This window comes from Enterococcus sp. JM9B, assembly GCF_009933265.1.
Lineage (GTDB): Bacteria > Bacillota > Bacilli > Lactobacillales > Enterococcaceae > Enterococcus_C > Enterococcus_C songbeiensis.
Window position 1 is genome coordinate 1 of record NZ_MAEK01000004.1, and the last position, 55,699, is coordinate 55,699.

The window sequence follows — 55,699 nt, forward strand, 5'->3', positions numbered from 1 at the left end:
TAAATCATATCAGATTGACAAGTGATTGTCAACTAAAAGTTTGAAGTTTTTTTCGTTTGAACAAAAGTGTTTAAAACGAATTTTCTTCGGCTGCTTAACAGCGACTTTGTTATTTTAGCAATCTGTTTGCCGTCTGTCAATCACTTTTTTAAGTTTTTTTCAAACTTTTTTAATTGCTGTTCTCAAGCGTTGTTTCTCTCTTGAGGACATGTAATAATATACCAACTAAAACACGTGAGGTCAATGGATTTCTTGTGCTTTTTTCAACTTTTTTTCATATCCGATTGTTTATTTCTTTCCAGCTGATAATCATTCGTTATTTAAGCTTTTTCATGCAAAATTAACGGGTAAAAAGCGGAAATATCTAGTGAAGTTTTCTATTAAAAAAACCTGCCGATCATTGAAATCGACAGGTTTTTCTATTTTACCTCATTGTTGGGAACAATAGGACGTCGCGAATCGATTGCGCATCGGTCAACAACATGACTAGTCGGTCGATCCCGATTCCTAGTCCTCCTGTTGGCGGCATACCATATTCTAATGCCTCTAGGAAATCTTCATCCACCCCATGGGCTTCATCGTTTCCTTGTTCTCGTTCTTTTTCTTGGTCCTCAAAACGCGCTCTCTGATCGATAGGATCGTTTAACTCAGTGAAGGCATTGGCAAATTCTCTGCCTACAATAAATAGCTCGAAGCGATCGGTAAAGCGACCGTCATCCGGATTTTTCTTCGCCAATGGAGAAACTTCTACTGGGTGACCATAAACAAAAGTTGGTTGTTGCAGTGTATCTTCTACGAATGTTTCGAAAAATTCATTGATGATGTGTCCTACAGTCATCGCATCAGTAATCTCAACATGATGTTTTTTAGCCAATTCACGAGCTTCGGCAACAGTCATTTCTTGCCAGAAGTCAACACCGGTTTGCTCTTTGATGGCATCGACCATGTGGATCCGTTTGAATTCAGCTTCCAGGTCAACTTGTTGCCCGTCATAGCTGATGGTTGCATTACCAAGAACCTTTTGGGCGGCGTTGCGGATAATTCCTTCTGTCAGGTCCATCACATCACGGTAATCGGTATAAGCAGTATAGACTTCGAGCATCGTAAATTCTGGGTTATGGGTCGTGTCGATTCCTTCGTTTCGGAAAACCCGACCAATTTCATAAACTTTCTCCATGCCACCGACAATCAGACGTTTTAAATGCAATTCCAAAGCGATACGCAAATATAGGTCCATATCCAATGCATTATGATGGGTCGTAAATGGACGAGCAGCTGCTCCGCCGGCTTGATTGTGCAGAACCGGTGTTTCCACTTCCAAATAGTCCAATCCATCTAAATAGCGACGGATTTCGCTGATAATTTGGCTGCGTTTGGTGAAACGGTCAAAACTTTCCCGGTTGCTGATTAAATCCAAATAGCGTTGACGGTAGCGTTGTTCAACATTCGTCAAGCCATGGTATTTATCAGGCAATGGGCGCAACGCTTTTGATAAAATCGTGATTTCTTTGGCTTTGATGGTTACTTCACCGGTATCGGTTTTCATGATTTCACCGGCTACACCGAAGAAATCTCCAAGGTCAGCGTGTTTGAAAACATCATAAGCTGCATCTCCGACTTGATCTTTGCGAACGTAGATTTGGATTTGTCCTTCCCGATCTTGCAAATGGGCAAAGCCGGCTTTGCCCTTGCCTCGTTTGGTAATGATGCGGCCAGCGATACTTGCTGAGAGATTCATTTCCGCTAATTCTTCTTTTGTGCGTTGGTTAAATAATTCATGCAATTCTGCGGAGTTATGGGTCCGGTCGAAACGCTTGCCGAAAGGATCAATCCCCTCTTCTCGCAACTGTTCCATCTTTTGACGACGAACCAGCATTTGGTCATTTAGTTCTTCTTGTGTGTGTTGTTCCTCTGTCACGAGTGTTCCTCCATTCTGTTTTCTGTTCTTTCTTATAATGCCAATGATGGCGAAAAAAAGCAAGACGATTTAAGCTTTTCGTCTTGTTTTTTATTCTTTATGCAGCTATCTTGCTACCGGATGCTGTTCGATTTTTTCTACAAAAGCATCAAGGAGATCAATGATCGTGTGTTGGTCCTCCGCTTGATTGATAGCCACTTTAACTTTTGCCGCGCGAGGAATCCCCTTTAGATAGTAGGAAGCATGCTGACGAAACTCTCTGGCAGCTACTCCTTCTCCCTTTAAATCCACCAAACGTTGCAGATGTACCTTCGCTGTTGCGATTTTTTCTCTTGGCATAGGTTCGGCCATCAACTCTCCAGTTTCCAAGTAATGTTGTGTGCGATGAATCATCCAAGGATTCCCCAAAGCTGCCCGACCGATCATTACACCATCGGCACCGACTTCTTCCAGCATTCGTTTCGCATCTTCCGGGGTTTTTACGTCACCATTCCCCATAAATGGAATCGTGATATTTTGTTTAACTTCTTTTAATACTTCCCAATTTGCCACACCTTCATACATCTGAACCCGTGTCCGTCCATGCATGGCAATTGCTGAGGCACCGGCTGCTTCTGCCGCTTGGGCATTTTGAACGGCAAAAACATGCTGATCATCCCAACCAATACGCATTTTTACTGTCACGGGAATATCGACAGCAGAAGACACCGCATGTACCATTTCATACACTTTATCGGGATCCAGCAACCATTTTGCACCCGCTTCTGCCTTGATGACTTTGTTGACGGGACAGCCCATGTTGATGTCGATGATATCTGCTTGAGTATTTTCCTGAACAAAGCGCGCTGCTTCAACTAAGGAGTCCTTGTTTCCGCCAAAAATCTGAACACTCAATGGATGTTCCCGTTCATCAATATACAGCATCTCCAAGGTTTTTTTGTTACGAAAATGGATACCCTGGTCGCTAATCATTTCGCAAACGACTAATCCGGCACCAAATTCTTTGACGGTTACACGAAAGGCCGCATTGGTAATCCCTGCCATAGGGGCAACAACAACGCGATTGGGAATCTCTACATTCCCGATTTTCCATGTGTTGTTCATTTTTTCCCTCCCGCTTCTTCCTTTAATGCAGCTAAATCTTCTTCTGTGTACTGATACTTATTATTGCAAAAAGCGCAAACTGCTTCGGCACCATGATCTTCCTCGATCATCGCCTGAATTTCATCTGGTCCTAGAGCGATGATTGCTTCTGAAAATTTTTCTTTTGAACAGTCACAGGCAAATTGCACGTCAATAGTGTCCAAAAATTCCACTTTGGTAGCTGGCAACAGACCTTGTAAAATATCTTCTGGCCGTTGTCCTTCATCCAATAAGGTGGAAATTCGCGGCGTTTCCTTCAACGCCATCTCAATTGCCTCAATTACGGCTTCATCTGCTCCCGGCATGATTTGGATCATGAATCCTCCGGCCGTTTTGATGGAATCATCTGTATTGACTAACACGCTTAACCCAACGGCAGAAGGAATTTGCTCGGATACGGCCAAATAGTAAGTAAAGTCATCCCCCAGCTCTCCTGATACAATCGGTGTTTGACCGGAGAAAGGTTCTTTCAATCCCAAATCCTTGATGACGGTGAACATTCCTTGGGTTCCAACTGCTCCTCGGACATCAATCTTTCCCTGTTCATTCAGAGGCAAACTTAAATGTGGATTTTTGATATAGCCTTTGACGTCCCCGTGACCGTTACTATCGACGATAATCGCCCCGGCAGGACCATCTCCTTGAATCTTGATAGTTAATTTATCTTCACCTTTAACTGTAGCTCCCAGCAACAAGCCGCCAACCAGCGCCCGTCCTAAGGCAGCAGAGGAAGTATTCCATGTATCATGACGCTTTTGCGCTTCGGCAACTGTGTGAGTCGCGCTGACTGCGTATGCGCGAACAAAGCCGTCGTATGCTAATGCTTTTACTAAATAATCTTTCATGGGATCAATCGCTCCTTTTGATTTTACTTATGAATCATACTAGGAAGCGACTTTTTTTTCAACGTTGCCGGTTCAAAACAAATAAAAAACTTAAAAAATCCAGCCAGAGGGACGGATTTTCCGTCTTCTGGCTGGATCTGTCATTTCTTATTGTTCATCTTTTGGTTGATCGGAATCATCTTTTGTGCGAACTTCTTCAGCTTCTGCGTCAAAGTACTCTTTTGCTTCTTCAAAATCAGATTTTTCAGCGGCTTGTTTTTCCGCATCCTTTTCTTCCAAGGCACGTTTTGCTTCTTCAAAAGTTTGTGCTTTTTCGCTTGGGTATTCTTCTTCTGTTCCTTCCGGCATTTTACCTTCTTCAAACAGTGATTTGATTGCTTTCGCATCCAAGGTTTCATGTTGCAACAATTTTTCAGCAATCAATTTGTGTTGTTCGCGATGCGCTTCAATGATTTCCCGCGCTTTTTCATGGGCTTGATTCAAGATGCTTCGTACTTCTTGATCGATCTCATAAGCGACTTGTTCCGAGTAAGCTTTGGTTTGACCGTAGTCACGACCGACAAAGACTTGATGATTGCCTTCATATTGAACAGGTCCAAGTTTTTCACTCATCCCGTATTCAGTCACCATGCTGCGAGCCAAACCGGTTGCTTGTTCAAAGTCATTGGAAGCACCGGTAGATTGAACGTTGAAGATGATTTCTTCTGCTGTCCGTCCACCAAGCAATCCAACGATTTGTTCAAACATATCGTCTTTGGTCATTAGCATTTGATCTTCTCTTGGCAAGGCGATCATGTATCCACCCGCTTTTCCACGAGGGATGATCGTTACTTTATGCACCACTCGGGCACGGCTTAAGACCAAACCAACGATCGTATGCCCTGCTTCGTGGTATGCCACCATTTCTCGTTCCCGTTTGCTGATTACGCGATCTTTCTTTGCTGGTCCAGCAATAACACGGTCTTCGGCTTCATCCACATCAGAAGCATCAATTTTCTTTTTATTTCGACGAGCAGCAACTAATGCCGCTTCATTCAAGACATTCTCTAAATCTGCACCGGCAAAGCCTGGTGTTTGTTGCGCTACGACTTTCAAATCAACGTCATCCGCTAACGGTTTGTTCCGAGCATGAACCCGTAAAATCGCTTCACGGCCTTTAACGTCTGGACGACCCACCAAAATTTGACGGTCAAAACGACCTGGACGTAGCAAAGCAGGATCTAACACATCGGAACGGTTGGTTGCGGCGATGACGATGACGCCTTCGTTGCCGTCAAATCCATCCATCTCAACCAATAATTGGTTCAAGGTTTGTTCCCGTTCATCATGACCGCCGCCCATACCAGCGCCACGTTGACGACCAACGGCATCGATTTCATCGATGAAGATAATTGCTGGTGCATTTTTCTTTGCGGTTTCAAAGAGGTCACGGACACGACTTGCTCCGACACCAACGAACATTTCTACAAAGTCTGAACCAGAAATTGAATAAAACGGTACGCCTGCTTCACCGGCAACGGCTTTTGCAAGCAAAGTTTTACCAGTTCCGGGAGGTCCTTCCAGCAAGACACCGGCTGGGATGCGGGCGCCAAGTTCCACGAAACGCCGCGGATCTTTCAAGAATTCAACAACTTCTACTAGTTCTTGTTTTTCTTCTTCTGCTCCGGCAACATCAGAGAAGCGGATACGGTTGGCTTTTTTGTCAGCTTCTTTGGCTTTGGATTTGCCAAAGTTCATGACACGGCCGCCACCACCGCCGCCACCGCCTTGTTGGCCCATCATCATATAGAAGAAAAAGATAATGATTACCAATGGCAGGAAGCTCATTAACAGTGAAAGCCATACGCCGCTGTTTGATTGTTCTTTGATGACTGTTTTCACATCGTTCTCACTGGCTAAGTCCGTCACTTCGCTAAGTGTGGAATCATTTGGTAGAACGGTTGTAGAAAAACTGGTTGTTGGTGTATCTGTGTCTCCCCAAACAGACAGCCCATTGCTGTTGCTGACCGTTTGTTTTTCTTTGTATTCACCGGTAATTTTGTAAACACCATTTGTTGGCTGGACGGAAAATTCTTTGATTTTGCCATCTCTTAATTGTTCGGTAAATTTAGAGTACTCGATGTCTGGCGATTGCTGGCTGCCGTTTCCAAAGATGAAATAGACGACCATGACCATCGCAAGGAGCACGAGTACATAGTATAAGGTATTTTTCAGCATACCGTTATTTTTCTTATTCATGCTTGCCCTCCCTGGCTATTCTTTTATCAATACTGACCATTACATTGTACCATATCTAAATTGAATTCTAGCATTAATTTGACTGATAAACGCTAGGTTTTAAAACTCCTACATAAGGAAGGTTGCGATATTGCTCAATGTAATCTAAACCGTATCCGACCACAAATTCATTTGGCACGTCAAAACCGATATAATCTGCTTCGATATCTACCACACGGCCTTCTTGTTTATCTAACAAGGTCACGATTTTTACTGATTTAGCTTTGCGGTATTTGAACAGATCCACTAGATACGCAAGGGTGCGGCCACTGTCAATGATGTCTTCCACGATTAACAGGTCACGACCTTCAACATTGGTATCGAGGTCCTTCAAAATTTTTACTTCTCCTGATGAAACGGTTGCCTTACCGTAACTGGACACGTCCATAAAGTCCATCTCCAAGTAACAATCCATCGCACGAACGATATCTGCCATAAAATGGATTGAACCTTTCAAAACGCCGATTACTAGCGGGTTCTTTCCTTCGTATTCACTGGTCAGTTCTTTCCCCAACACGTCACAGCGAGCAGAAATCTCTTCTTTGGTAACTAAGATTTTCTCGATATCTTTTTCTAACATTTTCTTCTCCTTCCAATGCTACTTCCGATATTTATAAAGAAGTCTGTAGTGTATTTTATCAGTTTCCTCGGCAATACTCAAATAAGAAAAGAGGACCGGTAGAATTGCCACTATGCGTTGTTCCTCATCTTCCACCAGCCAAGCCCGTTCCCGTTGTTCATTGGGTATTTTTTTATCGATAAACACACGACTGACTTTTTTTCGCAACGCTGGAGTCAGCTGAATCCTGTCTCCTGCCTTGCGTTTACGGATTGTTACCATCGTGGAAAAGTCTACCGGTAAAACTTGACTGAATTCTGACCAAAATTTGACTTTTTTGGGAATTTTCCCCGGTTGATCACTGCGCCACAGCGCCAACCATTCATTTTCTGACAAAAAAAGGCTTTCGCCTAACCGCATTTCGTGGCATTTCAGTGCTTCTTGGCTTTGATTTTGCTGCAAAGAAAAGCGGTCATAGGTTTTGATAACTTGCCAATCTTCCTCAAAATCTAAGGTCCACTGGGCTTTCTCACTATTTAGCTGCTGCAAAATTTTCATCAGCTGCTCTTCACTGGCACCGATTCCCAGTTGTTTGCGACTTTCCATAAAGAAATATTGCAAATAAAAATAGCGTTGAGCAGGCGCATTCGCCAAAAAATCAGGCAAGGCAAACTGCCAATCCGCTTCTCGGTGGACGGCTGTTTCAAACCATGCTTTTTGCTGTTGTGTCACCCAGTCTTCTGCCCAAAGCAATTGCTGAGACAATTGCTGAAAATGCGGTAAAATCTGTGGATTTTCTTTTTTCAACAAGGGAACCACCTGATGCCGCAGCCGATTTCGCTGCATATCCAACGAAGAATTGGTTTCATCTTCATAATAGAAGATTTTTTTTTGCTGGGCGTAGGTTTGAATTTCTTCTTTGCTGAAGGACAGCAGGGGACGAATCAGCTTTCCGCCAGCAAAAGATTGGCTAGGACGGATTCCGGCAGCACTTTTCAAATTGCCTTCCCGCATCATTTTCATCAGCATCGTTTCCAATTGGTCATCACTGTGATGAGCTGTCATCAGAGTATCAAAATAATACGTCTGCATCAGCTGACGAAAAAAATCATAGCGAAATTGCCGTGCCGCATTTTCCATCCCGGCGATTGGCGGATTTTCCCAGCGACGAACATAACAGGGAATTCCTTTTTTTTGACAATAGTCCTGCAAAAACTTTTCTTCCTGCTGTGACGCCTCCCGCAACTGATGGTTGATATGAGCCACAGCGATGGTGCAGTCGATTTTTTGACTGACTTTTTCCATCAAATCCAGCAAAACCATTGAATCTACCCCGGTAGAGACCGCCAGCAAAATATTTCGCTGTGGCTCCCAGTAGCCCTCCTGATTGCCCCGCTGCCAAAACGCTGTTTCTAATTCCACACACTTCACCTGCTTTTTTTAAGATTCTATCCTTGATTGAATGACAGAAAAAAATCCGAACTATCGTAGAAAGCACTCCAAAGCGCCGCAGTTTTGCGACAAGGACCAACCGGACCGCAGGAGCAATATTCTATATAGTTCGGATTACATTTGATTTTGGTAATCATGGGTTCAAAAACTTCTAATCAGGAACGAATAGGTCTGATTTCTTTATCTTTGAACGAATGAATACAACTTCATTCCGCCTTTGTTTCACTCTCTGCAAAACAAATTCAGCTATTAGTTGCGACGCCCGCCGCGGCCACCGCGTTTTCCTTCAGTATTGCGTTTCAAAGATGTCAGACGGTCATCGCTGTCTTTCAAAAATGAACTCATCAATGAATCGAAGTCTTGTTTATTGGCAGCATTCATTGGGCTTTGCCCACGAGAAAATGATTTCTTTTGTACGGGACGGCTGCTGCGTGGTTCTTTTTTTACAAATTCACGTTTTTCTTGCGGTTGTTCTTGCGCTTTGCGAATTGATAAGCCGATTTTCCCGTCATCTCCAACAGAAGTAACCAATACCGTTACTTCATCGCCAACCTTCAACACATCATTGATATCTTTGACAAAGCCATTTGATACTTCGCTGATGTGAACCAACCCGGTTTTTCTATCCCCTAAATCGATAAACGCACCAAAATTTGTGATACCAGACACTTTTCCTTGTAGCTTAGCTCCTGCTTCGATTGACATATAAAAACTGTTCCTCCTAGTTTTTTCCCTAAATATATATTTCACTACTCATTGGTAGTAGTAGACGATTGTGATTCGCTTGTTTGATTGTCTCCTTCTGGCAAAGGATAGACACTTTCTCCGTCTTTTGAATAAAAGAAACGGCTGCGGGCTAATTTTGCCACGTAGTCATCGTCCTTCAACAGGGAAACATCATGTTGGAGCTGGGCAACCGTTTTGGCGGCCTCTTCCTGCTCAAGCACTGCTTCCTGCTTGATTTCCCGGAGTTCTTGCAAACGTTGATGGTCTTGAAACAATTGAAACCCGACAAACACAAAAACGGCTATCGCTGCAATAAAAATCGCACCTAAGCGTCGGCGACGAAAAACAACTTGCTGATGTTGTTCTTTGTATTTTGCATACTGAGCCTTTGCATAAGCAGTGTCAAGCGTCGTAATGTTGTTCTCGTTTTTCATCGCATACTCTCTCCATCTCTCGTGATTGTCGTTCTCATTATACCAACATCAAGATAGCTTGTCTAATCTAATTCGCATGACTTTCTTGACGTGTTTCCGAAATAATTTCGTACATTTTTTCTGCATCTTCTTTTTTCGTTGATTCATGCAGTTCGGTGACTTTGATTTCCAAGAGTTTGTTGCCAAATTGAATCTTTACAAGGTCGCCGATTTTTACGGTACTGCTGGATTTTGCCAGCTTGCCGTTGATCTGGATTCGCCCTTTGTCTGCCACTTCTTTAGCAACCGTTCGCCGTTTGATGATTCGCGCGATTTTTAAAAATTTGTCTAAACGCATCGTTTTTAGCTCCTTTTAAAACGTAATATTTTTTTCCCAAATGGCAGTAATAGCCATTCTCTAACAGTAAACAGGCGCAATCGAATCGCGCTGCCGATGAAAAAGACGACGCCAATCGCCACTCCCACCACACTGATTCCCAGTGCCTGCAATCGGTGTTGGACATTACCAAAAAGAAATGCCACACCGCTATAATAAACCAATATACTACAAATCATGATTCCAATACAGAAAATCAATGTTCTGCCGAATTTTCGTTCCCGCCAAAAAGCGTTTAGACGAGCATCTTCTTTTTTGATCAGTCGCTGTAAAACTATCGCTAAACCGGCCAACGTTCCTAAGCTGGCACCCACCGTCCCAAATAGCGCCGTCAATCCCCAAGTGGCAATACATTTCACCAAAAGACCCAACCCGGCTGCTTGGATTGATGTGCGGAAGCGGTTTTTGCTTTGGGCAATACTTTGATAGGCTTGGATCATCCCCATCAAAAACACGGAAAAAACAAATAGAGTCAGTGTTTCATTTCCGGAAAAATCCTTGAACAGGGCAAAATTCACATAGGGCAGTAATAAAACCAGGCCCACGGAAGCCGCCAACGCAATACTCGCCGTCAAACGCAGATAAATTTTGGCGGAATTACGAAACAGGCGTTGATTTTCTTGGTGAAGATACCCCGTCAATGCCGGCAAAAAAGTCGAACTTAATGCTGTTGCAGCTACGAGTCCCAACTGTACTAATGGCTGTCCCCGATCGTAAACACCCTTGGCGATTCGTGCCGCCTGTTGTGTCAGTCCGTAGGTTTCCAACGCATTGGTAATGACAAAGGAATCAATCAGCTGAAATAAAATCAGCAGACCACTATAAATAAAAAGCAGACCGCCTTCAATTAAAAAACGTCGCCGTAAGTCCGGATCTTGAGGAGAAAAAAGCGGCAAACGATTCAAACCTAACGTTCGGCCATGAATTTTTTTTTCGTAATGGGCTAAAATCAGCCACGCGGCAGAACCGCCAACCACTGCCCCAAGCATGGCGATTGTTCCGGTTTGATAGATAGATAAACCAAAATGGCGAAAAGCCCAAGCCGCAAGCAATATCACACTGACCCGCAGCAACTGTTCCACCACCTGCGAAACAGCAGAAGGTACCATTTGAAGATTCCCCTGAAAATTCCCCCGATAAAAGGCCAACGGAGCAACCAATAAAAAGGCGAAGGACACCACCCGAATCAACACTGCTAACTGGGCATTTCCCATCAGGTAAGCGAAAGCTCCAGCACCAAAAAAAGTAGCTCCCCACAGCAGAACCGAAGTCCATAAAACCAATGGATACAGTTTTTCCATGCCTTCTCGTTGCGCTTTTAGCGTAGGCTTTTCTGCAATATATTTGGAGATAAACTGCGGCAGCCCGGAAAGCGCCAGCGTCATCGCCATGCCATAGATTGGATAAACCTGCTGGTACACATAGAAGCCTTCATCCCCCACCACGTTTTGAAAGGGAACTCGATAGACTGCACTCAGTAATTTCGCCACAAAAGATGCCAACGTCAGCACGAAGGCCCCTTGCATGACTGTCTTCATTTGATTTTTTGCCACAAGTTCGCCTCCGCTCTTTTCTGATTTTTACATGGATTGCTCGTTATTCCGGTTTTTTTGTTTTGTATTTTTCTGCCCGTAATGCTTTAACAAAAGACTGAATTTCTTGCAGCCAGACAATCTCCGACATTTTTTGTGGAATCGTCAGTGTAATCTGCATTTTTTCATTGCTAACTCCCAACGCCGCTTTCAGCTTCGTTGCCGTCAACGCTTCAAACAATTGCTCAACAGAATATGTTTTCGTTCCCACCTTGCTCAACACAAAACGCAGCTGCTGCTGTTCCTTGCGAATCGTTTCCAACAGGGCGCGGTCGCCATCCATCTTGATTTGTCCGATTGTCAGCAAATGAGCCACTTCATCAGGATACTCACCAAAACGATCTAACAAATCATCTTGAACTTCATCCAACATTTCTTCTGTTTCCAATTCGCGGATTCGTTTGTAAATCTCGATTTTTTGCCGTTCATCTTCAATATAGGTTCCCGGCAGATAGGCATCGATTCCCAAATCGATTTCCACGGAGGTTTTTTCGGTTTGCGTATTCTTTCCTTGTTTTCGTGCCACAGCTTCAGACAGCATTTGGGAGTACATATCAAACCCAACGGCATCAATAAAGCCATGCTGCTGTGCTCCCAACAGATTTCCCGCACCCCGAATCGACAAATCCCGCATTGCAATTTTAAAGCCGGAACCCAATTCCGTAAAATCTTTGATGGCTTGCAGCCGTTTTTCACTGACTTCATTCAATACTTTTTGCTGTTCATACATAAAGTAGGCATAAGCGACCCGATTTGACCGACCGACACGTCCTCGCAATTGATACAGGGTGGATAAACCCATATAATCAGCATTTTCAACGAATAACGTATTGGCATTGGGAATGTCAACACCGGTTTCGATGATGGTGGTAGTGACTAACACGTCATACTGCCCCTCGATAAAATCAAACAGCGTATTTTCTAATTGAATTTCCGTCATCTGACCATGTGCAAAACCGATTCGAGCATCCGGCACCAGCGCTTGGATTTCATCAACTTTTTTCTCAATTGTAGCAACCCGGTTGTACAAGTAGAAAACCTGTCCTCCCCGAGCCATTTCCCGCAAAATCGCTTCACGGATTGCACCGGGATTGGTTTCCATCACATAGGTTTGAATGGGGTAGCGGTTTTCCGGCGGCGTTTCGATGACTGATAAATCACGAACCCCCAGCATCGACATGTGCAACGTACGGGGAATCGGTGTTGCCGTCAACGTCAAGACATCGACTTGTGAACGAAGTTGTTTCAACCGTTCCTTATGCTTCACACCAAAACGCTGTTCCTCATCCACTACCAACAAACCTAAATCAGAAAACTGCACATCTTTTGACAATAGACGATGGGTACCCACCACGATATCCACTTGACCGGTCCGTAATTGTTCAATGGTTTCTTCCTGTTGCTTTTTCGTACGGAACCGACTCAGCAAACCGATATTTACCGGAAACCCTTCAAAACGATCCATCATGGTTTCATAATGCTGTTGCGCCAAAATCGTTGTCGGAACTAAAAAAGCGACCTGTTTGCTTTCCTTAATGGCTTTAAAAGCTGCCCGCAAAGCTACTTCTGTTTTCCCAAAGCCCACATCGCCGACTAGCAGCCGATCCATTGGCTTGGTTTTTTCCATGTCGTGTTTGATTTCTGCCGTACTCCGCAACTGATCGTCGGTTTCCGTATAAGCAAAGGCATCCTCAAATTCTTGCTGGTACCCGTCATCCGGCCCAAACGCATACCCTTTTTCTGATTCTCGTTTGGCATACAGTGCAATCAAATCATCTGCGATATCTTCGATTCGACTGGATACTTTGCGTTTTGTTTTGCTCCATTCACTGCCGCCAAGTTTGTTGATCTTTGGCGTTTTTGATTCAGAAGCCACATATTTTTGGATCAAATTCAACTGAGTGACTGGAATAAATAATTTGTCCTCGTTTTGGTACACAATCGTGAGGTAATCTTGATGGACACCGTCGACTTCCAACGTCTGCATCCCGATAAATTTCCCAATCCCATGATTGGCATGAACGACAAAATCCCCGGGCTTCAATTCATTATAGCTTTTTAGCCGTTCGGCATTGGAAATCGTCTGCCGCCGCGCACGTTTTTTCTTGACCTTTTGAAAAATCTCTTTTTCCGTCACTACCACTAACCGATCCTGTGGCAATTCAAATCCGCTTTGTAGACTCCCTTGGATGATTTGGGTACGTCCGGTTATTATTTTGTTGGCCGCTGCCTGCACCGCATAAATTTCATGGTCACGAAAATCATTTTCCATTTTTTGTGCGCGTTCAGCATCTGCCACCACAAAAATCACTGTCTGTTGTTGTTTTTCCCAACGGTCGATTTCTGCTTTTAACAAACCGATTTGGCTGAAAAATTGTTGCATCGGACGGTATTGAAAATTATGGATTGCTTGAAAGCGCAGATTTCCCATTCCTTTTTGGAACAACGCAAAAAACGTAGTGACAAAATTTTCTTTTTGGAAAAATTGATGACTGTCACTGCCAAAATGCTGTTCAGAAAAGACCCGCAGCTCTTCGATTCGTTGCGTCTGCCATTCTGCTTCTTCCCGTTCAATTTCCCGATTTGTTTCCATAATTCGGGGATAATCGTCCACAAACAACAGACTGTCAGGCAGAAAGTAATCTGCTACCGTATGCTCTTCTTGGTACAACAAATCTGCATAGTAGTTCGCATTTTCTCCCGGCAAATTCTCTTGCCAAGAAGCCGCTAATTGACCAAAATAATCTGTTAAAAATTCCTTGTCTGTGGCTTCTTTCGTAACGGCCAAACGTTTTTTCAGAACTTCCTCCAGCCGCTGCCGCCCGTGAGCCATATCGGCTTCTGAAAAAACCAATTCAGTGGTCGGCGTAATCGTGACCTGCTCCACATTGCCCACAGAGCGTTGCGTCTCCACGTCAAAATAGCGCATTGAATCGATTTCGACATCAAACAATTCAATACGGATTGGATATTCAGAGGTGATGGGATAAATATCAAGGATACTACCGCGAATACTGAATTCGCCGGGTTTTCCAATCATACTTTGGCGCTCATAGCCCATTAAAAGCAAAGTTTGCGGCAATTTTTCCAGTGCAAGTTCTGTGCCGATGTTCCAATGAAGCTGATACTCCCGCCAGGTTTGCGGATCAGGTAATAATTTTCGTAGAGCCGCTACCGGTACGACGTAAATTCCTTTTTTTTGCTGACTGACCGCATTTAAGGTTTCTACTCGTTCCGCCCGAGCTTCTGGAGAAGAAAATGCCATCTCCGCCGACAACACTTCGTCCACCGGAAAGAGGTAAACATTCTCTTCCAAGTTACGTAAATCTTCCGTTATCTGATTGGCATAGTACAGATTAGGCGTGACCAAAATAATTTGCTTTTGAAATTTTTGATACGTTCCAAGAATTGCCAACGTTTTTGCCGAACCGGATAATCCCGTCAGCAATTGCCGCTTGGCTTGTTGCTTGATTTGTTCCTGCCACTGATTGATCAGCGGCGTTTGGTTCATAACATCAACCAAGTTCATTGTTTTGCCCCTCGTTCATTTTAATGTATGCCATTTTCTTACTAGAAAATGACGTTTGATTTTCTCTACATATATCATTCTGCTAGACCACTTGGTAAAAGTGGAACTGAAATTCGTGTTTATTATATAGTAATAAAATTTCTGTGTCTGTTTAATTAAAGTGGTTCATCGTTGCGGTGAAGTCTTGGTTTTCCAGGTAAAATTCACAGGCTGCCACCGCTTTGTCAATGCTGGCTGCAATCGTTGGCAGATCTTCTTTGGCAAAGGGACTCAAGACGTGATTCACTACAGTCATTCCTGCACGTGGTCGGTCGATCCCGATTTTCACACGATCAAAAACAGTGGTGCCTAAATGAGAAATCAGACTCTTCATTCCATTATGTCCCCCCGCACTGCCCTTTTGTCGCAGTCGAATTTTTCCTAGCGCCAAATCCAAATCATCGTAAACAACCACCAACTCTTCAGGAAGAATGCCATAATAGGTCATCAACGGTCCAACAGCACGACCAGAATCATTCATAAATGTTTGAGGCTTCACAAGAAATACTTTTTCTCCATTACTAAAAAAGTCGGCGATTTCCGCTTCGAAAGGACTTGTTTTAAAGCTGATCTGCTGTTTCTTTGCCAACTGGTCAACTGTCATAAAGCCGACATTATGTTTTGTCATTTCATATTTTTTTCCGGGATTTCCCAACCCGACAATCATTTTCATAAAACACATTCACTCTTCTCTTCAAACACAAAAGGCTGGACGGTATCACTACCACCCAGTTGTGTCTTTTCTAATTCTAAAAAATTATAACACAGACGAGAAGGTTGTCGTTACCCATAAACCTCTAAATTTTCATTAAACTTTTAAAGAAGCCGCTAAAAATTTGAAAACTGGCAATCCTATTATTTCAACATTGTAAGCTTTTACACAATATAACAGTTAAAAAAACTGTTATAATTTCAAGCGTATTAGATGACAGTCACAAGGAGAAATGGTACGATTGTGTAGGATAGAACAAATCTGAGGAAGGAATGATACAACAATGACAGATGTCGAAAAAAGAGAGTATCTTAAAGATCACCAAAAAGTAATTCTTGTCGGAGATGGTGCAGTAGGTTCCAGTTATGCTTTTGCCTTAGTCACACAAAATATTGCGCAGGAAGTCGGAATCGTTGATATTAACACAGCCAAAACTGAAGGAGATGCACTGGATTTAACCGATGCTCTTGCATGGACTTCACCAAAGAAAATTTACTCTGCCACTTATGCGGATGCCCATGATGCAGATTTAGTTGTCATTACAGCCGGCGCTCCTCAACGTCCTGGAGAAACTCGCTTGGATTTAGTTCACAAAAACTTAAAAATCAATCGCAGTGTTGTGACACAAATCGTAGAATCCGGATTTAACGGAATCTTCTTAGTCGCAGCAAATCCTGTGGATATTTTAACTTACGCAACGTGGAAATTCTCTGGTTTCCCTAAAGAACGCGTTATCGGTTCAGGAACATCTCTTGATTCCGCTCGTTTCCGTCAAAAAATTGCGGAACTTGTCAACGTGGATGCTCGTAACGTCCATGCCTACATTTTAGGTGAACACGGCGATTCAGAATTCCCTGTTTGGTCTCATGCCAACGTGGCTGGTCTGCAAATTTATGAATGGATCAAAAATAATCCTGACGTTGATGAAGAAGCAATGGTCAACATGTTCTTTAGTGTTCGTGATGCTGCTTATACCATTATCGAGAAAAAAGGTGCGACCTTCTATGGTATCGCTACTGCCTTGGCCCGGATCACCCGCGCCATCTTGAATGATGAAAATGCCGTGTTCCCATTATCTGTTTATTTGGATGGCGAATACGATCAAAACGACATTTATATCGGTGCTCCTGCCGTAATCAACGCGCAAGGTATCCAACAAGTTATCCAAATCCCATTGACAGATTCCGAACAAGATCGGATGAACGCTTCTGCTTCAGAATTGAAAGCAATTTTGACACAAGCATTCAGCGACCTTGAAAAAGAAGACGCAGAAAATAAATAAAAAAAATAGGGCTCATCCATTCGATGGGTCCTATTTTTTCTTTTTTTACTTTCTAATTAACCATCAATTATTACATTAAGGTTTTCTAAGTTTATCTTTAGTTTCAAGCATTATATTCGTTTTTTTTCTTTAATGTGCTATCATAAATTTACATATTTTGATATTCAATTTAAATCTACTTAGAGGAGCATTCTTAATGACCAGAGCATCGCGCCATAAATCACATAGTAAAACCATTATTTTCGTCATCCTAGGTCTAATCGTCGCGATTTCTGCGGGCTATTTTATTCGTGGAAATCATTACGCCGAACGTTTTTTGCCCAACACAACAATTAATGATGTGGACATCAGCAATTTAACGGTTACTGCAGCAAACAAGAAGCTGAAGGGAAATGCCGACGAGCAGGAGTTTTCGATTACAGACGATGGTCAGGTTTGGAAAAGTCTCAAAAAGACCCAATTAGGTTTAAAAACGGATTATACTTCTGAGCTGAATAAAGTTCTTTCTTCTCAAAACCAATGGACTTGGGGTGTTGCCTATGTCTTTGCCGCTGAGAAAGATTCCCTAGACGGCGTTGCCGTAGATGAAGACAAATTAAATCAAGAAATCAGTACATTGGAAACCGAATTGACCGCATTGAATAAAGAGCGGACAGCTACTCAAGATGCCAAGCTGGATAAAGAGGCCACCGGCTTTAAGATTACTGCCGAAGTTCAAGGAAATAGCCTAGATACGAAAAAAATCGTTGCTGATTTAAAAAAAGCCGTCAGCTCTTCCGAAGATTCGTTGGAATTAGCGGACTATGTAGAAAAACCAGCCGTTACTTCAACGGATGAGTCCTTGACTAAACAACTGGATGCTCTCAATAAAATCGCAACAATCAACGCAACCTACTCTATTAATGGTGAAACGTTCCAAATTCCTACTGAAACGATTATGGACTGGTTGACCTACAAAGATGAAAAGGCTGCTGTTGATAAAGAAAAAATTCGTAGCTATGTTGCAGATCTCGGAGAGCAATACAACACCAGCACCAATGATTCCACCTTCAACAGTACCAAACGCGGAGAAGTTTCCGTCCCTGCCGGTACTTGGAGCTGGACGATCCAAACAGATGCTGAAACGGATGCCCTAGCAGAAGCAATGTTAGCTGGTGAAGATTTCACTCGTTCACCGATTGTCCAAGGAAGCACTACTGCAGATCAAGCATTGATTGGTGATACTTATATCGAAGTCGATTTAGAAAACCAACACATGTGGTATTACAAAGACGGTGCGGTTGCGTTAGAAACTGACGTCATCACCGGAAAACCAAAGACACCAACTCCCGCTGGCGTGTTCTATGTTTGGAACAAAGAACGCAATGCCACCTTAAAAGGGCAAAACGACGATGGATCCGATTATGCAAGTCCCGTTGACTACTGGTTGCCTATTGATTGGACCGGTGTGGGTATTCATGATTCTGATTGGCAAACTTCTTACGGTGGTGACTTGTGGAAAACCCGTGGTTCTCACGGCTGTGTCAACACACCACCAAGTGTAATGAAAGAATTGTACGGTTTAGTTTCAGAAGGAACTCCAGTTATCGTCTTTTAGTTTACTAAAAATGGTTCTCGCAAAATTGCGAGAACCATTTTTTTATTCTTCAACAGAAGTAAATACTTCCGATACATCATCGTCATCTTCCAGCTTGTCGATTAACTGATCTAACTGTGCTTTTTGATCTTCGGCTAAAACAATCGTTGTTTGTGGAATCATGGTTAATTCGGCTTGTGCCAACTTAAAGCCGTCTTTTTCTAATTGATCACGGACTGTAACAAAATCTTCCGGTGCAGTATAAATTTCAAAAACTTCCGGCGAAGTAATCAAGTCTTCTGCTCCAGCTTCCAACACGTCTTCAAACATCGTGTCTTCATCGACTGTCAACCCTTCCCGTTCAATGGCAATATACCCTTTGCGATCAAACAGATAGCTGACAGAACCTGTTTCACCTAGGCTCCCCCCGTTTCGAGTAAAGGCGACACGAACATTGGTGGCTGTCCGATTGCGGTTGTCCGTCAACGTGTGCACAAGAATCGCCACGCCACCGGGTCCATAACCTTCATAGCTTACTTCATCATAATTTGCACTTTCTGCTGCACTGGTGGCTTTTTTGATAGCACGATCTACGTTATCGTTGGGCATATTGGCTGCCTTCGCCTTATCCACTACCAGACGCAAAGCAGGATTCATCGTCGGGTCAGGACCACCTGATTTGGCTGCCATATAGATTTCACGGGAAAGTTTTTGAAATATTTTTCCCCGTTTTGCATCCTGTGCATTTTTTCTGCCTTGAATGTTGTTCCATTTTGAGTGTCCTGACATAAAATTTCCTCCTTCATGCGCCTGCTTCGAAAAAGCGGGACTGACTACTTCTCTATTGTATAACTTTATTGAAAATTTTCAAATTTCCCCTACAACTCGTGATTTATCGTTTTTTTCGCCAGTTCATGACCAGCAACACCAGTAGAACACCTGTCAACGCACCGGCAGAATCCAAGAGGATATCTTGAAACAACGGGGTACGTCCCCCAGTCAGCATTTGATGGTATTCATCCAAGCCGGCATAACCCGTTGCCGCTAACCAGGCAAAAAAAGCACTCCACCAAATAGATTTCATTTTATAAAACAAGGCCAGACAAAAACTGCCCGCCATCACAAAATACGTCAGAAAATGCGCCCCTTTGCGGATAAAAAACTCTACAAAAGAAAAGTATCCTTCCGATTGAATACTGACTTCGCTGCCGGCATACATAAACTGAATCCCAGATAGCTGTTCCTTGAATGGTTCATTTTTCAATACTTTTGACAGCATACCAATCTGCGACTGCTGTTGGTAAGTTTGGGACGAACTGTAAAAAAGAATCGCAATCACCACTAAACCAATCACTAAATAAAAATTAGGATTTTTCCAAATACGCATGAATTCCCTTCCCTTCGTGCCTACTATCTTACCATGTTTCTCTCCTTTTGAAAAAGGACAATCTATTTTCACTTGTGCTATACTAAAGAAGATATTTAATCGAAAGGGGTCTTTTTTTATGAAGTATGCAATCAATTGGGATCTTGATACGATTTTCCCTGGCGGAAGCGCATCTCCTGAATTGCAACAACGTTTAACAAAATTATCCGAGGAGTTAACAAGCTATGGGGATGCTGTACAGCAATTTGATGCGACAGCAGACCAGCTAGCAACAATCATGCAACAGCAAGAAGTCATCACCAACGGCTTCTCTCAATGCGGCTCATTTATCAACGCCCTGCTTTCTGCGGATGTAAATGATGCAAAAGCGAAAATTCTAAGCGGACAGCTTTCTGATTTGCGTCCTCGTTTCCAATTAACAGCAACAATTTTAGCGAAAAAATTGACAGAACTTTCTGATGAAAGCTTTCAAACATTGCTTACTTCAGAAGCCTTGCAACCCATCGCTTTTCGTTTGAAGGAAACTCGTCGTGAAGGACAGGAACAACTTTCAGAAGCAGAGGAAAACATCATCAACACACTTTCTCTTGATGGTTTGGAAGCTTGGAGCCAACATTACGACACCCTTGTCGCAACCATTGAGATTCCTTTCACCCAAGCAGATGGAACCACAGTAAACCTATCAGCAGGACAAGCTTTCAATAAAATGATGGGCGATCCTGATGCGGCTGTTCGTCAGCAATTATTTGACACTTGGGAAAAAATTTGGGGAGAAAAAGCAGATCTTTTCAGCGATACATTGAACCACTTAGACGGGTTCCGTCTTTCCACCTATAAACTTCACGGTGTGGATGATTATTTGAAACAACCGTTGGAATACAATCGCTTGAAAAAAGAAACCCTTGATGTCATGTGGGATACTGTTCAAAAAAACAAACAACCGATCATTGATTACCTAACTCGTAAAGCACAGCTATTCGGGAAAGAAAAAATGGCATGGCAAGACCAAGATGCCCCAATCATTTTAGGAAACATGGAAGAACGAACCTTCAGCTTTGATGAAGCCGCAGCTTTTATCATTGAGAATTTCTATAAATTCAGTCCTAAAATGTCTAGCTTCGCCAAAAAAGCCTTTGAAAAAAGCTGGATTGAAGCCGAAGATCGTCCTGGCAAACGTCCTGGCGGTTACTGCACGGAATTACCAGAAACCCAAGAATCTCGAATCTTTATGACGTACAGCAACTCTGTCAATGAAGTCGCAACCTTGGCACATGAACTAGGTCATGCGTTTCACAGCAGCGTAATGTGGGATCTGCCTGCATTAAACCGTGACTATGCCATGAACGTTGCCGAAACAGCCAGCACTTTCGCAGAATTGATCGTGGCTGATGCAACCTTGAAGGAAGCCAAAACCAAAGAAGAAAAGATTAATTTATTGGATACAAAAATGCAAAACGCAATTGCGATGTTTATGAATATCCATGCCCGTTATATTTTTGAAAATCATTTTTACCAAGCACGACAAAAAGGATTGGTTTCTACCGATGAAATCACTGAGATGATGGTTAATGCCCAAAAAGAAAGCTACCAAAACGGTCTAGCCAATTACCATCCTCATTTCTGGGCAGCAAAATTGCACTTCTTTATCGATGATGTGCCGTTTTACAACTTCCCATACACCTTTGGTTATCTATTCAGCATGGGAATCTATGCGTATGCTACCAAGCAAGGCACCAGCTTTGAAGATGCCTATATCGCTTTATTGCGAGACACTGCATCAATGACTACCGAAGAACTTGCTGAAAAACATCTACAAGTCGATTTGACAAAACCAGACTTCTGGCAAGCAGGAATCGACATGGTCTTAAAAGACGTAGCAACCTTCATGGAACTGACAGAAGACTATGTAAAATAGTAGCACCTAAAAAACGGACCTCAATTTCTGAGATCCGTTTTTTTTGCATATCAAAAAAAGTCGGCGAGATTCGCCGACTTTGCAATTGATTTCAATGATTAACGATGAATATAAGTGTAACCTGATGCACTCAAGGTTTGGATGTTTGGTCCACCTGGTGTACTAAAGCCCATTCCGCCTTGTGAAATTGTAATTGTATTATTTGAAGCATTGTAAGACTCTACGTAAGCAACATGTCCGTAAGTACCGTCGGCTGTCCAGTCGCCAATTTGTTGACCAGCACCAAAGACAACAATTGTACCAGCTGCCGGTGTTGAGTTAACCGTGTAGCCATCTGCTGCGGCAGATCCACCCCATTGTGCGCCATTTCCCCAGTAAGTTCCAGCCCAAGGAGCACGATCTTTTACATACCAGGTACATTGACCGTAAGAATACATATTTCCTGATGAGCTATGGTCAACGCCATTGCCGCCACCAGGATTTGTATTCCCGGTGCTTCCGCTATTACCACTTTCACTAGTTGCTTCTTCTGATGATGTATCAGCAGAATCATTGGATGGTGTTGTTGTTTTAGCAGGTGTGTTTGTTGAAACTTCGGCTGCTGCCGCTTCTTGTGCTGCTTTTTCATTCGCTTGACTTTTCGCTTCGGCTGCTGCACGTTCTTCGGCTGCGCGTTTTTGTTCTTCAGCAACGCGTTTTTGTTCTGCTTCTGCTTCTGCTTTTTGTTTCTTCAAGTCTGCTTTGTCATTTTCAGCCGTTGCTTGTTCTGCGGCTAAATCAGCTTTTAAGACATTCAAGTTTGCTTGTTTAGAAGCAATACTATCTTTTTGGTCTTGTAATTGACTTTGATTTTCTGCAATTTCAGCAATCTTTGCTTCATTTTCTTTGATGTTTTTTTCAACTTCTTCTTGATCTTGTTTTTGTTGTTCTACTAGATCATTATTGGCATTAACGATCGTTGTCATTGCTTGCACCCGACCGATAGCATCTGTTAATGAATCAGCATCTAATACTGCATCGATGAAGTTCGTGCTTTGTCCGTTGACTTGAACGTCACGAGCTTGTTTTTTGATTGCTTCTTCACGTTTTGCAATCCGAACTTTTAATTTTGCAATCGTATCTTGTAATTTTACAGTATCATTGCTTAATTTTTCTTGTTTTGCTTCTAAGTCATTGACCTTAGCAGTGACATCCGCAATTTCTGCTTCTAATGCATCGATTTGCGCTTGAGCATCTGCTTGTTGTCCTTTTAAGTCATTGATTTTTTGATCTTGTTGTTCGATTTTTTGATCGAAACTATCTGCCGCGGCTACACTTGGAGCGGCTACTGCTGTGAGCGTCAATGAACATACCATTAATGCTGATAACAAACTTTTCTTCACTCTATTTTTCCCCCGACTGGCTTCATTTTCTATCTGAATTTGACCTTAAAATTATATAAGATTCTTTAAATTCTGTTTTACGATAAATGAATTGTAACATAGCCATATGTCAGCCATATAAAAGTAATGTTACAAAAAAATTTCAATTTCCGTTCTAAATAACAATTATTCTAAAGAAAAAGGAATTGAAAACAAAAAAAGAGTCGATTTAGATATCTGATTCAGCAAACTAAAACGATCACTTTTTAGCCGCTAAATATAGAGATTGACTGCCCATTTCCTCGAAAATGAATTCAAAATCTTCTCGAGAAATTTCTCTATCTTTGTAGCCATACGGATCATTCACAAAAATTGAGTCCTCATTGTATCCTGTAATCACGCTAGCATGATTGATTGGCGATACTTTAACCTGACCACTCGTTGTATCCCAATACCTAAAATCAGCTTCTGTTGGTCGTACAAAGTCAAGAGTGACCTTTACCCAGATTGGAGTCCCATTTTTAAGTAAATCTAATAAGCTGTCTAGTGATGTTTCTCGGCTCATTACTACTGAAAATTGTTCGTTGACCATTTTTTCAGCAACATCGGCAATCGGTTCTACATCCGCCCCCATAGCGTTGTCTCCTCCCCAAATATCGCCTACAAATCCCTCTTTAGGACTACCTTTTAGTCCATTATCCAGCGTGACCGGTACGTAAGAAAGCAGATCAGCAAGTTGATTTTTATCTGTTTCATAATCGTAATAATTCAGTAACATAGAAAGAGCCGTCACTTCGCAGCCATTTCCTAATTCCGGTGAAGCAAATTGTTTCTCTAAAGGAACGTCAAGCTGAATAGCATCGGTTCTCTTTATATGAGTGCTTTTTTCTTCACTCTTTGTTTCTGCCTTGGCCCCCTTACTATCCGGATACAACAATCCAAAATAGATACCCATCATTATGCTGATATTGGTAATGACAATAATTGATAATTTTTTCTTTGTTTTTCTATTCAGTTTTTTCATTTAAAAGACTCCCGAAGATTTACATAATGTACAAATTTTGAAAATCTGTTTCTGGCAAAACAAGTTTCTATTCACGAAGAGCCCCGTTTTCACTTGTAATAACTCAAAAAGGAACCAGCGAGGTACTCGCTAGTTCCACGTTTTAATTTTTTTAAATTACATACGAACAGCGAAACTTGGTCCAAAATAAGGACTGATAGTTGCAGTTGTCACAGTTTTACCTGGTTGTGGCGCATGAATGTAAGAATTTCCACCTAATGAAATAGCTACGTGATAGGTGCTACCGTGAGAACCCCAGAATAGTAAATCTCCTGGTTGTGCTTGACTAACAGAAATCGTTGTTCCTGCAGATTCTTGCGCCACTGTCCATCCACCGATATCTCTGCCTAACGCTTCTTTATATACATAAGAAGTAAATCCTGAACAATCGAAACCAGATGGCGTTTTACCGCCCCATACATAAGGAACACCAATATATTTCATTGCAGTTGCAATCACTCCACCACCTGTTGGTGCAGGTGCTTCTGTAACAGGTTTTTCAGTTGAATTATCAACTGCTGGTGCACTTGGAGTCGTTGGCGTTGTTGTACCACTCGTCCCACCATCGTTACTTGGTTGCGTTGTTTCTTGTGAAGCGGAACTGGATGAACCTTGTGTTGACGATTGACTTGGTGTTTCAGATGCTTCCGTTTGCGTTGTTTCTGCCACTTCTGCCTCTTGTTCACTTTCAGCTTGCGCTGTTTCGCGAGCTTCTGCTACCCGTTGTTCTTCTTCTTGAATGCGGGCTTGTTCTGCTTCCGCTTCTTCTTTTTGTTTATTCAAATCTGATTTGTCGCTTTCAGCCGTCGCTTGATCAACTGCCAAACTTGCTTTCATCACATTCAAATCAGCTTGTTTTGCTTGCAAATCACCTTTTTGGCTTTCCAATTCTGATTGATTCACAGCAATTTCTTCTGATTTCTTTTTGTTTTCAGCTTGTTTTGCTTTTACTGCATCTTGGTCTTCTTTTTGTTGTTGAACTAACTCATTGTTGGCATTGACGATTGTTGTCATTGCTTGTACCCGACCAATTGCATCCGTTAATGAATCTGCATCTAAAACTGCATCAATGAAGTTCGTACTTTGTCCATTAACTTGAACGTCACGGGCTTGTTTTTGAATAGCTTCTTCCCGTTTTTCGATACGTACTTGCAGTTCTTCGATATCTTTTTGTAATTGTTCTGTTTCTTTACGTAAATCAGCTTGTTTTGACAATAAGCTTTCCGCTTTTGTATCAATGGAAGCAACTTGTTCTTCCAATGCATTGATTTGCGCTTGTGCATCGGCTTGTTGCCCTTTTAATTCACTGATTTTTTTATCTTGCTGTTCAATTTTTTGATCAATAGTATCTGCCGCGGCTACACTGGGAGCTGCAACTGCTGTAAGTGTTAGTGAGCATACCAATAATGCTGATAACAAACTTTTCTTCACTCTTCATTCCTCCGACTGGCTTCTTGATTAATAAAACCTTAATTTACTATAAGAATTTCTAAACTCTTATTTCACGATAAGAGAATTGTACCATAGACAGATGTCAGTCAGATAAAAGAAATGTTACAAAAGTATTTCATTTTACCGCTTTCAATTTTATAACAAGAAAAAACCTCCAAAAAATCATTCGACTGCGAACAATTTTTTGAAGGGATAGATACAAAGAACAAATAAAATCATATTTATTAATAGTGTTGGTCCCAAGAAACGGGTAACGAAGAACATACCGTTGACACTGGTCAGCTTAAACAATAACTGGATACCCAGTGTTGCCAGCTCATAGCCGGTGACAAAAATAATCAATCCGAAAAACATCGTGAACAGATTTCGATACAAGGTTTTCGCCATCGTAAACATTAGCCAAACAAGTATTGGTAATGCCACTGCATAGATACCTAAGACACCGATGTAATAAAAATCATACAAAATTCCCAGAATCAGCGCAGTGATCAACATGAACCGTTTAGAAAGAACCCGACAGCCGCACATCAGAGCTAAAATTAAAAAATGAAATTTCGCCATGTAGACATCCTTCGTCCAGATTTCCAGTAGACGAGTCGCTTGACCATCAAGCAGCATCATAAAAAAGAAAAAAGGTACTGCATAATATTTAACGTATTCTTTTCGCATCCCTTATCCTTCCTTTACCATCCGTTGAACGATCGTCACAACCGACAAATCGTACATTTGTGCATAAGGCTTCACGTAGACCTGTGTATCCAAACCAAAGCTGTCAGCTTTCATTTCGATCACTGTTCCGATCGGCAAATCTGCCGGAGAGTTGCCTCCTAATCCGGATGTTTGTACCACATCGCCGGCTTTCAATTTGTTTTCACCGGTCAATTGGTCGACAACCAAGGCATTGGCTTTTTCATCATATTCACTCAGTAAACCAAATGCTTCTCCGCTTTCGCTGGAAATTCGCACAGGAAAATGGTTGGAATTTTGATTTTCTGATGTCAGTAATTCGATTTTAGACGATGCCAGATTGACTTCAATCACTCGACCAATCAGACCCTTTTGCGACAATACCGCCATATTGACCTCAATGCCGTCTTTTGATCCTTTATCTACTACCAACATGTCCTGCCATGAATTTGGTGAACGGGTGATAACATTGGCAGTCACTTTTTCATAATTTGTTAAAGTTTGGTTGAGTTCCAATTCTTCCTTTAAAGATTTGATTTCACGTTCATAGTTTTTATTTTTTTGTGCTACTTCATCGTAGCTGTCGATTTTTTCCTTCAATCGTTCATTTTCACTATACGTTGTAAAAAGATTGTGGACCGAATTGACGCCATTTTCCACTAAACGAATCGGTGTTGAAACGACTTTATCGACAAGTCCTACGCTGTCATTAACAATGGATTGAAAAAAATTGGTTTTGGTTTCTGAGGCACGTTTGGCGGCTGTTACGCTCAAAACGGTTACCACAAAAATCACCAAAATCAACGTGATGATAATATTTTTATTGGGATTAAACTTCTTCACTTGGACACCTCAACTAATTCAGACTGATAGTATTGATTTTACCACTATTTTGGCATAAACAAAAGACAAGCACAGCGTCTTAAGCTTTTTTTTGCAAATCAACTTTCTTTCTTTTCTTTGCAAAAAAACAACCTAATTTTCTATCCTTGTCTCACATTCAATCTTTGCTTTGAATAACCGCAATAATGCCAGAATCAAAAGAAATCTGGGCACTGTCTGCTAAAAATTCATTGCTGGCAAAAGAGGTCGGAACATCGACCTGCTGATTCGTCAACGTGTATTTACTGTTGCTCAATGTTAAATTTTCCACTGGTGTCAAACAGCAATACCCCAAATAAGTCATTCCCGGAACCCGAGTAATCTCATAGCTGCCGGCAGTCAAATATGTCAACTGATTTTGCCGATCGGCCATCGTTAACTGATGCAAAAATGGGGCGAAGCGTGCTTCCACTCCCAACCAAATATTTGCCAGCAAATGATCCAATCGGCCACCAGTTGCACCAACTAGCAGCACTTCCGCTTCTGGAAATGTTTGAAAAACTGCCGCTAATGCCAATTGGGTATCGGTATCATCCTTTTCAGCAGGGGAAGATTTAATTTCTTTGGCTTTTTGAAAAACCAGTTGTCGTTCCGACTCATTCAGGGAATCAAAATCGCCGACTGCCAAATCCAAAGGAAAATCTCTTCCTATTAAATGGTAGCCTCCCCGATCGATCCCTACATAAAAATCATACTGATCCGACAAGGATGGCCATTCTTCCGGCGGTCCTCCGGCTGCGACTAAAATCTTCATTTATGCCAATGCCTCTTTCAAGGCTTGAATTCTTTTTTCCGGCTGTTCGCTGCCATAAATATAGGATCCTGCAACAAAAACTTCTGCCCCGGCTTTTTGACATTTCACCGCTGTTTCCGGCACGATTCCGCCATCCACTTCGATTTCAAAATGATAGCCTTTTTCTTCCCGTAATTGAGCCAATTCAGCAATTTTTTCAACACATTCTTCAATAAAACTTTGTCCGCCAAAGCCCGGATTAACTGTCATAACTAACACAAGATCTGCCATGGACAAAACATGTTTGATTGCTGAAACCGGTGTTCCGGGATTGATGGTCACACCCGCTTTGACATTTTGTGCTTTAATCATTTGGACTGCCCGATGAATATGAGGTGTTGCTTCCTCATGAACCGTGATGATGTCTGCGCCGGCTTTAGCAAAAGCTTCGATATAATTTTCTGGATCAACAATCATCAAATGACAGTCTAACGGCAATTTTGTGATGGGACGAATTGCCGCCACTACATTTGGACCAATGGTAATGTTCGGTACAAACTGTCCGTCCATCACGTCCACATGGATATAGTCCGCTCCATGCTGTTCAACAAATTGGATATCCCGTTGCAAATTGGCAAAATCCGCGCTTAAAATAGATGGCGCAATTTTCATATTACTCTCTCCTTTTGCGATAAACCGGACGCCGGTTTTCGATTTCTGCTAAAAATTGTAAATAATTATCGTATCTTGTTTGGGCGATCTCTCCACTTGCGACCTGTCGCTTGACCTCGCATTGCGGTTCTTTGTCGTGCATGCACTCCCGAAACTTACAAAGGTGAGAAGCAGCAACAAATTCAGGAAATTCTTTCGGCAGTTCTGTGGACTCAATCGCTAAAAAGTCAATGGAACTAAACCCTGGTGTATCCGCGACTAAGCCATCAGCAATCGACAACAATTCTACATGCCGCGTGGTGTGCTTCCCCCGACCAAGTGAATCCGAAATTGCAGCGGTAGCCAAATCCAACTCCGGCAAAATTTTATTCAACAGGGTAGATTTCCCTGCCCCAGATTGCCCCATAAATACACTGATTCGTTCAGGAAACAAGCGGGTCAAGTCGTCAAAACCATTTTCTGAAGCAATCACCGTGTAGCCGATTTTTTCATAGCAGGCTTTGATCGTCGCCACCAGCGATTTATCCGTTAGTAAATCAATCTTACTTAAATAAATGATGGGTTCGATTGCTTCATACTCCAAAGTCACTAAAAAACGATCCAACAGATTAAAAGAAAAATTGGGTTCCACCAGACTGGCAACGATGATTCCTTGATCGACATTGGCTACCGGCGGACGGACCAGCTCGTTTTTTCGCGGCAAAATTTCCAGTAGATAGCCGTCTGTCAGGTTGCTGCTTTCAAAAATTACTTCATCTCCGACTAACGGAGTGATTTTGCGGTTACGAAAATTTCCTCTTGCCCGAGTCTGATACACCTGACCCTCAGCTGCGACGTAATAAAAGCCGCTCAACGCTTTTCGAATTTGCCCTCTCACGAGATTCCCCCTTGCTTTGTTCATTACCTATTTCCTGATAATCATCCGTTGCTTTCGATTCTCTTCATGGTTCATTCTAACATAGATTAGGGGAATGATTAACTGGGGATTCCATTTCCTATATTATTCAATCGACATTAGTAAAAAAATCATATTCCCCTATCTATAAGCAATATCTCAATTTTCTTGAATTCGACTCATTAACATAAAATGCTTCAATTAAATAATTCTGTTGAACTTGCTGTGTAGTGAGCTGATTCTCTTTTGCTATCTGCTTGATTTTTGATTTAAAACTCATTGCATTCTTGAACCTCACAATAACACTCCCATATAATTTCTAACTTTTTCTTCTACTCCAAACATCCGAGCGTATCGGAACAACTTATTTACATCTTTTTCTTTGTCTGTAGCATAGCGCTTAAATGCAGGTATAACTTGCTCGAAATCTGCATCATACTTAGGTTTTAATAATTCTGCCAACACCCGTTCGATTTCATAGACCTTTACCAAGGTACCTCCAGGGCGTTTCGCTTCAATGATTCCCATCTCATACTGTTCATTTTTGCTGATGGTTACTGGTCGGATATTATCAGCCTTCATCCTTGTGGTTGAGGTACCTTGCTTAAAGGTCATTACAATCTGTATAGGCACTCGATCTGAATACCCTAACAAATAAAGAGCCGTTTCATGCGAAAAAATCCCCTTTGGATATCTTTGTTGCAACAGAAAAAAATCATCTGCATAGCCATTTTTGGTAACATAAATACCTCGTTGAACTGGAAATAATTTTTCTAGCCTCTCTAAATCTTGTAATACCCATCTGCCTACGCCAAGTTTCTTTAATTCTTTAGTAGTAATAATTCCATCATTTTGATTGGCAAATCTTAAAACTTTTTCTACTTGAGTCATAGTTATCACCTACTTCTATGCTAATATCTTGTGTTTATTATAGCATATTAGCAGGTTTCACTCTACTTACTTTTTCCCGGGAATTTTTTTCAAGCAGCACAAAAAAACGCCCCTAGAAAGGAGCGTGGTGGATAGCGCAGCAAGAAAGAACCTGATTCGTTAAAAGTGAAATGTCGAGATTTTCTGCGTTCTACACTATCAAGGAGCGGAAAGCCGTTTCGAATAATTGGCAAATAAACGGCTTCCCGATGAAAAAGATTTCGTACCTAAAGTATACGTTTAGCGAAAGAAAATTGAAAATGCGTATCGGGATATTTTTTCTTATTTTCCTATTTGTAAAACTGTCGTGGTTTCCCGCTCTCCAACTTTACGAATCCCAACCCCTTTTGGAAAAACAAATTGCAATATTGTCTGTTTCGGTTTGGTAAGTCCGACTTGAAAACGAATACCGTTCTTTTTTTCGCCCTTTAATTTCACCGTGTACAAATTTCCCGGTAAGTTTTTAAAGATCACTTTTCCATTTTCATCTGAGTTCACGGCATAAGGCACATCATTTCGTAGCAACGTTTGTTTTCCCTTACGGTCAAGCAGCACAACTTGTTGATTTTTTAGCGGTACGCTTTGAGCATCTTCCAGATAAAATACCACGTCGATGGTTTTTTTCGCAAACGGTAATTTTGACAGACCCGATAAAAAAGATAGCCCAACACCCCTAGCAACAAAACAATGCCCAGCACAATCAACACCTGCTGCAGCAGACGAGATTCATTGGTTTTCTTGACGGTTGCCGCCATTTCTTCGGTGTAAGGTACCCGATGCCCACGAACCAGCAAACGGTGGGAATTAATCATATAAGGCGTGCAGGTGATCAGTGTCACCAAATCTTCGCCGGACACCAGTTTCAGATCCTCCGTGACGTTTGGTTCCACCACCTTGATCTGATCCACTTCGTACGCCAATTTTTCTCCAAGAATTTCCAAAACAAAAATATCCTTAAGCTTCACATCCGGCAAATCCGTGAACAACTGTCGCTGAGGCAAACCACGATGGGCAGAAATCGCTGAATGCGTATTTTCACCGCCGGTAGGATAAGACGTTCCCTGCAAAACCGTGGCACCACGTTCCAGCAACCGATCATTCGTGGTGTCAAACACCGGCATCACCGCTTGAATGCTGGGAATCGTCAGCGTTCCAATCAAATGTTTTTCGATGTACTGCTGACTGGCAGACTTTTCTTGCGAGGCTTCTTCAAACGGATCGGCATTCGGTGTCGTCCCTTTTTTTGCGATTTCCTCGTTTGCCTGCTGCATCGTCGTTAATTCTTGTTCCTTCGCCTTTTTTTGATACTGCTCAATCATCCGCTGATCGATAAATCCATTGATCGCATCCGAATAAAACGGATAAAGTGCCGTTAAACTTCCCACCAGAAAAAGGAAAATCATGATAATTCTTGTAATCAGTTGTTTTTTTACACCCTTTTTCATACCATACCTCCATCAAAAAGAACGGTTTGTTTTTCTCGGGATTTCACAACCCGCACTCTTTTTTTTCGGCTGGATAAACGAAACTCTCGGTCACGAACCTGCCAGATTTTCGCTTTTAGTTTTGGTGCCGCCTCTCCTTCAGCGACTACCCAATAAATGCCGCCGGGAATTTCTGAGAAAACCACTTCATTTTTCTCCATTGCCGTTGCAAAAATCGGTTCATCCTTTCGCAAAAACGGTGTCCCGTTTTTTGATAATAATTGAAAACGTCGGGGGGATTTCTCCTCGACAAAAAAGCGCAGCGTATACGTTCGTTTTGAAGCCTGAAACAGAACTGCCTTTCGCCACAGCCAATAGCTGAACAAACTAAGGACAGCTACTGCGGCGGCTGACAATACCGCCAATCGCCAAAATTGAAACCGTCGGGTTTGCGTGATGACAGCCCCCATTTTTTCCTCGTAAGGAATACGAAAACCCGTTACCAATAAACGATGAGAATTTACCATGTAGGGCGTACAGGTCAACAACGTTACCAAATCCCGATCCTCTTGAATCGCCAGCACTTCGATATTGTCTGGCAAAACCACCTGAATCTCATCCACCTCATAGGCCAACCGTTCTCCCAGTACATCGATATAAAATTGATCCCCTTTTTCCAGTTTTTCCAAATCAGTAAAAATCATTTTTTCCGGAATTCCGGTGTGTCCGGTAATCACCGAGTGGGTATTATCGCCACCGATGGGATAGGAGGTTCCCTGCAGCAAAGTCGTTCCTTTTTCCAGCAGTGCTTGATTCGTTTCGTTGAAAATCGGCAAGCTGGCACGGATTTTAGGAATATACAATGCCCCTAATAAATGCCGCTCATAATAATCGGCAGAATAATTTCCGTTAAATTCTGTCGTATCAAACAATTCCTCCATCAAACCAATCCCGGCAATACTGTTGGCTTCCTGTCGCTTCGTATTTTCTGCCGCCATTTTTTCCAACGCCTGTTCCCGATTCTTTTGATTTTCCGCCGCCGCTTCTCGCTGATGCTTCTCCACCATTTTTTGATCGATATAATTATTTAAAGAATCCACAAAGAAAGGATAGGAAAAAACGCCGATGCCGGTTAGGAACATCAACACGATCAAACCTTTAATCACTAGATTGGTTCGTTGCTTTTTCGCCTCTGATTGCTGCGGTTTTTTCACTACCGTCACCTCCGTTTTGCTTTTTTTGCTATGTAGATGATTTTAAAAACAGGCTGAAACAGTTGTCGATAACTGATCCAGCCTGTTCTACTGTGTGAGAATTATTGATTAAACACTTGCTTGTTTCTTAGAATTTTTGTACCAAACGAAGGCACCTAGCATTAAACCAAGCCCGATTGCCAAGAAGGCAAAGATTCCGTTACCACCAGTTGATGGAAGGAGACCTTTAGGGGTGTTGGCTACATTAGTTGCTACGTTAGTTTCACCATATTCACCGTGAGTGACTACGAAGTGTTGAGGTTCTGTTAGTAGGACATATTTATCAGATGGTGCTTTGGTTTCTTCTAAATAATAACTACCATCTGTAAATCCTTTAATATTTAAAACGCCATCAGTGCCTGAAGTGATCGTCGTAGCTGCAGTTTTAAACTCTGACCAAGTTCCAGCGAAGATGTAGTCCCCACTATCAGCTTGTTCAAAGACTGCATAATGACTCCTATCTGCATTAGTTACTACAAACTCTGCTCCAGCTAAACCTTTGCCAGTATGAGCATCTGTTTTGATGAACTTATGTCCACCGGTAACAATACCAGGTCCTTCAACTTCATTTGTTTTATCACCAATTTTAATAGACACATCGTTTCCAAAGATACTCTGTGGATCAATATCCCCAGTTAAAGTCATTGAGTAAGTAATTGTGATTTCTTTTCCTGCAAGTCCAGTAATTCCCTTGGCAACATCAAAATCTATCAAGAATCCTGCTCGATCCTTTGTATCAATTGTATAATCCATGTCTTTTGTAAGATCGCCAGAAAGTGTAATTGAAGTTGGATTAAGAGCCAATCCTTCGGCAGGAACATCTTCTACCGAAAACACTGAAAGCTGACCAACAAATTTTGGAACATTTACAGTAATCTTATACTCTATCGTGTCACCAATATTTACATTATTATATGTTTCACCATTTACTGTAACCGTTTCAAAAGCAGTAGTAATTTCTTTCGTATCCTCCATAGTTACATTTTTTGGATACAAGTGAATGTCTGTGTTTAAGGTGGAGTCATCTCCTACAGTATAAATCGGCATTGCTAAGACGATTGGAGCCGCTTTTTCACGAACTTCGACTGGTGCATCTGTTTCTATAAATAGATAAACAGCGTCTTTGCTAATACCTCCAACCATTTTTTTCAGAGGTAAATTTCCAAATTTAACTTCTCCAGTAGTACCCGTAGTTCCTTTTGTATCTGTATTTTCACCGTCTACAATACTAGCTGCATAAGTTGGTTTACCAGTTGTCGAGTCGGCGACAATAGTATTTACTGCTCCTTGTGAAGTTCCCCCAGTTGCGCTTGCTAATTCATGATATTTTGCAGTAACGTCATAGACAGTAAATTCAACTCCACTTAATGGTGTCCAGCCGTCAGCAAACTCTGGCATCTGTTTCCCGTCATTAGGTAACTCTCCGGGCATTTCATCTTCCCACGCCAATTTATGCAACGTCACGCTTACATCTTTCGGAACCTCTGCTGCATCCACAACATTCCCTGCTCCCATTGCCCCAAAAAGTAGTGGCAATGCCATCATACCTGCGGCTAATAAGCCGAATATTTTCTTCGCTTTCATCTCTTTTCCTCCTAATATTTTTAGTGTGCTTGTACCTGAAATCTTGTAATCAGGTACAAGCCAGTTAATTATTTATCTTCTGAATTCGACTTAATTGCCGCTTTGCGACGATGCCAAATCACTAATCCGATTCCTAACAATAGGACACCAATCAATGAAATAAATGATTTTGCTTCACCAGTCACTGGAAGAAATGGCTTCTTCGGTGGTGTTGGCTCATCTGGCTGTTGCGGTGTTGCTGGATCAGTTAGTGTTTCATAATTATATACTCGTGGTTCTGCTTTTTGATAAGCAGAAGCCGGTACTTCACCACTTTCCAATTCATCCATTTGTTGTCCGTTAACTGTTACATACAACGGATTACCGTTCTCATCTTCCCAAGAATCAGGAACGACTACCGGAATATCCGTTTTTTCGATCTGATAGCCTTCAACGGATTGAACTTCTTCAAAGAAGAACTCTCCCGATGGCAACAAACGTCCACCTGTAGTAACAACTCCATCTTTATCTGAAGTAAACTTGCTAACATCCGGATTATTTAGCGGATCATCGGATGGAATCCAACTATTTTGTAAATCGGAAACTGGACTTAGATCAAGATAAAGTTTTTGATTGCCTACCATTTGGTACAAGACGAAAATCGCGCCTTCTAATGGAACACCAATTTCTGGTGATTCTGCATTTTCTTTTCCATATTTAAAGAAATACGGATCACGCAAGTACCCGATGTTTTTCGGATAGATGTGAATTTCATCTAATTCTTCTGTTTGATTGGTGGGATTCATGATTGGTAGTGCAACAATGATTGGATTTGCGATTCGCTCCAAATCAATATTGAATTCCACCGTGTCGTTCACCACTTCATTTTCAAAAATCAGATAAAGTGCATAACGTCCATCTTTCTTCCGAGAAACAGGAACACGAGCGGTACCTCGAGGATTATCCTCTGCACCAGTTGAAACTGTTGCTATTTCCTGAATTTTACCGCTCTTAATCAACTCTTTAGCTGCCGTTCGATTACCATACTCTTTCATCAACGCTTCTAATGATTGATCTGCTTTTTCTGCATAGAAGTAATCTGAAATATCGTAGACAGTGAACTCTGCACCATTTAATGGTGTCGGTCCAGTAACGATGTCAAAATCTTCGTCCAATTCCAGCCCGTTATTTTCATACGTGACCTCATCTTTGTTGATATCTCGTATGATTCGTTTATGAAGCACCAAGTCTACGGTATCACCTTGCGCATCCGCCTGTGTTGCTAAACCAAACACGCTAATCATCGGTAGCAGAAGTAAAAGTGTTAGGAGAATTCCTTTTAATCGTTTCATTTACTTCGCCCCCTTTCGATTGCGGTACACATAGTAGACGGTCGTTCCAATCGCAAAGATGATGAGTGTCGCCGCGGCAATCATAGATGCTTTCCGCCCTTGCCCACCAGTTGATGGCAGTTGACCTTTTGGTTTGTTTAGGACAGTTAACTCATGCGAGACAGCTAACGAATTTGAAGAATCCGAGTTAGAAACTGAAACATAAGGAGATTCGATTATGGAAATATCCCCATTGATATCAACAGTGAAATCAATCGTGTCAATTAAACCAATATATTTTTCTGGAACTATAGTTTCTCTTAATTGATAAGACTTTTCAATTTGAAGTTTTTGGTTTTCTTCAAAATCAAAGGTTACTTTCCCATCAGTAGTAGATGTTCCAGAAGCAATTTTGTTACTTGGTGTTTCTGTATCCCAAATTTCAAATCCAACATTTTCAATTGGAAGATTGGAATGCTCATCTAGTTTCAAAACATCAAGAGTTAATGCTTTGGTTAAGTTGTTGATTGTCAGTTCAAAGCTGTTCAATGATTTTTGAACTACAATTTGAGATACACCTTCCAATCCATCAATATTAACTAATATAGAGAATTTTGGATCACCAGATAATGGATCTTGTCTGACGTTGATCGTCCATGAAATAGGAACTTGAACGCCCCCATGTTCATGACTTTCAGTTAGTTTATACGTTCCTACACCAAGATTCTTGAATACTTGTAATAAACTTGGTACGTCAATAGTTTCTGAATAATCAGCATCTAGATTTTCAGAGCGATCTAATTCTAGAGTGAATTTTGCTTCAAAGTCATCTGGCAAATCAGCCCCGTCCAGTGTCTTATCAATTTCCAACTCAGCAGTCAGAACTTCTACTGTATGAGTTGCATCTGCTGATTGTTGATTGTTACCGGGATAGTTAGACAAACCGGTTGTATTATCGAATCTCGTTGTTCCATAATTCGTTACATACTCACTAGCAACAGCTTCTTCTAATGTCTTACCTGCAATTGCGGTTAAGGATGCCTCATACTTAATACCCTCAATTCCGGGGTAATCTTCGTGAGTAGGAGTGAAATCACTGTTTTCATATGAGTGTTCCACATTCATTTTGTCTAGTGGGCTAGCCCATAAATTACTTCCCGTCCATCCGTTCACAATCTCGGTTTCACTCATTGCTTTTTGATTTAACAAAATTGTTTCATCTGTGTCTGGACCCACAATCGGTAGAAGTTTGACATCTACATATGGAGTAGAGAGACCTATATACTCTGGTCTTACACCTTTTTCATTTTCTTCACCGACCACGGTAAATTGTTGCAACGTATCTACACCAGGAATTGTAATACCTGATTCAGTACCTATATTCGTCGGAACAACATCAGCACCAACAAAGTTTTCTTTTGCTTTGACTAAAATCGTTGTACTCCATGAGTAATGGACACTTTCTTCTTCATCAGGTTCAGAAGCTTTTAATCTTATTCCGGTAACTCCCAATGTTGATTTATCTCTACTCACACTAAATTGTGGATTTCCTTCTCCTCCATTTTCAGGAACTGAAACGATTTCAAAATATTCACTTAAAGTGTCGGTAAGTTGAATATTTGCTATTTCCATTTTACTGATTAAAGCATCAATCATAGCATTTACGATGCCATCAGGATTTTCATTGCCACTAAAATAATTTTCTTCAATTGTTACATCTCTTCCAACCCACTTATCATCGGAACCATCAGTTTGTGCCACAAAAGAATTCTCAGGGGAGAAATATACATGGTTCGTTATATATTCTCCAACATCTTTAAAATCATTTATACTCGTTCCAACCGTATAAACAACAAATATTTCATTTTCAGAAATACGATTTGGGAGCAATTCTTCAGCTGCATACTTCAGTGAAGGCTTGGTATCCTTAGTACCATTTCCGTTATTTGCAATTCCATTTACTTGTTTGTTCATATTTTCAAAATCGAATTCTACTACCTCATCTTGATCGTTGTACATAGGTACTGCCCAATAATTCAACGGACGAAAATCAGCGATGATACCTTCCTTACTCATTATTTCATCAAATTTTCCAGCCGCTGGTAAGAAAGCGATATTAATATTTTCTCCATTTTGCCCCATTTTCTCAGCAAGGTATTTGACAGCCGTTTTCACATCATCTCTTCGAGAGTTACCATTTGCTGATCCACTCCCATCCACTAAGAAGATAATATCCGCCGCACCATGAATCAACGGGGCATCCGCCTCCAAATCAAACGTAATTTCATACAATCGCTGATCCCACGCTTCTTGTGGAGTAAGACTAATCCCATTCGCATCTGTCGTTGCCAACTGCGCCCGTTTCGTTGCACTGATTGGTGGCAACTCTGGTTCTGCCGTACTTCTTCCCAATCCAGCAGCCGGTAAAATCACATTTTCATCTATTGCGACTTCTTCTTCCACATCTGTAGCTTCTGCCGATTCTTCCGCAACTTCATCCTCCACAGCCGTTTCGGATTCCACAGGTTCTTCCACTTGTAACTGTGCTGTTACTTGGTGAGGGCCCTGTTGCGTTGTTGACAGAATGTTTTCTGTGATGACTTCTTCTGTAACCTGTTCAATTTCCGTAACTGCTTGGGGTTCAGTCACTTCCTCTGTTTCTTCCTCTGTAGCTTCTTGAACAACTGGCATTTCCACCACTGTTTCAATTTCCTTGGTAATAATCTGCTGTTGGTCTAACTGAATATCGATAGCTAAAGTCGCTTCCTCCTTTGGAACTTCGACTAAAAGCTGTCCTTTAGATGTTGCAGAAAAATCATTTTCTGCCAGCCATCCATCTGCCTGCATGGTCATTCCCGGAGCGTTGGCGTTGTTTACTGTACCAACTCCCGTCGCCGCTTTGTCTAATTTTAGTTTCATCAAACGCTGCACATCATTTGATGAACCACTTTGATGCTTTTGATAATCAATTGTCCATGCAACAGTTGCTTCCTTTTCTTCATAGGAAACCTCTACACGTCCATAATTTTCATCATCAAAAATTACCTCTCCCGTTGTGATTGCCTCTGCTTTATCCGGCATTGATAAGGCAATCGTACTAATATAGGGAAGAATGATTGTCAAAATAACCAAGAATGGCACAAGCGACCGCCATTTCTTCTTCATTTTCATTTCATTGTCCACTTCCTTTCCTCTCAATAAATCGATTCCTTCTGCTCCTCATTTAACAGACATCACTTCTTTAAACGAATGAACGCTTGCAATCGATAACCCCCTTATTTTTTCAAACTGTTTTCTAATTTATTACACTTCAAGAGTAACAATTTAATCGTTTTCTCACAAACCATAGAAAAGTCAGACAACTCAGTAATTAAATAACGTTAATAAATATATAAACATTATGACAAAAGTTAAAATAAGGACTTAAATAATTTATCGTCACAAATCAATCGTTATATTTATCACAAAACAAAACTTATTTTACGAAAAAAGATTATAAAAACGCACTATTTTACTGACCTATGTAAAAATAACTAGAATTATAATATAATAAACAACGTGCATTATATTAGATTAAGATTATAAAACATCCTGTTTTTTTCGATAATTATTTGATAACAGCAAGCCCTTTCTTTATAATTAAAGTAGAAAGAGGTGGGGTTATGCTGGCGACAATCATGTTATCGAAAAAAGAACAGAAGAAAATCGAAATTTTTCAATTTTTAGAGACATTGCCTGCTGGTGAACATTCTGTGAAGTCAATTAGCGATGGTTTGGGCTTCGTTTATAGCAGCACCCAAAATTTATAAGCGGAAATGAAGCTGGAATTTGATGAATTAAGCGAAGATAACATTACTTTTTTTACATTACAAGGACAGATTCATTGGCCAATCATCGGAATAACCTACGATCAGTATTTCTCTCATTTAATCCAACAAGGAGTGCCTTATCAAGCGTTGCTTTATATGCTGGAACGCCCCCGCCATAATTTAAAGGATTTTTGTGCTTCTCATTACATAAGTATTGCTTCAGGGATGCGGCATCTGCAGCCCCTTGCGGAATACCTGCAACAGTTCAATCTCCTATTTAATCGCACCAAGCTTTCATTAAAGGGAGACGAGCGTTTGATCCGTCTGACTTTTTTTAATTTTATTTGGGCAGTATCAAAAGGAGACGAAGAGTTATTTCAACATTTTCAACGAGGCGAATTAATGGCAACTTTAGCATCTCTTAGCAAGGAGGTGCCTATGGGTCGAGATTACGTTGGTGCAAAGGAAGTCTATTTGTTTGCGGAAATCACTTATTTGCGAATCAAGGGGGAGTTTTGGGTGGAAGATGATCCGCAGTATGACTCGGTCTTGATTCATTCAAGTTCACTGACCGCTCAATCGTTGCAAGATTTTTTTCCGATTAAAGAAGAACATCTGATAGCAGAATATCGTTTCATGCAGTTTATGCACTTTTACGCGCCGACCTACGCAGATGAACAGGACCCGCGACTGCCAATGATGCAGGAACATTTTCAGCAAAAAAATCAGCTAACCACGATTTTGCGAAACTTTGAAAAATTTTGGAGCAAGGAAATTCTTCGAGGTGATTTTAATCTTTTTGAAAAAAATCCGGCGATTCACGGAAATCTTTACAATATTCTTTTTTGCTACTACGTGTTTCCTCAACGCATTCCGACATTGTTTAATTTGCTGAGCTACTTTCGGCAAAACCAGTCTGTACTTTTTGAAGCGTTGCAAAAACAAGTTGCTTCCTTTTTCCAACGTTTCAGTCGACGACAAGGTTTTGAATGGCTGCAAAGTTGCCAGCAATGTATCACTGATTTATTTACCTGGTTAACCTTGGAATATTTTGAGGAATCCGGACAACGACAGTCCTTGCTCGTTGCTTTGGTAATGGAATCCAATCAACTTTTTCTACAAGATATTAAAAATCACTTGAAGGATCTTTCCTTCATTAAACTGGTCCCCTACTCTATTTACGAAAAAGAGCACTATGACTTTCTGATTTGTTCTTCCGCACTATTGCTCCCAGAAGAAAATCAGACACCCTTTTTCGTTTTCAATTTTTTTAGCAAGAATACCGATTACGTTACTCTTTACCGGGAATTGCGTTATTGGCACCGGAAGAAGAATCTTTCCTATAAAAACCAGATTCCTGTAAATAGTTAACGTTCATTTGTGTGTAACCAAAAAAAGCTGATCCCACTGGTTTTTCCCAGTGAGTTCAGCTTTTTTTGACTACCATAATTTTCTTGATTCTTACAGGTTTCTAGGCTGCTTTTCTGCCAAAAAAGAAAGACACGATGGCAACTAAGATAACTGCGCCAATAATTGATGGAATGACTGCCATTCCTCCGACGACTGGTCCCCATGTTCCTAACAGTGCTTGCCCGATAGCAGAACCCACCAAACCGGCGATCACATTTGCGATGATTCCCATTGAACCACCTTTATTTGTGATTGCTCCAGCAATTGCGCCAATAACACCACCTACGATTAATGACCAAATAAATCCCATAATTTTTCTCCTCCTTTACTGAACGTTGCGTTCCCTTTTTTTCAACTTCCTACAATAAGATATTTATGAAAAGCAGACATATCTCATGATAAGATACCTTGCTTATTCCCAAAAAATTTTTGTTACTTTGTAAAATCTTTTTTACTCAGATGGACCGCAGCAATCACTGCCAAAATCACAGAAAGCACGATCACGACCCAGAAACCTACCTGTGAACCCTTCCCAGGAAGTCCACCGGTATTCATCCCCCAAATACCCGACATGAGGGCGGGAATCGAAATCACAAGTGCCGCTGAATCCAAATATTTCATCAGATGGTTCAGATTATTGTCCATCATATCGGTGAATAACCCACCGATTGCCTCTAAAAGATCGCGATAAATAGCAATCAATTTATTCACCTGTCGATGGCGCAGCTGAACATCATAGACCAGTTCTGGGTTATCGATTTTTTCGAGAAATTTGGTTTTTTCCCAGAGATAAGTCAATGTTTCATCCTGATCCTGCAAGGTATGATCGATATACACGATATCCCGTGTCGTATCAGCCAAATTAAACAATTCTTGATTCTCAGTAGTTTTCCGAGCGGCTTTATCCAATTAATCAATCCGCACCTTGATTTCTTCTAAATCTATCAAGTAGTGGTCGTAGATCGACAATAGTGAATAAGTAATTACTTGTTCAAAACAATTGAATTCTCGTGAATACTTGGCGATCATCGAGGGAATAAAATCAGAATCCCGGCAAGAATAGGTCAGCAAAATTTTCTCAGCCACAACAAAAGAGATCGGATGCAGTCGGGATTCAATTGATTGCTCTGTTTGATCCGATAGATTCAAAACCACCAATGAGTAAACCTCTCCTAATTTCTCTGATTGCAGATGTTCTACTCGTGAAACTTCTTCCGGTTCATCAATCCCTGCGAATAAGTCGATTGGTAAATCATATTTTTCTGCGATGTCTTTGATTTCATCTTCAGATAAATTTTGAACATTCACCCAATTCGCTTCTGCAGCATCACTCTTGACGGTTCCAGCAGTATTCAGCTTGTAGCACTCAATCATTTTGCCCTCCATAAAGATTAATTTTTTCTCATCTTTAATATAATTGTCCTCTTTTGCGGATTTTTTGTCAAAAAATAACTATTATTTTATTTTTATAGAAAAAAATACAACTATAATTAGATTTAATCCCTTGAGTATGAGCATTTCTTTTGAATAGTCGTAAAAAAAAGTAGAAACTAGGAGTACGAATGAATTTCCCATCACTGGAGGTGTTTCTTTGTTAGTAATCATTGACATGCAAAACCATATTCTTGATCCTGAAAGTGAATTTTACCTTCCAGATTCGGAAGAGCTGGTAAAAAGAATCCAACATCGGCTGGAAATAGCTCGAGAAAATCAGGAATACATTCTCTACACCCGAGATATTCCAATCGAGTATAAAGACACTGCCAATGAAGAGCAAAAATCACTGCAACTTATTCCAGAGCTTACGCCAAAGAACGGTGATCGGATCGTCAAAAAATATTACTTTAGTATTCCTCCAGAAACTTTGGTGGAAATCAAAAAAGCCCTGTTTGACAGCAAACAAGAGCAAAAAAATATCGAAATTACCGGTGTAGAAACCAATTTGTGTGTCCTTTCAAATGCCATCGAGATACAAAGTGCTTTTCCGGAAGCAGATTTTTTGATTGATCCAGCTTTGGTTTCCAGCAGAAAACACGGAGCGAAGGCACTGGAGTTGTTGAAGGCATTTAATATGCAGGTTGGTGGTAGGGAAAATAATTAACATTTGTTGTAGCAGAAATCTATAGAGTTAATAAAAAACCTTAGAAAGAAGCTATAAATCTGCCTTTCTAAGGTCCTCTTTATATTATTTTTGTTGAGTAATTAGACACACCAAAAATTGCTAGTTTCTGGTATCTCGAGTCAAGACAAGTTCTACTGAATATTCATCATATCGATGAACTGAGATAGAATATTCAAAGGCTGCTCCTGTATCTAAATACCCAATCTGCTCAGCAACTGCAACTGGATCATTTTCTTGTAGTTCAAGATATTTTGCCTCATATTCTGAAATTTTTCGAACAGAGATTGTTCTGTGTGCACTCTGAATGACCAGATGAAGTTGTTCCTCAATGTATTCGTAAATAGATCCTTCAATATTTTTTTTCTTCAGGCCTGGAATCAAATCAATCGGCATATACATTTTTTCCATTACATGTGGTTGCCCATCAATATAACGTGCTCGATAGATATCATAAACAAAGCTATCCGCAACTACATTTAATTTCTTTTGCACATTTTCCGGGCAAGGAATAATCGAAAAATTTAAGATTGTACTTTTCACTTCTTTATCAGGATTTAGTGCTGTCGTTCCTCTAAATTGATTGGCTACACTCATCCGTTCTAATTCATCTGGTCCAATATCTTTGACGAATGTCCCGTATCCTCGTCTTTTAATGATTAATCCTTCAGTAACCAACATATCCAATGCTTTTTTTACCGTCATTTTACTAGAATCATAAAATACGCATAAATCTTTCTCAAAAGGAATTTGCTGATTTGCTGTATATTCACCTTTTAAAATCTTATTTCGAATATCATTCGAAATAAGAATATACTTCTGCATAGATAATTCCTCCTCAGAATAAACTTCCTTATTGATATAAAAGTATATGCGTATTAGACACTTTTGTCTATCTAATATCTATTGCCATCTTCTACATTTTTTCTTAAAAATTTTCAGGATAAGCTAACTCATTGCTTGAAGATACTTGTTTAAACCAATAACCAGATTTCTTAATCGTTTTCACTTGCGTATGAATATTTGTCGAAATAAAACCGTAACGATTTCGATACGCATTTCCCCATGACCAACAGTCAATCGGCGTCCATAGATGGTATCCAAAACAATTTGAGCCTTCCTCTATCCCTTTTTTTAACCAGAAAAGGTGTTCTTGGATAAAACGAATTCGATAATCATCCTCAACTACTCCGAGCTCATTTAAATAACGTTCTTCTCTTGAAACGCCCATTCCATTTTCTGACACAAACCAATCAATGTTATTGTAATTATCCCTAATATTTATTGCAATATCATAAAGCGCTTCCGGATAAATTTCCCAACCTTTATCTACATTCATACGGCGTCCTGGCAGTTCGTATTCATCATAATACTTATTTGGCATCCAATCGACTGCTAAACTATCAGAAGAGACATCAGGACTTGAAACCCGATGCGGATGATAGAAATTGACCCCTAAAACATCGATAGTATTTTCTTTAATAATATCTAGCTCTTCCTCAGTAGAATGCCAAATCACATCATCTTTTGTTAAATACGAGACTAATTCTTCTGGAAACTTTCCTTTTACTGAGGAATCAAGAAACATCTGATTTAACCATAGATTTGCAAATTTCGCAGCTTCAATATCTTCTTTTTTTTCTGTTGCCGGATAGGATGGTGTTAGATTTAAAATAGTTCCAATACGACTGGATTCATTTTCATTTATTTCACGAAATGCTTTAATTGTTTTAGCAGAAGCCAGTTGAATATTGTAGGCAACTTGAACAGCTTTTTTTCCATTAACTATTTTTGGATAATGAAATTGATACAAGTATTGCCCATCCACAATAACCATTGGTTCGTTAAATGTAAACCAGTCAGTAACCCGATCACCATATAACAGAAAACATTTTTGTGCAAACTTTACAAAGAGCTCTACGACATGTTTTGATTCCCAACCACCATATTTCTGATACAACTCCACTGGCAAGTCAAAATGATGTAGATTAATAATCGGTCGAATACCATTTGCAATAAATTCATTGATAACATCGTTGTAAAAACGAACACCATCCTTATTCAACGTCGCTGTTTCAAAATCGTCAATTAAGCGTGTCCATTGAATAGATGTTCGTACACTATTCAAGCCAATTTCTTTCATCAGTTTTATATCTTCTCTGAAGCTATTATAAAAATTTGATGCTGTGTCTGGTCCCACTTGATCATGAAATGCTTCCGGTTCGATATCATACCAGTAATCAAAAACATTGGCATGTTGTTTGTTAAATCTTCCTTCACTTTGCGGTCCCGAAGTCGCTGCTCCCCACCAAAAGTTATCTGGAAATTTCATTTTCATTTCTGCACCTCTTCTATCACTTCCAAATAAAAAATTTTGCTCTGGAAGTCACCCTCTTTTTCTTTGTTCCAATATTCTTCTGCCCTATCAATATAGTTTTCTCCAAACAATAATCCAATATTCAGTAAATCATCACCATAACGTTCCGTTTTATGATCTATTTGATAGCGATAGTTTGGGTTTAATCCTAATAATTTCAGACGTTTGTAACTTGGATTTGGTTTTGCCAATATTTGGTAATAACCAACCAAAGCAGCCTTTTTATCTTGTGAGACAACCATCCAAGCAACTTCATTGTCCTCATGAAGCAATCTATAGAAAACTCCTGAATGAATCAACTGCCTATACATCTTAAATCGACGTACCTGTTCTCCAATTTCGCCTTTTTCATCACTCGATAACTTTGTTAAATCTAATTCATAACCAAAAGTTCCAAAGGTTGCTACATCTGCACGCATATTAAGGGATGTTTTTCTTCCCACTTGATGATTCGGTACTGCAGAAACATGACTTCCAATACTAGATAGCGGATAAACCATTGATGCACCATATTGAATACCAAGCCGTTCTACTGCGTCTGTATCATCGCTCGCCCATGTTTGAGGTGCATAATATAGCAAAGCTGGATCAAATCTGCCTCCTCCTCCAGCGCAAGACTCAATTAACAAATTAGGATATCGTGTCAATAATTTCTCGTATAGTCGATATACCCCTAAGATGTATCGGTGAAAAGCTTCACCTTGTCTTTCAGAACTTAGATAGTTAGAAAATGCCTCGGATATATAGCGATTCATATCCCACTTTACATAATCAATTGACGTCTCATCTAAAACGGAAGCCATTTGCTGAAAAATTTCTTCAACTACCTCTGGATTAGCAAAGTCCAAAACAAATTGATTTCGCCCGTGAGAGCGATTTTTTTTGGGATGACCTATTATCCAGTCTGGATGTTTCTGAAATAATTTTGTTCCTGATGAAACCATTTCGGGTTCAAACCATAAGCCGAATTTTAAACCAGCTTCATGAATTTTATTTGCTAATACAGGTAATCCGTTGGGAAGCTTTTTTCGATCAACGCTCCAATTTCCCAAAGAAGAATTATCGTTGTTTCTCTCACCAAACCAGCCGTCGTCTAACACAAATAATTCAAGCTCTAATTTCTTTGCTTCAGTGAGTAGTTTTTCCAATTTTTCTTCATTGAAATCAAAGTATGTTGCTTCCCAATTATTTAATAAAATAGGGCGTTCCTTTTCCGCCCAGGTTTGGTTGATTAACTGATGACGATAAAATGAATGAAATATTTGACTCATTCCATTAAGTCCTTCTTTACTATAAACCATGACAGCTTCTGGTGATGAGAAGGATTCCTCGGCTGAAAGATTCCATTTGAACTGAAACGGATTAATTCCTAGCATAACTCTTGTTACATCATAGGTATCTACTTCTATTTGTCCAAGAAAATTCCCACTATAAATCAGACTAAACCCGATAACCTCTCCGTAGACTTCTGTTGCTGTTGGATTACATAGCGCAAAGAAGGGATTATGAATGTGACTGCTTGCCCCACGAGTACTAGAGATAGATTGAACCCCATAATTTAGTTTATCTCTTTGGACCTGTGTTTCTCTTGCCCATGCTCCACTCAAATGAAGAAAGTCATAATTTTTTCCAGGCAAATCTATATTCATACTCATTAAACGATTTACAGTAATCTTCTTATTTCCTCGATTAATTAAAGTTGCATGTCGCGTAATTATTGGGTAATCCACGAAAATTGTATAAAATAATTGTAGCTCTAAATTTGAATATTCATCTTTTAAACGAATAATTAAAGTTTCGGCTTCATCATCAGAGGCAAAAGTTGTTGGTAAATTCTCTATTTTCTGCTTTCCAGAAATTATCTCATAATCTACGTATTGAAATCTGCTGATTGAATCTCCTTCTGGGTAAGTTAATTCTAAGGCAGGATAGCGAAAATCAGTAGTACCATAAACAGGCATTTCTTGTTTTATATGTTCTAATGAAGATGTATAATCTCCTTCAAATTGATTATTGGAAGGACGAATTTCTCGTTCAATTAGATAAGAGAAACTATTTCTATGACGAATAGCAGCTCCATAATAAAGTTGTTCAAGCGTTTTAACTTTTTCCATTACTCGAAAGGTATAGCTCACTTGTCCATTTGTTAAATGAAATTCTTTCGTCTTTTTATTTACATTTATTAAAGCCATTTTTTCTCCTTATTTCATACATTTATTATTTGTTAACCGTCATAGTAGTCTCTACATTTCCCATTCCTAATCCCTTGTCAACTAACCACAAAAACAATCCTGGAATTACAAAAAAGAAAATAATTAAATTAACCCATGCTACTAGAACAGATGTCACTAAAAAACCAGCTATATATAAACTTTTAAAGGGATGGCGTATCATTTGATCAAGAGCAAGCGCATAAATGTACTTTGTTGTCGGATTTTTGTTTACTAACCACGCAGTCCAGCAAAGATAAATTATTGAAAGAAATATTACTAGAAAACTGACAATTTCAAAGACCTGAATCATTTGGTTTTCTGTGCCATTAGACAAAAGAAAGAATGCAGAGATAAAACTTCCTATGAAAAACCACGAAAGAGAAACAATTCTCTCAAATGGAAGAGGGTCTCTTTTCTTCTTAATTAATGTAAAAAATTTCTCTTCGACATTTTGATTAGTTGATACATACGTCAACCCGTCTGAAATTGCTGGTAAAATCCCATATACTAAACCTTTTTTAATTAAAGTAATCCAGAAATAAATACTTCCTTTAACAATTTTATAAAAAAATTCAACGCCGTTGACTAATCTTGAATGCTTCATTTCCATCTTGTTTCTCCTATTTAACAGACCCTGCAACACCGTTATAAATATATTTTTGTAGGAACACAAAAACAATTAAGATTGGTAGAATAACAATAATAACTCCTGCCAAAATAACCGGCCAGTTGGTTCCATATGGACCTTTAAAAGCAAATAATGCAGTTGAGATAACTTTCAAACTACGATCTGGCATATATAAAAATGGGTTATAAAAATCGTTATAAACTCCCACACCGCTAATAATCAACATAGTAACAATTGGTGCTTTTAAGTTTGGTAAAATGATTCGCCAGAAAATACCAAAGTAAGAAGCTCCATCTAAGTAGGCTGATTCATCTAGTGAAACTGGAATTTCATTTAAATATTGTAAAAATACATATACAGAAATGACGTCCGTCCCTAAATTCAAGACAATAACTGCCCACATCGTATTAAAAAGTCCTAAACTATTAATAATTTGAAAAGTTGCTACTTGGCTGGTAATACCTGGAATTAACATAGCCATCATGAACAATGTCATAATAAGTTTTTTTAGACGAAACTCAAATCGATTCATTGCATATGCAAACATTGATCCTAAAGTTAATTTTCCTACCATACTAATCACAAAAATAATAAGCGTATTTTTAAATCCTAATAGCATCTGACCATTCACGAAGGCTGTTTTATAATTTGAAAAATCAAGTGCTTTCGGCAATGATAAAACTCCTGTACTTAGAAATTCAGCATTTGATTTAAAGGAACCAATAAAAACAACTAAAATCGGTAGTATCGCTACAATAGCACCAATACCTAAGATAAAATACTTAAAAATACTCCCTGGAGTAATCCTTATTCTCTTTTTTCTATTTTGCTGTGTTTGTATGAATTCCATCACGCATTCTCCTTTTCTCTAGTAGCAAACCGTTGGACCACTGTTACGGCTATTACTATGACAAGCAAAATCAGTGCCATCGCAGAAGCTAAACCGACCTTATTATATTTGAAAGCCGTATCAATTGTCTTAATAACAAAAGTCATGGTTCCGTTTGATCCTCCCGTCATGATATACGGAATGTCAAAGACACTTAAAGAACCGCTCACGCCCAAGATGATATTTAAAAAGATAATACTCTTGATGCTCGGCATAATAATATATCGGAACTCATCCCAACGATTCGCCCCATCAATTTCAGCTGCCTCATAAATTTCTGGATTCACAGATTGAATGGCACCTAAGAAAATCAAGAAATTGAATCCAGTGTATCGCCAAACAGACGTAAACGCTAAAGAAATATTGTTGATAGAACGATCCCCCAACCACAGCCGGATTTGGTTTTCTAGCCCTAGTCCACTAAGTACAGTATCTAATGTTCCACCACCCTTGTAGAAATACAAAAAAATAAATCCAATGGCTACACCATTCAACAAGTAAGGAAAAAAGAGAATTCCTTTCCAAAAGTTTGCGAACTTCACTTTAAAAGATAGGATAGTTGCAAATAATAGTGCAAAACCTAATTGAAAAAAGGTGGCAATGAAATAATAAAGACTTGTTTTAAAAACTGTAAAATAATTTGGGTTGGTTAAAACTGTTTTATAGTTTGCCCAACCCACCGATTCACTCGTAGGATTATAGCCATTCCAATTGGTGAAACTATATTGAATCATTTTTACTAATGGATAATAAGAAAAAACCAATAATAGCAATACTGGAATGATGGTAAAACTAATAACTAAAATTCGTCGCTCTATCTTTTGGCTAAACTTAAATTTTTTCACCTAATATTCCCCCTTCAATAACTGTGTAGGATGTGTATAAAATACATGGAACTAGAACAAACTTTTTTTATTTGTTCTAGTTCCAATAAAAATTTCTATTCCCGCTAAAAATTGCTATTGGACACTTCTAGTATAGGTAACACACCGTATTTTGTGTTATTCACTAACTGATTTGATTGCATCAGACCATCGTTTATTAAAGTCATCCATAATTGTATCAAAGCTTTCATCTGTATTACCCGTAGCTGAATCAATAATTCGTTGTTTTTCAGCATCAGTTGTTCCAATTCCTAATTCAGATTCATTATTGATATCACTAAATAATGATTCTTTTCCTGCTGGTGCTGGCTCTTCTTCAATTAATTCAACACCTGCCTCCTCACTAGATTTCAATGCTGTCGGATATTCTCCACCAATGACAGCCGGAAGTCCACCATTGTCTACTGCATAATCAGAGTCATTTACTAACCAATCAAGTAATTTTCGTGCTGCTTCTTTGTGTTTACTATGAACATTAATTGCTAAGTTATAATCTCCACCAACACCCATATATTGTTTTCCATCGGAGGCTGTCATTGGAAATGCTTGGAATGTGATATCATCCGCTGCATCAGGATTTATTTCTTGAATTTGAGGAACTGCCCAACTTCCTAGAACCATTACTCCAATTTTCCCATTTGCCATGTCCGCTTTTGATTGCTCCCAATCACTTGTTGTTGGATCAGCTTCGATTAATCCAGCTTTACTCACGTCATACAAGGTTTTATAGATTGTATTCATAACTTTTCCATCTTCAAATGGTGCAGTATCACTAGTCATTTTATTAGTAAAAGCTTTATCACCAGATGCTCCAGGACGGACGAAATCCCAGTTTGATAAAGTCCATCCAGCTGCATAATTTGTATAAAGTGGTGTCACGTCCGGAGTTTTTTCTTTTATCGTTTCTAATGATGCTACAAAATCTTCCGGTGTTTTAGGAAATTCAGTAATTCCCGCATCATTGAAAACCTTCATATTGACGACCATACCAGTTGCATTCATTTGAGTTGGAATGCCATAGGAAACGCCTTCATAAGATCGATCATTTAATCCCATATATTTTTCTGCAAGTTCTTCTTTGTCACCTAACGGTTCAAAAAAAGTAGCAAATTCTTGCGGTTGAATATCTCCAGGTAACATCAGCAAATCTCCGTATTCATCGCTATTCATACGTGTTTTCATCTGACCAACATAATCTGTAATAGTTTGAATTTCAACATTAATATCAGGATATTTTTTATTGAATTCCTCCATATATTTATCCCATTTTCCATTTCCTTCCCAGTCTGTTTTGTGGTTAATAAAGGTAATTGTTTCTTTTCCCTCTTTATCTGCTTTTGCAGAATCTCCTGATTTCCCACATGCTCCTAAGAAAAGTAACCCTACTGCAGAAAGACCCACCAAACTCAAAATCGATTTCTTTTTCATCATAATTCCTCCTAATTTTTTAGTAAGCGATTACAAAAATAGTATATCACCACTTCCACTTAATGTATATACTTTATTTTTATTTTCTATATATTTTTGTAAAAACTATATATTACTTCCTCCACAGGCTTGCCATACAAGGCATAGTCACCATCTAATTTAGCTTTTACTTTTGGGTATAGAGCTACTTTCCAATCCCATAAACCAAATCCTTGAACCCATTTTCTCTTCAAACATGCTGTGAACATTGTTTGATACCACTCTTCTTGAGCAGTCAGACTAACATTCCCTGATAGTTCCCATTTATTTGGTAAGTATTCACTTCCTGTTCTGCTGGGACATCCAACCTCGCAAAAAAAGAAAGGTTTTTCTTCTTTTAAAATAACTTTTTCTATTCGATCCAGCTCCTGTTCCCACTTATCGATTGGATAGTAACCCGAGGACGAAATTACGTCTACAGCATCCCACCAAGTTATATTCGATTCTTGGTACTTATCACAATTGTAAGTAATTAGCCCGCTATAAACGATTCGTATTTTTCGAATCAATTCTCTCCATTCATTTTCACGTCTATCTGAGTTAACAAGTTCACAACCGATAACTAACATATCACATTTATTTTTCTCAGCTAAAGCAGCATAATACAAAAGATATTCTGTATACGAAGCAAACCATTCACTCCATTTTGGTTCACCAGGAACATCATGATCAAAAAAATTAATATGCGCTCGCCAAGTACCATCAGTTACATTTACCATTGGCTTTAACACTACTTTCAATCCGTTTTTTTTCGAATAGTCAATCATCCCCTCTATTTCTTTATTCATTAAAGTGGATTCTGCTTTCCACTCAATTTCAGTTGATTGTGTTGTTTTTTGTTCGACGACTATTGGGAGAATAACGTAATTAGCAGCACATCTATCTTTCATTAATCTCAAAGACTTTTTGGCTTGTTGTGTTTCCCACTCCCCTCTTTTGCTCATAAAACCAAAAGTGACTCCTTTAATAAAATCCATAAAAAACCTCCAAATAGATTGACATTTGTTAATAAAAGTATATATTTTTATTTGTAAGCGATAACAGGATTATGAATTATCTTTCTTAATTTGTAAAGAACTTTTTCAATTCTAGTTAAATAAAATAGTAGATATGAAGGTGGAACTTATCAAAAGAACAGTAATTCAACAACAATTGATTCAATCCATTCTACCGTTTTGGTTAAATCAAATCGACTTAACTTATGGCGGATTTACAGAAGTAACTAGTCATGATTTGAGAAAAAATATTACTGCAGCAAAACACGGAGTAATGCAAAGCCGTTACCTCTGGGCTTTGTCTGCAGCCCAACAATATACTTATTCATCAGATTTAAAAATGGCAAGTAAGCACAGTTTTGATTTTATAAAGAAAAATTTATGGGATAAAGATTTTGGTGGAATATACTGGCAAGTAGATTATGCTGGAGAAACGATAAAAAATATAAAGGTTTTGTATGCTCAAAGTTTTGCTCTATATGCATTTTGCGAATATTATAAAACAACAAAAGATGAAACCGCACTCTCCTTAGCAAAAGAGTTGTTTCATTTAATTGAAATGTACGCTTTTAGGGAAAATGGATATACTGAAGAATTCTCACGAGATTGGCAAACTCAACCTATACATGAAGTTGGTATCCCTCACAAAGAATTAACTTTCACAACTAATACACATTTACATCTATTGGAAGCTTATACAAGTCTTCATCAAGTATGGCCCAACCCGAAATTACAGAGTAAAATATTATTCTTACTTGAATTGTTCCAAAAAAAAATTATGCAACCCGAGGGGTATTGTAATCAATTTTTTACAGAAGATTGGCGATCATTGCTGCCTGGTGCATCTTATGGACATGATATCGAAACCTCTTGGTTACTTGATCGAGGACAGATTGAAATCCAAACAATATTTTTAGACAAACAGATTCTAGATTTGGCAGACTATAGTCTTCAATATGGTATCGACAGGCTGGGACTTATGAATAACTCTACCGATTTTTCTAAAATAGATAAAACGAAAGTCTGGTGGATTCAAGCAGAATCAGTAATCGGGTTTTATAATGCCTATCAAAAAACGAAACAGAAAAAATACCTTCAAGCAGCCGATACCATTTTTCAAGCAATACAGACTTATTTTATCGATTCTAGACAGCATAGCGAATGGTTTGGTTATCTATCACAAGACAATCCTCCGATAGTTAGTCTTGATTATTCTTCAAATATCAGTGATAACTGGAAAGGACCATATCATACAATTCGTATGTATCTAGAACTAATAAACCGATTGGAGCAAGAAAATGATTAAAATTGATGACTGGAAAACTTACAAAGGATTAGGGATAAAACCTGCCAATTTTGATGATTTTTGGGATACTGAATTAAAAAAAATTGATATATCTGAATTGAACTATGAATTGTTTCCTTATGATTTAGCTTCACAAGTAGCTGATGCATATCATTTATATTTTACTGGTGTAGATGGTGCACGTATACATTGCCAATTATTAAAACCAAAAAATATAAACAGAAAGTGTAAAGGCCTGTTACAGTTTCATGGCTATCATACAAATTCAGGAGATTGGCAAGATAAAATTGGCTGGGTAGCAGAAGGTTTTGTTGTTTTGGCAATGGATGCCCGAGGGCAAGGGGGAATTTCAGAAGATAGAACTCTTACTTCTGGAACTGTTACAAAGGGACTGATTATTCGAGGTGTTGAAGAAGGTCCTGACAACTTATATTACAAACGAGTCTTTTTAGATACAGTAAAAGCGGCAAGAATCCTGATGTCTATGGAGGAAGTAGACGCTGAAACGATTTATGCCCAAGGTGCTTCTCAAGGTGGTGGCTTAGCAATCGCCTGCACAGCACTTGTTCCAGAAATCAAAAAAGTAATCGCAACCTATCCTTTTTTATCAGATTATCGAAAAGCCTATTCTATGGGGGCACAAACCTCTGCTTTTGAAGAAATTCCATACTGGTTCCAGTTTAAAGATCCTTTACATGAACGTGAGGAGGCATTCTTTCAAACATTAGAGTACATTGATATCCAGCATCTTGCACCTCGCATTCAGGCAGATGTTTATTGGTTAATGGGATTACAAGATACTATTGTTCCACCAGAAACTCAATTTGCTACCTATAACAAAATACAAAGTAAGAAAAAGTTATTTGTATTACCAGAATATGGACATGAATATCTTCCCAAAATAAGTGATTCATTGCGGAGTGTTTTTATAGATTAGATAGCAAAATTCACAATCTGCTGATTAATCAGCAGATTGTGAAATAAATTACAAATCAAGGAATTGTGATATTATACTAAAGGAGTTTAACTTTTAGGTTACTCCGGTGAGATTCCATAAGCACCCTTTTGTAAATACTATTGTTAACGGCTATATCACAACTTCTTTTTGTTCTATCCCCACATACTCTTTCTCCCTAACTTAATTACATAAATGATTTCCCCGCCATTTAATCCCACTATTTATCAAAAATAAGCAACTTTGAAAAACGATGATACATGACTTGCATCATCAAACTTACAGGTAACGTCATATATACTAGAGGAATCAAACCAGGTATAAAATTAAAAACAACAAAAGTTCCTATCAGTATCAATAGTGAAATCAAACTTTCAACGGGAGAAAAGATAGCAATCAGAAAGGGTTGCAAAATAAGTCGATACCCACTCAACTCAAAATGAACAAAAACTGGAAAGAAAAAAATAATTAAAATCACAAAGCATAAAACAAGCATCTTGATAATCATTTCAAAAAAATATGATTGCTGATCAATCAGTTGAAATTCAATAAAAAGAGGTTCTATAATATTTAGTGTTGTTACTCAAATCGAGTAAGGACACTAAATATTTTTTTATAACAAAAAGCATTTGGTTCCTT

The 55,699-nt window shown here is 39.7% G+C and carries 46 protein-coding genes and 1 pseudogene; 8 read left to right on the forward strand and 39 right to left on the reverse strand.

Annotated elements, in window-relative coordinates:
* Positions 1 to 424: 424 nt before the first annotated feature.
* The 12 genes from lysS to pth all read right to left on the reverse strand — a co-directional run bounded on the left by lysS (position 425) and on the right by pth (position 15,563).
* Positions 425 to 1,918: a lysine--tRNA ligase gene (gene lysS / locus BAU16_RS01765; RefSeq protein WP_161526300.1), complete on the reverse strand. Its 1,494-nt coding sequence runs from the start codon at positions 1,916 to 1,918 to the stop codon at positions 425 to 427.
* 105 nt (positions 1,919 to 2,023) lie between these two features.
* A complete protein-coding gene (gene dusB / locus BAU16_RS01770; protein WP_161526301.1) occupies positions 2,024 to 3,022 on the reverse strand; it encodes a tRNA dihydrouridine synthase DusB in 999 nt (332 codons plus the stop codon).
* Positions 3,019 to 3,906 carry an Hsp33 family molecular chaperone HslO gene (gene hslO / locus BAU16_RS01775; protein WP_048603383.1) on the reverse strand — a complete coding sequence of 296 codons (888 nt, stop codon included), beginning with the start codon at positions 3,904 to 3,906 and terminating at the stop codon, positions 3,019 to 3,021. Before hslO ends, dusB begins: the two co-directional genes overlap by 4 nt.
* Positions 3,907 to 4,053: 147 nt before the next feature.
* Positions 4,054 to 6,144 carry an ATP-dependent zinc metalloprotease FtsH gene (gene ftsH, locus BAU16_RS01780; RefSeq protein ID WP_137604876.1) on the reverse strand — a complete coding sequence of 697 codons (2,091 nt, stop codon included), beginning with the start codon at positions 6,142 to 6,144 and terminating at the stop codon, positions 4,054 to 4,056.
* A gap of 73 nt (positions 6,145 to 6,217) precedes the next feature.
* Complete coding sequence (gene hpt, locus BAU16_RS01785) at positions 6,218 to 6,763, reverse strand: hypoxanthine phosphoribosyltransferase (RefSeq protein ID WP_048603381.1); 546 nt, start codon at positions 6,761 to 6,763, stop codon at positions 6,218 to 6,220.
* A gap of 18 nt (positions 6,764 to 6,781) precedes the next feature.
* Positions 6,782 to 8,164, reverse strand: coding sequence for a tRNA lysidine(34) synthetase TilS (tilS, locus tag BAU16_RS01790; RefSeq protein WP_161526302.1), 1,383 nt, complete (start codon positions 8,162 to 8,164; stop codon positions 6,782 to 6,784).
* Between the two features lie 279 nt (positions 8,165 to 8,443).
* A complete protein-coding gene (locus BAU16_RS01795; protein WP_048603379.1) occupies positions 8,444 to 8,899 on the reverse strand; it encodes a S1 domain-containing RNA-binding protein in 456 nt (151 codons plus the stop codon).
* 44 nt (positions 8,900 to 8,943) lie between these two features.
* A complete protein-coding gene (locus BAU16_RS01800; RefSeq protein WP_048603378.1) occupies positions 8,944 to 9,354 on the reverse strand; it encodes an FtsB family cell division protein in 411 nt (136 codons plus the stop codon).
* 67 nt (positions 9,355 to 9,421) lie between these two features.
* A complete protein-coding gene (locus tag BAU16_RS01805; RefSeq protein ID WP_048603377.1) occupies positions 9,422 to 9,691 on the reverse strand; it encodes an RNA-binding S4 domain-containing protein in 270 nt (89 codons plus the stop codon).
* Between the two features lie 5 nt (positions 9,692 to 9,696).
* Entirely contained in the window at positions 9,697 to 11,283 is a 1,587-nt protein-coding gene (locus BAU16_RS01810; protein WP_048603376.1) for a putative polysaccharide biosynthesis protein, read from the reverse strand.
* 43 nt (positions 11,284 to 11,326) lie between these two features.
* Positions 11,327 to 14,833 carry a transcription-repair coupling factor gene (mfd, locus tag BAU16_RS01815; protein ID WP_442896815.1) on the reverse strand — a complete coding sequence of 1,169 codons (3,507 nt, stop codon included), beginning with the start codon at positions 14,831 to 14,833 and terminating at the stop codon, positions 11,327 to 11,329.
* Between the two features lie 169 nt (positions 14,834 to 15,002).
* Positions 15,003 to 15,563 carry an aminoacyl-tRNA hydrolase gene (gene pth, locus BAU16_RS01820; RefSeq protein ID WP_048603401.1) on the reverse strand — a complete coding sequence of 187 codons (561 nt, stop codon included), beginning with the start codon at positions 15,561 to 15,563 and terminating at the stop codon, positions 15,003 to 15,005.
* A gap of 322 nt (positions 15,564 to 15,885) precedes the next feature.
* Here pth and BAU16_RS01825 point away from each other — a divergent pair, with 322 nt between their 5' ends.
* Both BAU16_RS01825 and BAU16_RS01830 read left to right on the forward strand, forming a co-directional pair.
* Entirely contained in the window at positions 15,886 to 16,884 is a 999-nt protein-coding gene (locus BAU16_RS01825; RefSeq protein ID WP_048603374.1) for an L-lactate dehydrogenase, read from the forward strand.
* A gap of 196 nt (positions 16,885 to 17,080) precedes the next feature.
* Entirely contained in the window at positions 17,081 to 18,481 is a 1,401-nt protein-coding gene (locus BAU16_RS01830) for a L,D-transpeptidase family protein (RefSeq protein WP_161526304.1), read from the forward strand.
* A gap of 42 nt (positions 18,482 to 18,523) precedes the next feature.
* Here the strand turns inward: BAU16_RS01830 and BAU16_RS01835 are convergent, their stop codons facing one another.
* Both BAU16_RS01835 and BAU16_RS01840 read right to left on the reverse strand, forming a co-directional pair.
* Positions 18,524 to 19,249, reverse strand: a complete 726-nt coding sequence (locus tag BAU16_RS01835) for a YebC/PmpR family DNA-binding transcriptional regulator (protein ID WP_048603372.1) — start codon at positions 19,247 to 19,249, stop codon at positions 18,524 to 18,526.
* A gap of 103 nt (positions 19,250 to 19,352) precedes the next feature.
* The gene (locus BAU16_RS01840) at positions 19,353 to 19,847 is read right to left on the reverse strand and encodes a VanZ family protein (RefSeq protein ID WP_161526305.1); all 495 of its coding nucleotides are present in this window, start codon (positions 19,845 to 19,847) and stop codon (positions 19,353 to 19,355) included.
* A gap of 118 nt (positions 19,848 to 19,965) precedes the next feature.
* Between BAU16_RS01840 and BAU16_RS01845 the strand changes: the two genes are divergently transcribed.
* Positions 19,966 to 21,762 carry a M3 family oligoendopeptidase gene (locus tag BAU16_RS01845; RefSeq protein WP_161526306.1) on the forward strand — a complete coding sequence of 599 codons (1,797 nt, stop codon included), beginning with the start codon at positions 19,966 to 19,968 and terminating at the stop codon, positions 21,760 to 21,762.
* Positions 21,763 to 21,860: 98 nt separating this feature from the next.
* Here the strand turns inward: BAU16_RS01845 and BAU16_RS01850 are convergent, their stop codons facing one another.
* From BAU16_RS01850 to BAU16_RS01920, 15 genes are all read right to left on the reverse strand, one after another.
* A complete protein-coding gene (locus BAU16_RS01850; RefSeq protein WP_161526307.1) occupies positions 21,861 to 23,144 on the reverse strand; it encodes a CHAP domain-containing protein in 1,284 nt (427 codons plus the stop codon).
* Positions 23,145 to 23,382: 238 nt separating this feature from the next.
* Positions 23,383 to 24,147, reverse strand: a complete 765-nt coding sequence (locus tag BAU16_RS01855; protein WP_161526308.1) for a C39 family peptidase — start codon at positions 24,145 to 24,147, stop codon at positions 23,383 to 23,385.
* Between the two features lie 156 nt (positions 24,148 to 24,303).
* Entirely contained in the window at positions 24,304 to 25,617 is a 1,314-nt protein-coding gene (locus BAU16_RS01860; RefSeq protein ID WP_161526309.1) for a C40 family peptidase, read from the reverse strand.
* 183 nt (positions 25,618 to 25,800) lie between these two features.
* Complete coding sequence (mreD, locus tag BAU16_RS01865) at positions 25,801 to 26,307, reverse strand: rod shape-determining protein MreD (RefSeq protein ID WP_048603366.1); 507 nt, start codon at positions 26,305 to 26,307, stop codon at positions 25,801 to 25,803.
* A 3-nt stretch (positions 26,308 to 26,310) separates the two neighbouring features.
* Positions 26,311 to 27,168 carry a rod shape-determining protein MreC gene (mreC, locus tag BAU16_RS01870; protein ID WP_048603365.1) on the reverse strand — a complete coding sequence of 286 codons (858 nt, stop codon included), beginning with the start codon at positions 27,166 to 27,168 and terminating at the stop codon, positions 26,311 to 26,313.
* 157 nt (positions 27,169 to 27,325) lie between these two features.
* A complete protein-coding gene (locus tag BAU16_RS01875; protein WP_161526310.1) occupies positions 27,326 to 27,961 on the reverse strand; it encodes a thiamine diphosphokinase in 636 nt (211 codons plus the stop codon).
* Entirely contained in the window at positions 27,962 to 28,612 is a 651-nt protein-coding gene (gene rpe, locus BAU16_RS01880; protein ID WP_161526311.1) for a ribulose-phosphate 3-epimerase, read from the reverse strand.
* Between the two features lies 1 nt (position 28,613).
* Positions 28,614 to 29,513 (reverse strand): ribosome small subunit-dependent GTPase A, encoded by a 900-nt coding sequence (gene rsgA, locus BAU16_RS01885; RefSeq protein WP_137604889.1) that lies wholly within the window; start codon positions 29,511 to 29,513, stop codon positions 28,614 to 28,616.
* Between the two features lie 288 nt (positions 29,514 to 29,801).
* On the reverse strand, positions 29,802 to 30,398 hold the full coding sequence (locus BAU16_RS01890; RefSeq protein ID WP_161526312.1) for a type IV toxin-antitoxin system AbiEi family antitoxin domain-containing protein: 597 nt from the start codon (positions 30,396 to 30,398) through the stop codon (positions 29,802 to 29,804).
* A 321-nt stretch (positions 30,399 to 30,719) separates the two neighbouring features.
* On the reverse strand, positions 30,720 to 31,046 hold the full coding sequence (locus tag BAU16_RS01895) for a hypothetical protein (RefSeq protein WP_161526313.1): 327 nt from the start codon (positions 31,044 to 31,046) through the stop codon (positions 30,720 to 30,722).
* Entirely contained in the window at positions 31,007 to 31,882 is an 876-nt protein-coding gene (locus tag BAU16_RS01900) for a class C sortase (RefSeq protein ID WP_161526314.1), read from the reverse strand. Before BAU16_RS01900 ends, BAU16_RS01895 begins: the two co-directional genes overlap by 40 nt.
* Positions 31,879 to 33,075, reverse strand: coding sequence for a class C sortase (locus BAU16_RS01905; RefSeq protein ID WP_161526315.1), 1,197 nt, complete (start codon positions 33,073 to 33,075; stop codon positions 31,879 to 31,881). The genes BAU16_RS01900 and BAU16_RS01905 overlap by 4 nt, the downstream gene beginning before the upstream one ends.
* A gap of 108 nt (positions 33,076 to 33,183) precedes the next feature.
* On the reverse strand, positions 33,184 to 34,698 hold the full coding sequence (locus BAU16_RS01910) for a SpaH/EbpB family LPXTG-anchored major pilin (RefSeq protein WP_161526316.1): 1,515 nt from the start codon (positions 34,696 to 34,698) through the stop codon (positions 33,184 to 33,186).
* Between the two features lie 68 nt (positions 34,699 to 34,766).
* A complete protein-coding gene (locus tag BAU16_RS01915; protein ID WP_161526317.1) occupies positions 34,767 to 36,029 on the reverse strand; it encodes a pilin N-terminal domain-containing protein in 1,263 nt (420 codons plus the stop codon).
* Positions 36,030 to 39,191, reverse strand: a complete 3,162-nt coding sequence (locus tag BAU16_RS01920) for a SpaA isopeptide-forming pilin-related protein (protein WP_161526318.1) — start codon at positions 39,189 to 39,191, stop codon at positions 36,030 to 36,032.
* A gap of 479 nt (positions 39,192 to 39,670) precedes the next feature.
* Between BAU16_RS01920 and BAU16_RS01925 the strand changes: the two genes are divergently transcribed.
* Positions 39,671 to 39,817, forward strand: coding sequence for a hypothetical protein (locus BAU16_RS01925; protein ID WP_161526319.1), 147 nt, complete (start codon positions 39,671 to 39,673; stop codon positions 39,815 to 39,817).
* Positions 39,818 to 39,823: 6 nt separating this feature from the next.
* On the forward strand, positions 39,824 to 41,188 hold the full coding sequence (locus tag BAU16_RS01930; protein ID WP_161526320.1) for a helix-turn-helix domain-containing protein: 1,365 nt from the start codon (positions 39,824 to 39,826) through the stop codon (positions 41,186 to 41,188).
* Positions 41,189 to 41,288: 100 nt separating this feature from the next.
* On the opposite strand, the gene BAU16_RS01935 is transcribed toward BAU16_RS01930, so the two are convergent.
* Together BAU16_RS01935 and BAU16_RS01940 are read right to left on the reverse strand one after the other, a co-directional pair.
* A complete protein-coding gene (locus tag BAU16_RS01935) occupies positions 41,289 to 41,537 on the reverse strand; it encodes a GlsB/YeaQ/YmgE family stress response membrane protein (protein WP_161526321.1) in 249 nt (82 codons plus the stop codon).
* A gap of 122 nt (positions 41,538 to 41,659) precedes the next feature.
* Positions 41,660 to 42,601: pseudogene (locus BAU16_RS01940) on the reverse strand (magnesium transporter CorA family protein).
* Positions 42,602 to 42,818: 217 nt separating this feature from the next.
* Here BAU16_RS01940 and BAU16_RS01945 point away from each other — a divergent pair.
* Positions 42,819 to 43,328, forward strand: a complete 510-nt coding sequence (locus BAU16_RS01945) for an isochorismatase family cysteine hydrolase (protein ID WP_161526322.1) — start codon at positions 42,819 to 42,821, stop codon at positions 43,326 to 43,328.
* Between the two features lie 120 nt (positions 43,329 to 43,448).
* Here the strand turns inward: BAU16_RS01945 and BAU16_RS01950 are convergent, their stop codons facing one another.
* The 8 genes from BAU16_RS01950 to BAU16_RS01985 all read right to left on the reverse strand — a co-directional run bounded on the left by BAU16_RS01950 (position 43,449) and on the right by BAU16_RS01985 (position 52,781).
* Positions 43,449 to 44,171: a GntR family transcriptional regulator gene (locus BAU16_RS01950; RefSeq protein ID WP_161526323.1), complete on the reverse strand. Its 723-nt coding sequence runs from the start codon at positions 44,169 to 44,171 to the stop codon at positions 43,449 to 43,451.
* A 103-nt stretch (positions 44,172 to 44,274) separates the two neighbouring features.
* On the reverse strand, positions 44,275 to 45,684 hold the full coding sequence (locus BAU16_RS01955; protein WP_161526324.1) for a glycoside hydrolase family 1 protein: 1,410 nt from the start codon (positions 45,682 to 45,684) through the stop codon (positions 44,275 to 44,277).
* A complete protein-coding gene (locus tag BAU16_RS01960; protein ID WP_161526325.1) occupies positions 45,681 to 47,915 on the reverse strand; it encodes an alpha-galactosidase in 2,235 nt (744 codons plus the stop codon). Before BAU16_RS01960 ends, BAU16_RS01955 begins: the two co-directional genes overlap by 4 nt.
* Positions 47,916 to 47,940: 25 nt before the next feature.
* Positions 47,941 to 48,546, reverse strand: coding sequence for a hypothetical protein (locus BAU16_RS01965; RefSeq protein WP_161526326.1), 606 nt, complete (start codon positions 48,544 to 48,546; stop codon positions 47,941 to 47,943).
* 10 nt (positions 48,547 to 48,556) lie between these two features.
* Positions 48,557 to 49,414 carry a carbohydrate ABC transporter permease gene (locus tag BAU16_RS01970; protein WP_161526327.1) on the reverse strand — a complete coding sequence of 286 codons (858 nt, stop codon included), beginning with the start codon at positions 49,412 to 49,414 and terminating at the stop codon, positions 48,557 to 48,559.
* Positions 49,414 to 50,298: a carbohydrate ABC transporter permease gene (locus BAU16_RS01975; RefSeq protein WP_161526328.1), complete on the reverse strand. Its 885-nt coding sequence runs from the start codon at positions 50,296 to 50,298 to the stop codon at positions 49,414 to 49,416. Before BAU16_RS01975 ends, BAU16_RS01970 begins: the two co-directional genes overlap by 1 nt.
* A gap of 156 nt (positions 50,299 to 50,454) precedes the next feature.
* Positions 50,455 to 51,765 carry an ABC transporter substrate-binding protein gene (locus tag BAU16_RS01980; RefSeq protein ID WP_161526329.1) on the reverse strand — a complete coding sequence of 437 codons (1,311 nt, stop codon included), beginning with the start codon at positions 51,763 to 51,765 and terminating at the stop codon, positions 50,455 to 50,457.
* A gap of 86 nt (positions 51,766 to 51,851) precedes the next feature.
* Entirely contained in the window at positions 51,852 to 52,781 is a 930-nt protein-coding gene (locus BAU16_RS01985) for a glycoside hydrolase family 113 (protein WP_161526330.1), read from the reverse strand.
* A 139-nt stretch (positions 52,782 to 52,920) separates the two neighbouring features.
* On the opposite strand from BAU16_RS01985, the gene BAU16_RS01990 reads away from it, so the two are divergent.
* The gene (locus BAU16_RS01990; RefSeq protein WP_161526331.1) at positions 52,921 to 54,105 is read left to right on the forward strand and encodes an AGE family epimerase/isomerase; all 1,185 of its coding nucleotides are present in this window, start codon (positions 52,921 to 52,923) and stop codon (positions 54,103 to 54,105) included.
* Positions 54,098 to 55,042 carry an acetylxylan esterase gene (locus BAU16_RS01995; protein ID WP_161526332.1) on the forward strand — a complete coding sequence of 315 codons (945 nt, stop codon included), beginning with the start codon at positions 54,098 to 54,100 and terminating at the stop codon, positions 55,040 to 55,042. The genes BAU16_RS01990 and BAU16_RS01995 overlap by 8 nt, the downstream gene beginning before the upstream one ends.
* Positions 55,043 to 55,699 lie beyond the last annotated feature (657 nt).

Bases quoted from the DNA above. Each gene is read 5' to 3' on its own strand.
- BAU16_RS01985 (WP_161526330.1), bottom strand. From the start codon at position 52,781: ATGGATTTTATTAAAGGAGTCACTTTTGGTTTTATGAGCAAAAGAGGG.
- BAU16_RS01855 (WP_161526308.1), bottom strand. From the start codon at position 24,147: ATGAAAAAACTGAATAGAAAAACAAAGAAAAAATTATCAATTATTGTC.
- dusB (WP_161526301.1), bottom strand. From the start codon at position 3,022: ATGAACAACACATGGAAAATCGGGAATGTAGAGATTCCCAATCGCGTT.
- mreD (WP_048603366.1), bottom strand. From the start codon at position 26,307: ATGCGAAAAGAATACGTTAAATATTATGCAGTACCTTTTTTCTTTTTT.
- BAU16_RS01955 (WP_161526324.1), bottom strand. From the start codon at position 45,684: ATGAAAATGAAATTTCCAGATAACTTTTGGTGGGGAGCAGCGACTTCG.
- BAU16_RS01830 (WP_161526304.1), top strand. From the start codon at position 17,081: ATGACCAGAGCATCGCGCCATAAATCACATAGTAAAACCATTATTTTC.
- BAU16_RS01845 (WP_161526306.1), top strand. From the start codon at position 19,966: ATGAAGTATGCAATCAATTGGGATCTTGATACGATTTTCCCTGGCGGA.
- BAU16_RS01900 (WP_161526314.1), bottom strand. From the start codon at position 31,882: ATGAAAAAGGGTGTAAAAAAACAACTGATTACAAGAATTATCATGATT.
- BAU16_RS01835 (WP_048603372.1), bottom strand. From the start codon at position 19,249: ATGTCAGGACACTCAAAATGGAACAACATTCAAGGCAGAAAAAATGCA.
- BAU16_RS01980 (WP_161526329.1), bottom strand. From the start codon at position 51,765: ATGAAAAAGAAATCGATTTTGAGTTTGGTGGGTCTTTCTGCAGTAGGG.
- BAU16_RS01805 (WP_048603377.1), bottom strand. From the start codon at position 9,691: ATGCGTTTAGACAAATTTTTAAAAATCGCGCGAATCATCAAACGGCGA.
- pth (WP_048603401.1), bottom strand. From the start codon at position 15,563: ATGAAAATGATTGTCGGGTTGGGAAATCCCGGAAAAAAATATGAAATG.
- BAU16_RS01825 (WP_048603374.1), top strand. From the start codon at position 15,886: ATGACAGATGTCGAAAAAAGAGAGTATCTTAAAGATCACCAAAAAGTA.
- ftsH (WP_137604876.1), bottom strand. From the start codon at position 6,144: ATGAATAAGAAAAATAACGGTATGCTGAAAAATACCTTATACTATGTA.
- BAU16_RS01995 (WP_161526332.1), top strand. From the start codon at position 54,098: ATGATTAAAATTGATGACTGGAAAACTTACAAAGGATTAGGGATAAAA.
- BAU16_RS01960 (WP_161526325.1), bottom strand. From the start codon at position 47,915: ATGGCTTTAATAAATGTAAATAAAAAGACGAAAGAATTTCATTTAACA.
- BAU16_RS01910 (WP_161526316.1), bottom strand. From the start codon at position 34,698: ATGAAAGCGAAGAAAATATTCGGCTTATTAGCCGCAGGTATGATGGCA.
- rsgA (WP_137604889.1), bottom strand. From the start codon at position 29,513: ATGAACAAAGCAAGGGGGAATCTCGTGAGAGGGCAAATTCGAAAAGCG.
- BAU16_RS01965 (WP_161526326.1), bottom strand. From the start codon at position 48,546: ATGGAAATGAAGCATTCAAGATTAGTCAACGGCGTTGAATTTTTTTAT.
- hslO (WP_048603383.1), bottom strand. From the start codon at position 3,906: ATGAAAGATTATTTAGTAAAAGCATTAGCATACGACGGCTTTGTTCGC.
- BAU16_RS01800 (WP_048603378.1), bottom strand. From the start codon at position 9,354: ATGAAAAACGAGAACAACATTACGACGCTTGACACTGCTTATGCAAAG.
- BAU16_RS01970 (WP_161526327.1), bottom strand. From the start codon at position 49,414: ATGGAATTCATACAAACACAGCAAAATAGAAAAAAGAGAATAAGGATT.
- BAU16_RS01875 (WP_161526310.1), bottom strand. From the start codon at position 27,961: ATGAAGATTTTAGTCGCAGCCGGAGGACCGCCGGAAGAATGGCCATCC.
- BAU16_RS01935 (WP_161526321.1), bottom strand. From the start codon at position 41,537: ATGGGATTTATTTGGTCATTAATCGTAGGTGGTGTTATTGGCGCAATT.
- BAU16_RS01950 (WP_161526323.1), bottom strand. From the start codon at position 44,171: ATGCAGAAGTATATTCTTATTTCGAATGATATTCGAAATAAGATTTTA.
- BAU16_RS01840 (WP_161526305.1), bottom strand. From the start codon at position 19,847: ATGCGTATTTGGAAAAATCCTAATTTTTATTTAGTGATTGGTTTAGTG.
- rpe (WP_161526311.1), bottom strand. From the start codon at position 28,612: ATGAAAATTGCGCCATCTATTTTAAGCGCGGATTTTGCCAATTTGCAA.
- BAU16_RS01925 (WP_161526319.1), top strand. From the start codon at position 39,671: ATGCTGGCGACAATCATGTTATCGAAAAAAGAACAGAAGAAAATCGAA.
- BAU16_RS01915 (WP_161526317.1), bottom strand. From the start codon at position 36,029: ATGAAACGATTAAAAGGAATTCTCCTAACACTTTTACTTCTGCTACCG.
- BAU16_RS01930 (WP_161526320.1), top strand. From the start codon at position 39,824: ATGAAGCTGGAATTTGATGAATTAAGCGAAGATAACATTACTTTTTTT.
- mfd (WP_442896815.1), bottom strand. From the start codon at position 14,833: ATGAACCAAACGCCGCTGATCAATCAGTGGCAGGAACAAATCAAGCAA.
- hpt (WP_048603381.1), bottom strand. From the start codon at position 6,763: ATGTTAGAAAAAGATATCGAGAAAATCTTAGTTACCAAAGAAGAGATT.
- BAU16_RS01795 (WP_048603379.1), bottom strand. From the start codon at position 8,899: ATGTCAATCGAAGCAGGAGCTAAGCTACAAGGAAAAGTGTCTGGTATC.
- BAU16_RS01890 (WP_161526312.1), bottom strand. From the start codon at position 30,398: ATGACTCAAGTAGAAAAAGTTTTAAGATTTGCCAATCAAAATGATGGA.